This window comes from Uliginosibacterium gangwonense DSM 18521 (assembly GCF_000373965.1).
Taxonomy (GTDB): Bacteria; Pseudomonadota; Gammaproteobacteria; order Burkholderiales; family Rhodocyclaceae; genus Uliginosibacterium; species Uliginosibacterium gangwonense.
This window is the reverse complement of record NZ_KB892867.1, coordinates 170,653-227,373: the sequence shown is the minus strand read 5'-3', so window position 1 is coordinate 227,373 and position 56,721 is coordinate 170,653. Positions and strand designations below refer to the sequence as shown.

At 57.0% G+C, this 56,721-nt stretch carries 61 protein-coding genes and 1 riboswitch (2 of these 62 cut by a window edge); of the genes, 36 read left to right on the top strand and 25 right to left on the bottom strand.

The genetic code is table 11. The features are described 5' to 3' along the window. Positions 1-27: the 5' end (the start) of a prolyl oligopeptidase family serine peptidase gene (locus B145_RS0122550; protein WP_083917859.1), read on the bottom strand. It extends 2,085 nt beyond the left edge of the window; the window shows 27 of its 2,112 coding nt (coding positions 1-27); the start codon lies at positions 25-27; the stop codon falls past the left edge of the window. A gap of 204 nt (positions 28-231) precedes the next feature. Here B145_RS0122550 and B145_RS0122545 point away from each other — a divergent pair, with 204 nt between their 5' ends. Next, on the top strand, positions 232-879 hold the full coding sequence (locus B145_RS0122545; RefSeq protein ID WP_018610445.1) for a hypothetical protein: 648 nt from the start codon (positions 232-234) through the stop codon (positions 877-879). Between the two features lie 112 nt (positions 880-991). Beyond that, entirely contained in the window at positions 992-2,305 is a 1,314-nt protein-coding gene (pelN, locus tag B145_RS0122540; RefSeq protein ID WP_026259403.1) for a pectate lyase PelN, read from the top strand. Between the two features lie 71 nt (positions 2,306-2,376). On the opposite strand, the gene B145_RS0122535 is transcribed toward pelN, so the two are convergent. Then, positions 2,377-3,798: an MFS transporter gene (locus tag B145_RS0122535; RefSeq protein WP_018610443.1), complete on the bottom strand. Its 1,422-nt coding sequence runs from the start codon at positions 3,796-3,798 to the stop codon at positions 2,377-2,379. Positions 3,799-3,910: 112 nt separating this feature from the next. On the opposite strand from B145_RS0122535, the gene B145_RS0122530 reads away from it, so the two are divergent. After that, positions 3,911-4,786, top strand: coding sequence for a helix-turn-helix transcriptional regulator (locus tag B145_RS0122530; protein ID WP_018610442.1), 876 nt, complete (start codon positions 3,911-3,913; stop codon positions 4,784-4,786). Positions 4,787-4,803: 17 nt separating this feature from the next. On the opposite strand, the gene B145_RS0122525 is transcribed toward B145_RS0122530, so the two are convergent. After that, a complete protein-coding gene (locus tag B145_RS0122525; protein WP_018610441.1) occupies positions 4,804-5,154 on the bottom strand; it encodes a cupin domain-containing protein in 351 nt (116 codons plus the stop codon). Positions 5,155-5,232: 78 nt separating this feature from the next. Then, entirely contained in the window at positions 5,233-6,114 is an 882-nt protein-coding gene (locus B145_RS0122520) for a LysR family transcriptional regulator (protein WP_245541904.1), read from the bottom strand. A gap of 149 nt (positions 6,115-6,263) precedes the next feature. On the opposite strand from B145_RS0122520, the gene B145_RS0122515 reads away from it, so the two are divergent. The 11 genes from B145_RS0122515 (at position 6,264) to B145_RS0122460 (ending at position 16,164) form a co-directional block, all read left to right on the top strand. Next, on the top strand, positions 6,264-6,980 hold the full coding sequence (locus B145_RS0122515; RefSeq protein WP_018610438.1) for a DUF554 domain-containing protein: 717 nt from the start codon (positions 6,264-6,266) through the stop codon (positions 6,978-6,980). Between the two features lie 646 nt (positions 6,981-7,626). Next, positions 7,627-8,208 (top strand): electron transport complex subunit RsxA, encoded by a 582-nt coding sequence (gene rsxA / locus B145_RS0122505; RefSeq protein ID WP_018610434.1) that lies wholly within the window; start codon positions 7,627-7,629, stop codon positions 8,206-8,208. A 4-nt stretch (positions 8,209-8,212) separates the two neighbouring features. Further along, a complete protein-coding gene (gene rsxB / locus B145_RS0122500) occupies positions 8,213-8,779 on the top strand; it encodes an electron transport complex subunit RsxB (protein ID WP_018610432.1) in 567 nt (188 codons plus the stop codon). Next, the gene (rsxC, locus tag B145_RS0122495; RefSeq protein WP_018610430.1) at positions 8,776-10,401 is read left to right on the top strand and encodes an electron transport complex subunit RsxC; all 1,626 of its coding nucleotides are present in this window, start codon (positions 8,776-8,778) and stop codon (positions 10,399-10,401) included. The genes rsxB and rsxC overlap by 4 nt, the downstream gene beginning before the upstream one ends. Next, positions 10,398-11,363, top strand: coding sequence for a Gfo/Idh/MocA family protein (locus B145_RS0122490; RefSeq protein WP_018610428.1), 966 nt, complete (start codon positions 10,398-10,400; stop codon positions 11,361-11,363). Before rsxC ends, B145_RS0122490 begins: the two co-directional genes overlap by 4 nt. Before the next feature lie 9 nt (positions 11,364-11,372). Further along, on the top strand, positions 11,373-12,383 hold the full coding sequence (locus B145_RS0122485; protein ID WP_018610426.1) for an RnfABCDGE type electron transport complex subunit D: 1,011 nt from the start codon (positions 11,373-11,375) through the stop codon (positions 12,381-12,383). Between the two features lie 12 nt (positions 12,384-12,395). Further along, positions 12,396-13,112: a riboflavin synthase gene (locus B145_RS0122480; RefSeq protein WP_018610424.1), complete on the top strand. Its 717-nt coding sequence runs from the start codon at positions 12,396-12,398 to the stop codon at positions 13,110-13,112. Then, positions 13,109-13,792 (top strand): electron transport complex subunit RsxG, encoded by a 684-nt coding sequence (gene rsxG / locus B145_RS0122475; protein WP_018610422.1) that lies wholly within the window; start codon positions 13,109-13,111, stop codon positions 13,790-13,792. The genes B145_RS0122480 and rsxG overlap by 4 nt, the downstream gene beginning before the upstream one ends. Continuing rightward, entirely contained in the window at positions 13,789-14,472 is a 684-nt protein-coding gene (rsxE, locus tag B145_RS0122470; RefSeq protein ID WP_018610420.1) for an electron transport complex subunit RsxE, read from the top strand. Before rsxG ends, rsxE begins: the two co-directional genes overlap by 4 nt. 15 nt (positions 14,473-14,487) lie before the next feature. After that, positions 14,488-15,120, top strand: a complete 633-nt coding sequence (gene nth / locus B145_RS0122465; RefSeq protein ID WP_018610418.1) for an endonuclease III — start codon at positions 14,488-14,490, stop codon at positions 15,118-15,120. 309 nt (positions 15,121-15,429) lie between these two features. Next, the gene (locus tag B145_RS0122460) at positions 15,430-16,164 is read left to right on the top strand and encodes a substrate-binding periplasmic protein (protein WP_018610417.1); all 735 of its coding nucleotides are present in this window, start codon (positions 15,430-15,432) and stop codon (positions 16,162-16,164) included. Between the two features lie 40 nt (positions 16,165-16,204). Here the strand turns inward: B145_RS0122460 and B145_RS0122455 are convergent, their stop codons facing one another. After that, the gene (locus B145_RS0122455; protein ID WP_018610415.1) at positions 16,205-16,870 is read right to left on the bottom strand and encodes an NAD(P)H-binding protein; all 666 of its coding nucleotides are present in this window, start codon (positions 16,868-16,870) and stop codon (positions 16,205-16,207) included. A 348-nt stretch (positions 16,871-17,218) separates the two neighbouring features. On the opposite strand from B145_RS0122455, the gene B145_RS0122450 reads away from it, so the two are divergent. Both B145_RS0122450 and B145_RS0122445 read left to right on the top strand, forming a co-directional pair. Beyond that, on the top strand, positions 17,219-17,704 hold the full coding sequence (locus B145_RS0122450; RefSeq protein ID WP_083917856.1) for a lipase family protein: 486 nt from the start codon (positions 17,219-17,221) through the stop codon (positions 17,702-17,704). 67 nt (positions 17,705-17,771) lie between these two features. After that, positions 17,772-18,008, top strand: a complete 237-nt coding sequence (locus B145_RS0122445) for a hypothetical protein (RefSeq protein ID WP_157288592.1) — start codon at positions 17,772-17,774, stop codon at positions 18,006-18,008. A gap of 82 nt (positions 18,009-18,090) precedes the next feature. Here the strand turns inward: B145_RS0122445 and dctP are convergent, their stop codons facing one another. Further along, a complete protein-coding gene (dctP, locus tag B145_RS0122440) occupies positions 18,091-19,062 on the bottom strand; it encodes a TRAP transporter substrate-binding protein DctP (RefSeq protein ID WP_018610409.1) in 972 nt (323 codons plus the stop codon). A gap of 421 nt (positions 19,063-19,483) precedes the next feature. Between dctP and B145_RS0122435 the strand changes: the two genes are divergently transcribed. Then, positions 19,484-20,416, top strand: coding sequence for a hypothetical protein (locus B145_RS0122435; RefSeq protein WP_018610407.1), 933 nt, complete (start codon positions 19,484-19,486; stop codon positions 20,414-20,416). Positions 20,417-20,451: 35 nt separating this feature from the next. Here B145_RS0122435 and B145_RS26755 read toward each other — a convergent pair whose 3' ends face one another. After that, positions 20,452-21,252 carry a CPBP family intramembrane glutamic endopeptidase gene (locus B145_RS26755; protein WP_018610405.1) on the bottom strand — a complete coding sequence of 267 codons (801 nt, stop codon included), beginning with the start codon at positions 21,250-21,252 and terminating at the stop codon, positions 20,452-20,454. A gap of 149 nt (positions 21,253-21,401) precedes the next feature. After that, positions 21,402-23,375 carry a DNA repair helicase YoaA gene (gene yoaA, locus B145_RS0122425; RefSeq protein WP_018610396.1) on the bottom strand — a complete coding sequence of 658 codons (1,974 nt, stop codon included), beginning with the start codon at positions 23,373-23,375 and terminating at the stop codon, positions 21,402-21,404. 160 nt (positions 23,376-23,535) lie between these two features. Between yoaA and B145_RS0122420 the strand changes: the two genes are divergently transcribed. Next, positions 23,536-24,150 carry a fused DSP-PTPase phosphatase/NAD kinase-like protein gene (locus B145_RS0122420; protein WP_018610395.1) on the top strand — a complete coding sequence of 205 codons (615 nt, stop codon included), beginning with the start codon at positions 23,536-23,538 and terminating at the stop codon, positions 24,148-24,150. A 9-nt stretch (positions 24,151-24,159) separates the two neighbouring features. On the opposite strand, the gene flgJ is transcribed toward B145_RS0122420, so the two are convergent. The 10 genes from flgJ to B145_RS0122370 form a co-directional block, all read right to left on the bottom strand. Then, a complete protein-coding gene (flgJ, locus tag B145_RS0122415) occupies positions 24,160-25,044 on the bottom strand; it encodes a flagellar assembly peptidoglycan hydrolase FlgJ (protein WP_018610393.1) in 885 nt (294 codons plus the stop codon). 10 nt (positions 25,045-25,054) lie between these two features. After that, complete coding sequence (locus tag B145_RS0122410; protein ID WP_018610391.1) at positions 25,055-26,179, bottom strand: flagellar basal body P-ring protein FlgI; 1,125 nt, start codon at positions 26,177-26,179, stop codon at positions 25,055-25,057. A 22-nt stretch (positions 26,180-26,201) separates the two neighbouring features. Beyond that, positions 26,202-26,870, bottom strand: a complete 669-nt coding sequence (locus B145_RS0122405) for a flagellar basal body L-ring protein FlgH (RefSeq protein WP_018610389.1) — start codon at positions 26,868-26,870, stop codon at positions 26,202-26,204. Between the two features lie 25 nt (positions 26,871-26,895). Beyond that, a complete protein-coding gene (gene flgG, locus B145_RS0122400) occupies positions 26,896-27,678 on the bottom strand; it encodes a flagellar basal-body rod protein FlgG (protein WP_018610386.1) in 783 nt (260 codons plus the stop codon). A gap of 107 nt (positions 27,679-27,785) precedes the next feature. Further along, entirely contained in the window at positions 27,786-28,526 is a 741-nt protein-coding gene (flgF, locus tag B145_RS0122395; RefSeq protein WP_018610385.1) for a flagellar basal-body rod protein FlgF, read from the bottom strand. Between the two features lie 29 nt (positions 28,527-28,555). Beyond that, positions 28,556-29,854, bottom strand: a complete 1,299-nt coding sequence (flgE, locus tag B145_RS0122390; RefSeq protein WP_018610384.1) for a flagellar hook protein FlgE — start codon at positions 29,852-29,854, stop codon at positions 28,556-28,558. Positions 29,855-29,870: 16 nt separating this feature from the next. Beyond that, the gene (locus B145_RS0122385) at positions 29,871-30,575 is read right to left on the bottom strand and encodes a flagellar hook assembly protein FlgD (RefSeq protein ID WP_018610383.1); all 705 of its coding nucleotides are present in this window, start codon (positions 30,573-30,575) and stop codon (positions 29,871-29,873) included. A gap of 24 nt (positions 30,576-30,599) precedes the next feature. After that, complete coding sequence (gene flgC, locus B145_RS0122380; protein ID WP_018610382.1) at positions 30,600-31,007, bottom strand: flagellar basal body rod protein FlgC; 408 nt, start codon at positions 31,005-31,007, stop codon at positions 30,600-30,602. A gap of 24 nt (positions 31,008-31,031) precedes the next feature. Next, the gene (gene flgB / locus B145_RS0122375) at positions 31,032-31,469 is read right to left on the bottom strand and encodes a flagellar basal body rod protein FlgB (RefSeq protein ID WP_018610381.1); all 438 of its coding nucleotides are present in this window, start codon (positions 31,467-31,469) and stop codon (positions 31,032-31,034) included. 276 nt (positions 31,470-31,745) lie between these two features. Continuing rightward, entirely contained in the window at positions 31,746-32,669 is a 924-nt protein-coding gene (locus B145_RS0122370) for a substrate-binding periplasmic protein (protein WP_157288590.1), read from the bottom strand. Between the two features lie 111 nt (positions 32,670-32,780). Between B145_RS0122370 and recQ the strand changes: the two genes are divergently transcribed. The 6 genes from recQ (at position 32,781) to B145_RS0122340 (ending at position 38,859) form a co-directional block, all read left to right on the top strand. After that, positions 32,781-34,601, top strand: a complete 1,821-nt coding sequence (recQ, locus tag B145_RS0122365; RefSeq protein WP_018610379.1) for a DNA helicase RecQ — start codon at positions 32,781-32,783, stop codon at positions 34,599-34,601. Between the two features lie 265 nt (positions 34,602-34,866). Then, complete coding sequence (locus B145_RS0122360) at positions 34,867-35,334, top strand: hypothetical protein (protein ID WP_018610378.1); 468 nt, start codon at positions 34,867-34,869, stop codon at positions 35,332-35,334. Between the two features lie 287 nt (positions 35,335-35,621). Continuing rightward, a complete protein-coding gene (locus B145_RS28905) occupies positions 35,622-35,816 on the top strand; it encodes a hypothetical protein (protein WP_157288589.1) in 195 nt (64 codons plus the stop codon). A gap of 387 nt (positions 35,817-36,203) precedes the next feature. Next, positions 36,204-36,608: a hypothetical protein gene (locus B145_RS0122350; protein ID WP_157288588.1), complete on the top strand. Its 405-nt coding sequence runs from the start codon at positions 36,204-36,206 to the stop codon at positions 36,606-36,608. Positions 36,609-36,716: 108 nt separating this feature from the next. Then, positions 36,717-37,226: a lipocalin family protein gene (locus B145_RS0122345; protein WP_245541903.1), complete on the top strand. Its 510-nt coding sequence runs from the start codon at positions 36,717-36,719 to the stop codon at positions 37,224-37,226. Positions 37,227-37,476: 250 nt separating this feature from the next. Then, positions 37,477-38,859 (top strand): reverse transcriptase family protein, encoded by a 1,383-nt coding sequence (locus B145_RS0122340; protein ID WP_018610374.1) that lies wholly within the window; start codon positions 37,477-37,479, stop codon positions 38,857-38,859. 6 nt (positions 38,860-38,865) lie between these two features. Here the strand turns inward: B145_RS0122340 and B145_RS28900 are convergent, their stop codons facing one another. The 5 genes from B145_RS28900 to B145_RS26750 form a co-directional block, all read right to left on the bottom strand. Continuing rightward, on the bottom strand, positions 38,866-39,276 hold the full coding sequence (locus B145_RS28900; protein ID WP_157288587.1) for a hypothetical protein: 411 nt from the start codon (positions 39,274-39,276) through the stop codon (positions 38,866-38,868). Between the two features lie 44 nt (positions 39,277-39,320). Next, a complete protein-coding gene (pgeF, locus tag B145_RS0122335) occupies positions 39,321-40,058 on the bottom strand; it encodes a peptidoglycan editing factor PgeF (protein WP_018610373.1) in 738 nt (245 codons plus the stop codon). Positions 40,059-40,177: 119 nt separating this feature from the next. Continuing rightward, positions 40,178-41,356, bottom strand: a complete 1,179-nt coding sequence (bamC, locus tag B145_RS0122330) for an outer membrane protein assembly factor BamC (protein ID WP_018610372.1) — start codon at positions 41,354-41,356, stop codon at positions 40,178-40,180. 12 nt (positions 41,357-41,368) lie between these two features. After that, positions 41,369-42,247: a 4-hydroxy-tetrahydrodipicolinate synthase gene (gene dapA, locus B145_RS0122325; protein ID WP_026259391.1), complete on the bottom strand. Its 879-nt coding sequence runs from the start codon at positions 42,245-42,247 to the stop codon at positions 41,369-41,371. Positions 42,248-42,400: 153 nt separating this feature from the next. After that, on the bottom strand, positions 42,401-42,799 hold the full coding sequence (locus B145_RS26750) for a hypothetical protein (protein ID WP_018610370.1): 399 nt from the start codon (positions 42,797-42,799) through the stop codon (positions 42,401-42,403). 117 nt (positions 42,800-42,916) lie between these two features. On the opposite strand from B145_RS26750, the gene B145_RS0122315 reads away from it, so the two are divergent. The 5 genes from B145_RS0122315 to B145_RS0122290 all read left to right on the top strand — a co-directional run bounded on the left by B145_RS0122315 (position 42,917) and on the right by B145_RS0122290 (position 46,957). Further along, positions 42,917-43,588: a tetratricopeptide repeat protein gene (locus B145_RS0122315; RefSeq protein ID WP_018610369.1), complete on the top strand. Its 672-nt coding sequence runs from the start codon at positions 42,917-42,919 to the stop codon at positions 43,586-43,588. Between the two features lie 190 nt (positions 43,589-43,778). Next, a riboswitch (SAM-I-IV-variant riboswitch) is annotated at positions 43,779-43,884 on the top strand. 100 nt (positions 43,885-43,984) lie between these two features. Next, a complete protein-coding gene (locus B145_RS0122305; protein WP_018610367.1) occupies positions 43,985-45,031 on the top strand; it encodes a threonine aldolase family protein in 1,047 nt (348 codons plus the stop codon). 59 nt (positions 45,032-45,090) lie between these two features. Beyond that, positions 45,091-45,807 (top strand): flagellar basal body P-ring formation chaperone FlgA, encoded by a 717-nt coding sequence (flgA, locus tag B145_RS26745; protein ID WP_018610366.1) that lies wholly within the window; start codon positions 45,091-45,093, stop codon positions 45,805-45,807. Positions 45,808-46,077: 270 nt separating this feature from the next. After that, on the top strand, positions 46,078-46,386 hold the full coding sequence (gene flgM, locus B145_RS0122295; RefSeq protein WP_026259390.1) for a flagellar biosynthesis anti-sigma factor FlgM: 309 nt from the start codon (positions 46,078-46,080) through the stop codon (positions 46,384-46,386). Positions 46,387-46,483: 97 nt separating this feature from the next. Then, positions 46,484-46,957 carry a flagella synthesis protein FlgN gene (locus B145_RS0122290; RefSeq protein ID WP_157288586.1) on the top strand — a complete coding sequence of 158 codons (474 nt, stop codon included), beginning with the start codon at positions 46,484-46,486 and terminating at the stop codon, positions 46,955-46,957. A gap of 7 nt (positions 46,958-46,964) precedes the next feature. On the opposite strand, the gene motD is transcribed toward B145_RS0122290, so the two are convergent. Beyond that, positions 46,965-47,855, bottom strand: a complete 891-nt coding sequence (motD, locus tag B145_RS26740) for a flagellar motor protein MotD (protein ID WP_018610363.1) — start codon at positions 47,853-47,855, stop codon at positions 46,965-46,967. Between the two features lie 349 nt (positions 47,856-48,204). Here motD and B145_RS26735 point away from each other — a divergent pair, with 349 nt between their 5' ends. The 5 genes from B145_RS26735 (at position 48,205) to B145_RS0122260 (ending at position 55,387) form a co-directional block, all read left to right on the top strand. Beyond that, positions 48,205-49,416 carry a methyl-accepting chemotaxis protein gene (locus B145_RS26735; RefSeq protein WP_157288585.1) on the top strand — a complete coding sequence of 404 codons (1,212 nt, stop codon included), beginning with the start codon at positions 48,205-48,207 and terminating at the stop codon, positions 49,414-49,416. Between the two features lie 135 nt (positions 49,417-49,551). Continuing rightward, positions 49,552-49,674 (top strand): hypothetical protein, encoded by a 123-nt coding sequence (locus tag B145_RS29555; protein WP_018610361.1) that lies wholly within the window; start codon positions 49,552-49,554, stop codon positions 49,672-49,674. A gap of 366 nt (positions 49,675-50,040) precedes the next feature. Beyond that, positions 50,041-51,315: an MFS transporter gene (locus B145_RS0122270; protein WP_018610360.1), complete on the top strand. Its 1,275-nt coding sequence runs from the start codon at positions 50,041-50,043 to the stop codon at positions 51,313-51,315. 140 nt (positions 51,316-51,455) lie between these two features. Then, on the top strand, positions 51,456-53,516 hold the full coding sequence (locus B145_RS0122265) for a S9 family peptidase (protein WP_026259389.1): 2,061 nt from the start codon (positions 51,456-51,458) through the stop codon (positions 53,514-53,516). Between the two features lie 239 nt (positions 53,517-53,755). Beyond that, positions 53,756-55,387 (top strand): tetratricopeptide repeat-containing response regulator, encoded by a 1,632-nt coding sequence (locus B145_RS0122260; protein ID WP_018610358.1) that lies wholly within the window; start codon positions 53,756-53,758, stop codon positions 55,385-55,387. 63 nt (positions 55,388-55,450) lie between these two features. Here B145_RS0122260 and B145_RS27895 read toward each other — a convergent pair whose 3' ends face one another. Next, positions 55,451-56,026 carry a hypothetical protein gene (locus tag B145_RS27895; RefSeq protein WP_018610357.1) on the bottom strand — a complete coding sequence of 192 codons (576 nt, stop codon included), beginning with the start codon at positions 56,024-56,026 and terminating at the stop codon, positions 55,451-55,453. A 241-nt stretch (positions 56,027-56,267) separates the two neighbouring features. On the opposite strand from B145_RS27895, the gene B145_RS29175 reads away from it, so the two are divergent. Together B145_RS29175 and B145_RS29170 are read left to right on the top strand one after the other, a co-directional pair. Further along, positions 56,268-56,552, top strand: coding sequence for a DUF4291 family protein (locus tag B145_RS29175; RefSeq protein ID WP_211209901.1), 285 nt, complete (start codon positions 56,268-56,270; stop codon positions 56,550-56,552). After that, positions 56,518-56,721, top strand: partial view of a DUF4291 family protein gene (locus B145_RS29170; protein ID WP_211209900.1) — the 5' portion only. The gene runs 195 nt beyond the window's last position; 204 of the gene's 399 nt are visible here — the first part of the coding sequence; the start codon lies at positions 56,518-56,520; its stop codon lies off the right edge, out of view. The genes B145_RS29175 and B145_RS29170 overlap by 35 nt, the downstream gene beginning before the upstream one ends.

The following is a 56,721-nucleotide window of genomic DNA, read 5'->3' as shown; positions in this document are numbered from 1 at the left end:
TGCGGTTTTGAAACGGGGTTTCTGCATGACAAAATATTCCTTTTCAACATTCAGGCGATGCACTGGATTCAGGATGAAAGGTGAAGCGGCCCACCCACTATTCCCCACCGCCAGTGTTGCCACCGTAGATCAGGTAAAGCACAGAGGATGCCCGAATTGTGTAGTATTCACATAGTAGGAATATCCACCTGCCATCATGGCTTGACATTCAAGAGACTTTCTTTGCCTATCATGAAAAAGATGCTTCTCCTGGCCCTTGCGGCGCTGCTCCTGCACACCCCGGGCCATGCTGCGGAGCTGGATAAAATCCGCTTCCGCCCGGCTGACAAGCATAAACAACTCTATCGGGCTACGATAGATGGCTATACGCTGGAGATGCAGGACCCCGGGGAAGCCTCGCCCCCAAGCGTTTGGGACAGCCCTTTGTTCATCCGCCACCAAGGCCGCCTAGTCGGCAAAAGTGAGGCATTACTGATCACGGATGTCTACTACATCAAAAAGACGGGGACGCTGATCATCCAGTCCTACAGCGGCTCACAACTCTACCTGGATTTTCTGGATCTGCGCACTGCAACAAAAAAACACCCGCAAATCGAATTTTTCAGTGAGAAGCTTATCATTGCCGCAGACAAGATCATCGCCTATCCCGGTTGCGAATGCACCAGCGATGCGCCTGCTGCCCCGGATGAGGCACCCTGCCTGTGCGCCGCTGCGCGTGTTTTTGATTTGGATGCGCATTCCTTGCCGGTAGAAAACAAGCATGCCGGATACGATCTGACCAAGCAAATCATTGGCGTAACATTTGAAGGAGACCGCGCGGTCTTGCATCCGAAGTCGCCATCCGCCGTGCTGCTCCCCGACGACAATGCGCAACAGTAATAATTGGTTTAACTCACATTCAATAATTATATTTTCATAAATTTATTTTTCTTAAAGCACCTCGGTTTTATCCCCTTTGATTGATCTATCACTAAACTGATACCTAGAAACTATGCACTTTCTTAAACTCGGTACTTCTTTTGTCTTGGGATGCATGCTGCTTGGCAGTACCTCAGCATGTTGGGCTACAACCTATTTTCTTGCCACAGATGGTAACGACACCGCCAACGGCAGTGTACAAGCGCCGTGGAAGACGTTTGCGCGTGCGCAACAAAGCCTGCAACCGGGTGACCGGCTGTACATCCGTGGGGGAAATTACGTCATCACAGCTGGTCAAAACAAATGTGCCAGCCAAACCGATGTGGTAAATGCCATCACGCTGAACAAGAGCGGTACGGCAGACAAGCCCATCCAATACTGGGCTTACACAGGTGAAACCCCGGTGTTTGATTTCAGCCAGATGAAGGATGACTGCCGCGTAAAAGGTTTCAATGTGGTTGCCAACTGGATTTACATGAAGGGCTTGGAAATCACCGGAGTTCCTCAAAACAACAATTTGAATCATGAATCCTGGGGTGTCTGGATCAAAGGCAGCTACAATATTTTTGAGCAGCTGAATATCCACCACATTATGGGAGCCGGGCTTCTCCTCCAGAACGGGAGCAATAACCTGATTCTCAATACCGATTCACACCACAACTACGATCCCAAGTCCTCAAACGGTGCAGGGCAAAGTGCTGATGGCTTCGGCGCCCACATCTTGGCAGACAACCCAGGTAACGTGTTCCGGGGCTGTCGGGCGTGGTGGAATTCAGATGATGGATTTGATCTGATCAATGCCTATTCTTCCATCACGATTGAAAATTCCTGGGCCTGGATGCAAGGGTATCTGCCGGACACAAGCACCCCTGTCTCTGCGGGAAATGGCAATGGCTTCAAGGCCGGAGGCTATGACAATAAGTATGTAACAAATGCCGTCAAGCATACGGTACGCAAATCGGTGGCATTCCTGAACAAAGCATCCGGCTTTTACGCTAACCATCACCCGCTGGCCAATGATTTCTTCAACAACACGGCCTACAAGAATCATTATGACTTCAACATGCTTGGCATCAACTCTAGCGGCAATGCGGTAAACCTGGGCACGCTGCGCAACAACGTCGCCTATGGCAGCTATCCGCTCTTGAATACCAACGGTGCAGACATGAAATACAATTCGTGGAATCTGGGCCTGACGATTAGCGATGCCGATTTTCAAAGCGTGTCGACCGCAGGGTGGGATGCGGCCCGCCAGCCCGATGGCAGTTTGCCCGTGCTCAACAGTCTGCGTCTTGCAAGCGGCAGCCAGCTCATCAATAAAGGTGGAAATGTGGGGCTGAGCTTCCTCGGCACGGCACCCGACCTGGGGGCGTTTGAGCGCGAGTAGACCTCGGGCACCCCATGCGCAGTGCATGTACCCACGTCATGACATTGACGTGGGTACATCCGAACAGATCATCAGCCCGCAGAGGGACAAGCCGCCAGACGTGGTCGATAAGCCAGCGTGCGCATCACCACCAGGCTCATCACCCCGAACTCCACCAGCAAGACCCCACAAATGGCTTGCAAGTAATCTCCCGTGTGATGCAGCACCTGCGAGAAGATCATCCCCATGAACGCGGCACCGATCCCCATGGCTGCCTGTAATACCGTGTTGAGCACAGCGCTGGCCGAACCGGCGTGATGGGCTGGAACGGCAGAGAGGCCAATGCGGTAGATACTGCTGACGATAAAAGATTGGCCGAAGCCGATTAGGATGGTTGAGGGCATCAGGGCCAGGATGCCAGGATGCGGCCAGATAGCCCGCAGACTCAGTACCAACGCGATCAAGCCCGTCATCTGGATGGCGCAGCCGAGTGCCAGCATCAGTCGGTTTTCCAGGCGCGCCGCCACTCTGCCGCTTAGCATTGCACCAACAAAATAGGCCAACCCCAAGGCAATAAAGGCGTTACCCGATTGCAGCGGACTCAAGCCAGCACCAGACTGCATCGCCAGGGCCAAGGTGAACATGAAACCACTCCAGCAGGCAAAGAACGGGGCCGCGACGCTCAAGCCCATGCGAATGCTGCGGATGGCAAACAGTGCTGGGGGCAGTAGGGGCGCCTTTCCGCGTGCATCCTGGAGAAGTTCGACCCGCCAAAGCAACAGCAACAAGACCGGGGCGGCGGCCAGAATCACAAAGCTCGGCCAACTCCATTGCGTAACAGGCCCCAATACTGGCGGAGTCAGTAGGCTGAGCACAAACAACGCCAGCAATACGGTGCCGGGCCAATCGACGCTGCGCGCCTGTGTGCTGTGTGTTTCGGGTACTACGCGGGGAGCATACGCCAACAGAAACAATGCTACCGGTATGTTAATGAGAAATACGCTGCGCCAGCCCATCCCGGCAATATCGGCAGAAACCAGCGCCCCGCCAACCACTTGCCCAAAAACAAAAGACAAGCCGCCCATTGCGCCGTAATACCCCACTGCGCGGGAATGAGCTTGGCCTTGCAGGCAGAGATGAATCGTCGCCAGCACCTGCGGAGCGATCAATGCAGCCCCCACCCCCTGCAATGCGCGGGCAGCCAGCAGCATCCCCATGGAATTCGCCACGCCACAGAGCAACGATGCCAGGCCAAACACGGCCACACCATACAAAAACACACGGCGCCGCCCATAGCGGTCGCCCAGGCGCCCACCCAATGCCAAGCCAACGGCATACGTGAGGCCGTACAGGGCAATCATCAAAGCCAATTGCAAGGGACTGGCCTGTAGCGATTGCGCCATGGAATCCAGCGCCACATTCACAATGGAAAAATCAATCTGCGGCAGCAGCATGCCTGCCAGGAGCACCCATAAGCCCGTGGGGCTGAGGGTAGAGGAAGTGTTGGGATTCATGCCTGTACCTGTACTTGTTGTGGGAGGAGGTAGGCACAGTGTAGAGAGCCTGCTAGACTGGTACAAGAATCTAGTTATCCTGGTATAAATTATCCCTGCCTGGAGAAAAATCATGGACTTGGCTGAATTTACGAAGCTGCCCGGAACAGCAGAAATCAACCCGCAGGAGGCCGAGCGCATTGCTGCGCTGGGCGCGTTTCTGCGTGCCCGGCGCGAGAGCATTGATCCGCTCCGCCTGGGCATCCCCAGCATAGGGCGCCGTCGCACACCAGGCTTGAGGCGAGACGATGTGGCACAGCTGGCCAACATCAGTGTCACCTGGTACACCCGCCTGGAGCAAGGCCGCCCCATCCACGTCTCAGCCCGGGTATTGGACGCCATTGCCCGCGCCCTGCAATGCACCGAGAGCGAAACCCAGCACCTTTTCACGCTGGCCGGCCTGAGCCGCAAGGCAGATATCTCAAAGCCTTCCTGTCGGCACGCCAGCGCGGCGGTACAGAGCATTCTGGACCACCTTGACCCCCTGCCCGCCATCATCCAGACCGCCCGTTTCGACATCGTCGGCTACAACCCAGCCTATTGCCGATTGATTGGCGTCGATCTGGCCACAATCGCCCCCGAAGAGCGCAATTGCCTCTTCCAAGCCATCGCCAACCCCACTTGGCGCGCCCGGCTGGCCGACTGGGAAAACCTGATTCCCCAGCTTGCTGCACTCTACCGTGCCGCCATGGCCGAACACATGGAAGACCCGATCTGGCAAGAACAATTACAGCGTTTCTGCACACTTTCGCCGGAATTCCATACCATGTGGCAGCGCCAGGAAGTGCTTGGCATTGAAAACCGCACCAAACGCTTCCACCACCCGCAACTAGGCATTATCAGCCTACAGCAAACCAACTGGTGGTCAGCCCCCAAAAACGGGGATCGTCTCCTGGTATACGTCCCTACCGATGAAAAGAGTAAAGAGGCGATTAGGCATATGGAATAAACCTGTACTAAAACGCTCTACTTTGCCACCCAGAACACAAACACCTTCATCACCTCTGCCGAATCGTTATACAGCGCATGGCTCTCATCCAGGCCGGTCAAAATCACGTCTCCCACGGTAACGGGGTACTCCTTGTCGTTGATCTGCACCCGGCCATGCCCGCTTTCGATCACATAGATTTCCTCACGATCAACCGTATGCGTATGAAATCCAAATGATGTTCCAGGCGGCAATTCGGTATGCGCCACGTAACTGAGTTGGGTGGCAAAATCTTCTGCACCGAAAATCTTCCGGCTCTTCACCAAGCCTTCGCCATTGTGGATCGATTTTTCAACGGCGGGGATGTTCAGATAGTTCTTGATCTGCATGATTCATGTACCAATGAAAACGGATAAAACCCACATCAGATTACCGCACTGCAAACAAAATGGGCATCGCCTCTCATTTTAATTTGTCCACACGCCAAGCAACTGTTCAATCAAAGCTGGATTAGCCACAGGTTTGGAGCACACCAGTGACAAATGATAATCGGGTAGCTCCATATCAATGGGCAGCACGCGGAAACCTTCGCCCATGCTGACTGCTTCGGTTTGGGGAATCACGGCAATGCCTGCGAAGCCTTCCTTGAGAACGTCAAGCAGAGGATCGATATCAGAGCTATAGAGCACGACGTTGGGAGTAAGTCCCGCTTCATTGAAGCAATGCAGGAGCCGCTCGTAACTCCCCACGCCAACCGAGCGGCGCAAAAGCAGCAACGGGTGCTGGCCAAGCTCCTCTAGAGACAACGTCTGGATTGACTCGTCAACAAGCCAAGCCGGGAACACCGCAGCGGTCTTGCTGATCGTCACCTCATGCACCGCAAGATCCTGCGGGTGCAATGGCGGCTGCATCAGTGCGACATCCAGTTCGCCCGTGCGCAGCAATTGTTCGAGATAGGTGGAATCGCCGACCACCAAACCGATCTGGCGCCCCGTGAAGTGACTACGCAAGCGCGAAAAGTGCCTCAGCCAGAAACGCTTGCAGGTAGGAGAAAGCCCAATGCGCAGTGCCGGTTCGCTCTGGGATGAGACGCGGATGACTTCGTCGCGCGTGGCGTCGACGGCATGGAGGATGTCACGCGCGCGCCGATAGAGCACGGAGCCCGCTTCGGTCAGCTGTATGCTGCGCCCTTTGCGCACAAACAGGTCGCAGCCCAGCTCTTCTTCCAGTTCACGCAGACGCTGGCTCAGCGGCGGTTGAGCCATGTGCAGCACCTTGGCTGCCCGGCTGATCTGGCCTTGCTCGGCCACCGTACAGAAGTAACGCATGCGCTTCAGATCCATAAGCATCTATTCATATCATTTTGATATGTTTCAAAATCAATAAGGTATTATTAATCAATCAATGTAGCTGGTAATCTTTGCGAATCATATCATTACGATTTGCTTGCAAGGCGAAGCCCGGTAGCCCCCGGTTTGGCCGTAACCGGGAGATAGCCATGCTTGGCCCCTTGATCAATTGTGGTGCGCTGGTGCTGGGCGGCGTGTCTGGCACCCTGTTGGGACGCAAGCTGCCCGCCCGCGTAAAGAACGCGCTGCCACTAACTTGCGGCATTCTCTCAGCCAGTATCGGCACCACGCTGATGAACAAGGTACACGCCACCCCAGCTGTGGCACTGGCCCTGCTGGCTGGCGCCTGCATCGGTGAATTGCTCTACCTGGAACGCGGTCTGGAGTTGGCGATTAGCTGGGCGCAGCGCCATATTGAGCGCATTCTGCCCGGCGAACAGGGCAGCCCTCGGGCCCAAGACTTCATTGCCAAATACGTGACTATTCTTGTACTGTTCTGTGCCAGCGGAATGGGGATCTTCGGCTCCATCCACGAAGGCATGACTCATGACGCCAACATTCTGATGGCCAAATCGGTACTGGATCTTTTCACGGCTGTCATCTTTGCCGCAGAGATGGGCGCTTCGGTCACCCTGATAGCCATTCCCCAGGTACTCATCCAGGGGATTCTCTATTTCAGCGCCCACCTTGTCGTGCCGCTCACCTCACCGGCCATGCTGGCGGATTTCTCCGCAGTCGGAGGCGTCATCATGCTGGCCACCGGCTTGCGCATTTGCGGCATCAAGATATTCCCCATCGTGAATATGCTTCCCTCTCTGGCGCTGATCCTGCCCATCTCAGTAGTCTGGATACGCTTTTTCGGCTAAAACGGCCTCAAAACAAACCCGCCAACCGCTACTCCAGCAGGGTTGAAGATCTTCCGTCAAAACGCCACACCGATTTGCACTGTGAGCATGTGCCAATCATCGGCAGAATCAATGTGCCCGTATGTGCTCTTTGCCGATCAATATCCGCCAGCAACTTGGGGTGGGAGTAATCGGGTTGGGCGTGCAATCTTTCACAATGCTCACAAAGCGTCATGCCATCGTTCCTGTGCGGGAGAGCGTAGATTTTATGGCCTTTGCTTTTGTTGATGCAAAAAAGTAAAACCACACGCACCCCGGTGATGCCTATATGCCCGCAAGTCAAGCGCCACAAGGCTGCATTTTGAAAGCCACCTGATCCGCACTATCTTGACTCACGACCATCACTTTGACAAAACCGGGTCAGCCACCGCAAAAGCCGGATAGAAAGCTCCGCACACCCAGGCAAGTGCCTTAAGAATCAAAAGCTTGGATCTATACCTAATTTTATATACCGGTATAACACTCTACTCATTGAGCGGGTCAGGCAGAGCAGCGGATAATCGCAGCCTGCCTCAAGGCCTTTGGCCCACCTATGGTTTTCCGGCGTATGGTAGCCACAATCGTTACACTTTGAGTTCGACTCCTGCCCGCTGGAGGGCAATGCAGCATGGCACATTACATTTTCCTTCTGATCGGTGCGGTACTGGTCAACAACGTGGTTCTGGTTCGCATCCTGGGCCTGTGCCCCTTCCTGGGGGTATCGAAAAAGCTGGAAACAGCTCTGGGCATGGGGGCAGCCACCACTTTCGTGCTGACCCTGGGTTGTGGCACCAGCTACATCATCGACCATTACCTGCTCACCCCCCTGGACATCGGCTACCTGCGGACGCTGGCGTTCATCGTGGTGATCGCGGCCATTGTGCAGATGACCGAAATGGTGCTGGAGAAGACAATGCCGGTCCTGCATCAGGTATTGGGCATCTATCTGCCGTTGATCACCACCAACTGTGCCGTGCTTGGCGTCCCCCTGCTGTCGGTGGCCTACAAGCACGACATGGCGGAGGCGCTGATTTTCGGCTTTGGCTGCTCAGTCGGCTTTTCGCTGGCGCTCGTACTATTCGCCGGTTTGCGCGAACGGATCGAAGGTGCAGATACCCCTGTGCCCTTCCGTGGCACCCCTATTGCGCTTATCACTGCAGGCATCATGAGCCTTGCGTTCATGGGTTTTGCCGGACTCGACAGGTTCTAAATCTATGTTGATTGCACTTCTTGCCATGCTGGGCTTGGCCATCCTGATCGGTGCCTCGCTTGGCTATGCCTCGCTCAAATTCAAGGTTGAAGGCGACCCGTTGGTCGACAAGATCGACGCCATCCTGCCGCAAACCCAGTGCGGCCAGTGTGGTTTCCCAGGCTGCAAACCCTATGCCACGGCCATTGCCAATGGCGAAGCAGACATCAACCGCTGCCCTCCTGGTGGGGATGACGGCATCCATAAACTGGCTGACCTGCTCGGGCGGGAATACAAGCCGCTGAACGCCGAAGCGGGCGTGGAAAAACCCAAGGCCGTGGCCTTTGTTGATGAGAACACCTGCATCGGCTGCACCCTGTGCCTGCAAGCCTGCCCGGTGGACGCCATCTCTGGCGCTGCCAAGCAGTTGCATACCATCATCTCTTCGCTGTGCACGGGCTGTGAGTTGTGCGTAGCGCCCTGCCCCGTCGACTGCATCAGCATGCAGGTGGTGGAAGAAACCGTGGATACCTGGAAGTGGCGCTACCCCAGCTTCCAGCTCAAACCTGTTGCGACGAGGAACGCCGCATGAACGCCACCCTGCGCAAACTTTTCAGCTTCAATGGCGGGGTCAAACCGCAAACCAACAAGCTCGACTCCACCCGTGAGCCGATCGCCCAATTGCCGCTGCCCGCGCAATTCGTTGTGCCGCTGCACCAGAGTGTAGGGGGCGTGCCGATTCCACTGGTGTCAGTGGGCCAAAAGGTGCTCAAGGGTGAACGTGTTGGCGCGCCTGATGGCAACTATTCTTCCGCCATCCATGCGCCGACTTCGGGCACGGTGGTGGCCATTGAGCCACGGCTCATGGCTCACACTTCCGGGCTAACCATGCTGTGTGTAGTCATCGAACCCGATGGCAAGGATGAGTGGATCGCCACCGAGAAGCTGGCCTACCACTCACTGCCAGCCGACGAGGTACGCGATTACCTGCGCGACGCGGGTGTGGTGGGTCTAGGTGGAGCCGTTTTCCCCAGCCACGTAAAACTCAAGGCAGGCAAGAACACGCCGATGAAAACGCTGGTGATCAACGGGGCAGAGTGTGAGCCCTTCATCACCTGCGACGATCTGCTTATGCGCGAGCGCCCGGAACTGATTCTGCGTGGTGTTGCCATCATGCGCGAACTGCTCCAGGCCGAAGAGGCCGTGGTCGGCATTGAGGACAACAAGCCCGAGGCTGTTGCCTCCATGCAGGCGGCGGCTGCCAAGTTCGAGCACATCCAGATTGTGGCTGTCCCCACCCGCTACCCTGCGGGTGGTGCCAAGCAGCTTATCCGTGTGCTCACGGGCATTGAAGTCCCCCACGGCAAACGCTCCACCGACTATGGGGTGCAGTGCTTCAACGTCGGCACGGCCTACGCGATCTACGAAGCGATTGAGCTGGGGCGGCCGCTTATTTCGCGTATCGTCACCGTGGCAGGCAACGTTGAAAAGCCGCGAAATTATGAAGTGCGCTTTGGCACGCCGATGGATTTTGTCGCTCAACATGCTGGAGTCAAGGCAGGCACCGACAGCTTCGTCATGGGTGGGCCGATGATGGGTTTCCGCATGCCTGCGCTGGATGTGCCAGTGGTCAAGGCCACCAACTGCATTATTGCTTCCAGCCCCGCGTTGTTCCCCCCGCCTCCGCCGGAAATGCCTTGCATCCGCTGCGGAGAATGCGCCCGCGCCTGCCCCACCGATCTTCAGCCTTTCGAAATGTATTGGCATAGTCGCGCCAAGAATTTCGGCAAGACGCAGGAATACCACCTTTTCGACTGCATTGAATGTGGTTGCTGCGCCTACGTATGCCCATCAAATATCCCGCTGGTGGATTACTACCGCTTTGCCAAGACCGAAATCTGGGCACGGGAACGCCAGAAAGATGCGGCAGATAGTGCCCGCGTCCGTTTCGAGGCACGTAACGACCGCATCGAGCGTGAAAAGCGTGAAAAGGCCGAAAAGCTGGCTGCCCGCACTGCCGCAGCACGTTCATCGGCCATCACATCAGGCGACGCCGCCATCAATGCCACGGAGGATGATCCGAAGAAGGCCCTGATTGCCGCTGCCATGGCACGCGCCAAGGCGCAAAAAGCGGATGCGGAGCACGCGGCACCTGTGGCTGCGCCTGCCGCAAGCACGTCCGAATCACAACCTAATGCAGGAGAGCAGCCATGAGCCAGGTCGTCCAGTGGGGTGTTTTGGGTTTTGCACGTATCGCTCGCAATAGCGTCATTCCTGCCATTCAGCGTTCGCACAACGGCAACGTGGTGGCACTCGCCTCGCGTGACCCGGCCAAGCTTGCTGAAGCCAGCAAAGAGTTCGTGATCCCCAACACCTATACGCGCTATGAGGATGTGCTGGCAGACAGCAAAGTGCAGGCGGTGTACATCCCACTGCCCAATTCCCAGCATTGTGGGTGGGCGATCAAGGCTCTGGAAGCGGGCAAACACGTGCTGTGCGAGAAGCCTTTGGCACTGAATACTGCCGAAGCCCGCCGCATGGTTGATGCGGCCAAGGCCAGCGGGCGCATCCTGATGGAAGCCTTCATGTACCGCTACTCGGATCGCACCCGGCAGGTCGAGGCCGTCCTCAAGAGCGGGAAGCTGGGCGAAATCCGCCACATCAACGCGAGCTTCCGCTTCTTCCTGAACCGTGCCAACACCATCAAGATCCAGCCAGAATTAGGCGGCGGCGCGCTCTACGACGTGGGCTGCTACCCGATCAACCTGCTCGGACTGGTCACCGGTGGACTCAAGCCCGTCGCCTGCCACGCTGAAGCCAGCTTTGAAAATGGCGTAGACAATAATCTCTCTGCCGTTTTGCGCTATGAAAACGGGATTGTTGCTACCCTGCACTGCGGCTTTAACGCCCACCCCTTTGTGCGTGCTGAAATCATCGGTACTGAAGGCGTACTGGAGATTCCCGATCCCTTCCTCGACACGGCAGGCGAGCTGACGCTGCGCACCGCCAGTGGTGTTGAGCGTATTGCAGTGGCCGAGAGCAACCGCTACCTAGAAGAAGTGGAAGACTTCTCCGCCGCCGTCCTAGAAAACCGCCAGCCCAAGTTCAGGCTGGACGAATCGATCCGCAACATGGAAGTGCTGGACATGATCTACGCCAGCCTGCCACGCCCCTGACCCCGAATCATGCTCAACAACTCGCCCTATATCCGTGCCAACAACAGCGTCACCCGCGTGATGCTGAAGGTTCTGCTCGCCCTGCTCCCAGCCGTTGCCGCCTATGTGTGGCAATTCGGCATCGGCGTACTGGTGCAACTGGCGCTGGCCAGCGCCACGGCACTGGCCGCCGAAGCCCTGGTACTCAAGGTGCGCGGCAAGCCGGTTCAATTGTTTGTCACCGATCTCTCCGCCATTGTCACCGCCTGGCTCATTGCCCTGGCCTTTCCCTCCATCGGCCCGTGGTGGATGGTGGTGGTGGGGACAGCCATCGCCATCGTGGTTGGCAAGCATCTGTACGGAGGCTTGGGGCAGAACGTATTCAACCCGGCCATGCTCGCCTACGCGGTGATGATTGTCGCCTTCCCCTCGCTGATGTCTCAGTGGCCTTCCTCACAACTGGATACTGCCGGGCAGTTCCATGCCATCTTTGGTATTTCTGACCCGGCCACACGAGCACTGGACGCCATCACCTCCGCCACCCCGCTCGATACATTGCGTACCGGTTTGCGTGCAGCAGGCGCCAGCGTTGACAGTGTAATGCAGAGCCAGGTATTTGGCTGGGCAGGTGGCAAGCACTGGGAATGGGTTACGCTGGGTTACCTCATCGGCGGCGTATGGCTGTGCCAGCAAAAGGTGATCACCTGGCATATTCCCACTGCATTCATTGTTTCATTGGGCGTAATCTCCGGCTTGTTCTGGGTCATCCATCCCGTGCATTACGCCTCCCCCTTGCTGCACATTGCAGCGGGCGCCAGCATGCTTGGGGCATTTTTTATCTTTACCGATCCGGTCTCGGCAGCCTCCACACCACGTGGCAAGCTGATCTACGCCACCTGCGCAGCGATACTCACCTACCTGATCCGGGAATTTGGTTCCTTCCCTGACGGTGTGGCCTTCGCCACCTTGCTGCTCAACATCTGCGTGCCGATCATCGACATGAAGACCCAGCCGCCGGTATTCGGCCACAAGAACGACTGAGGAAGCCCCATCATGTTTACCGGAATCGTAAAAGGTCGTGCCCACGTTCAGGATATCCAGCGCCTCCAGGGGCTGTATTCCATCGTCTTGGCTTTCCCTGCGGATTTTGACCAGGGCTTGGAAATCGGCGCCAGCGTGGCGGTGGATGGGGTCTGCCTCACCGTAACCACCCATGCACCGGGTCAGGCTAGCTTCGATGTGATGCAGGAAAGCCTTGCGCGCACCACCCTGATTGATCTGGAAGCGGGTAGCGAAGTCAATGTGGAACGCGCCGCCCGCGATGGTGCAGAAATCGGCGGCCACCCACTCTCCGGCCACGTTGACTGCACGGCCCAGATCATCAAGATCGACACACCTGAGAACAATATGGTGATGACATTCCAACTCTTGCCGGAATGGGCACGCTATGTGTTTGCCAAAGGCTATATCGCTGTAAATGGCTGCAGCCTAACGGTGAGCGACATGGATCGCGCCAGCAGCCGCTTCTCGGTGTGGTTCATTCCCGAAACCCTGCGCGCCACCACGTTTGCCAACAAGCAGGTTGGCGCACGCGTCAATATTGAAATCGAACGCGCAACCCAGGTCACGGTCGATACCATTCGCGGTTACATGGAAGAACGCCTGGGGCCGCTGCTGCCCCGCCTGGAAGCACTGCTGGCCATCGAAGGCGGCTCGCTGGAGCAACTGGCCGCCCTGCCGCACCCTAACAAGGATCAAGCAAAGCAATGAGCGAACCTGTCGTCGAAACCCCCGCAGAAAGCAGCCCCAACCCGCTCAAGCTCTCGCTGAGTACGGCGCTGATCATGTCCATTTTCACTTTGGCATTCACCGCCCTGATGGCAGGGACCTATCTGAGCACCAAGGACACCATTGCCAAGAGCAGCGAGGCGCAAAAGCTCGTGTTGATCAACGCCGTGCTGCCGCCCTCAGCCTATGACAACCAGCTTCTCAAGGATGAACTGGTGCTGGGCCCCACCCCCGAGTTGGGGCTGGATGCGGGCGGGCACATCTGGCGTGCCCGCAAAGGGGGGCAACCCGTGGCACTGGTCATGGAAGCCATCGCCCCGAATGGATATGCCGGAAAGATATGGCTGGTGATTTCGGTGATGGCCGATGGCAGTGTTGGTGGTGTACGCGTCACCGAACATCACGAAACCCCTGGCCTGGGGGATTACATTGACCCGGCCAAGGACAAGAACAAGACCAACCCCTGGATCAACCAGTTCACGGGCAAGTCTCCTGCCACGCTTCCCCTGGAACGCTGGAAGGTCAAGAAAGATGAAGGCGATTTTGCCTACCGCACAGGTGCAACCATCTCGGCGCGTGCCGTAACCGATGCAGTGGCCCGCGCAGTACGCTATGCCACTGAACACCGTGAAACCCTGTATCAGCAAGGGGAAAAACCATGAGTCAGAAGCTCTCTGAAGTCGCCTGGAATGGCATCTGGAAACAGAACACCGGTCTGGTACAGATGCTGGGCATGTGCCCCATTCTTGCCGTGTCCACCTCAATCGTCAACGGCGTCAGCCTGGGGCTTGCCACGGTGGTCGTGATGGCCTTGTCCAACGGGGTTGTCTCTGCCCTGCGGCAATTCATCCCCTATGAAATCCGCATTCCTGTATTTATTCTGATTATCGCGGCACTGGTCACAATTCTGGATCTGGCCATGAACGCCTGGATGCATGAGATCTACCTTGTGCTGGGGATCTATATTCCGCTGATCGTCACCAACTGCATCGTGCTTGCCCGCGTAGAGGCCTTTGCCGCCAAGAACGGCGTGGTGGCATCAACGCTGGATGGCGCAGCCATGGGCTTTGGTCTGACCCTAGTGCTGGCCGTATTGGGTGGCGTGCGCGAATTCGTGGGCAACGGTGCGTTGCTCAACGGAATTGACAGCGTCATCTCCGGCGCGTCGCCGATCCAGATTCTGCCTGCGGACTATCCGGGCTTCCTGATCGCCATCCTGCCGCCCGGCGCCTTCATCACCCTGGCCTGCCTGATCGCCACCAAAAACTGGCAACAGGCACGCAAGGCCAAAGCCGTTCCCACGCCCACGCAGGGCGGCGAATTGGCCTCGGCCACGCACTGAACCATGGCAAAACTGATGGACAAGGCTTCGATCCGCGAAGCCTTTGCCCGTTGGCAGGCGGCCAACCCTCACCCGGTCACCGAACTGGAATACGGCTCACCATTTCAGTTGCTGGTAGCAGTGGTGCTGTCCGCACAGGCGACCGATAAAGGGGTGAATCTAGCTACGCGGCGCCTCTTCCCGGTCGCCCCCACACCCGAAGCCATGGTCACCCTCGGCGAAGAAAGTATCGCCGAATACATCAAGACTATTGGCCTGTACCGCAACAAGGCCAAGAACGTTGCCATGCTCAGCCGCCAGCTGCTGGAGCGTCATGCTGGCGAAGTCCCCCATTCGCGTGAGGCACTTGAAGCCCTGCCCGGCGTGGGCCGCAAGACAGCCAACGTAGTCCTCAATGCGCTGTGGCGTGAGCCAGTCATGGCTGTGGATACCCACATCTTCCGCGTCTCAAACCGCATGGGGCTGGCCCCTGGCAAAGATGTGCTGGCCGTGGAACACGCACTGTACAAGCGCATCCCGAAGGATTTCCTGATTGATGCGCATCACTGGCTGATTCTTCATGGCCGCTATACCTGTACTGCGCGCAGCCCCAAATGCGGCACCTGTCTGGTACGCGATTTGTGCGCCTACCCAGACAAAACAGAGTGATTGCCTTCTCGCCCATTTGCCCACAGCGCGACAAACATCCAGGAAGGTACAAAAACCTGCTGACATAGTCGTCTCCAGGTATCCCCCCTCCGTCTGACAACGGCTGCCACCTACCCTATCGTCTCTTTTTCCTGCAAACAGCGCGACTTTGGTTACACAATGCACAAGCTGCTGTGCAGTTTCAGCATGCGCTTGCCGGGGCGTCTGCACGCTTGGACGCAAGTGTTCAGACGGATTGAACACTCTGGATTACCGCCATTATGCGCAGAGATCACTTCAGCGCCTACACTCACCCAAAAAGGGGGAAAGATGAAAATCACCAAGCTTCTCTGCACCTTTGTGTTGGCAATTGTTCCGTTGGCCGCACTGGCCGCAGACCCGCTCATCATCAATTTCGACCAAGCCAATCCTCCGTTCATGTATAGCAAGGATGGCAAGGTGGTCGGTATTTATCCGGCGGTTATTGATGCGGCATTCAAGCAGATGAAAACAGCAGTTTCACTCCAGGCAAAACCCTGGGCACGTGCCTTGCAGGAAATCGACCAAAGTGGTGCAGGCGTGGGGGGCATCTACAAGAATGCCGAGCGGGAAAAGAAATATGACTTCAGCGACCAGATCTTCACTGAAAAGCTTGTCGTCTATTTTGCCAAGGCCCATCCAATCACGTTCAGCAAGGTCGAAGACCTGAAGGGTAAAAAGGTCGGGGTACTCCGTGGCTGGAGCTATGGCGATGAATTTGATGCAGCCCGCAAGGCAGGCAGCATTACGGCTGACGAAACCACCGGGGATGATCTGAACTTCCAAAAACTGGACATAGGCCGGGTTGACGCCGTCATCGCTGTAGCCGAAGCCGGAGATAGCCTCTTGCAGAAATACAAGACGCTTGCGGCAGCCGCCATTCCATTGGCCCAAAACCCAACCTATCTGGCATTCTCGAAATCAGCCAACAAGGCAGCACTACTCAAGCAGTTCAACGAAACCATCAAAGCCATGAAGGCCAGTGGTGAGCTTGGCAAGCTGGTCAGCCAGGAAGTCAGCCACTGACGCAGGATGCTCGCACATGCCTTGCGGCAGGCGTGATCGCTTACCGCAAGGCGGCCAGACGCGCGATCTCCGGTGCTTCAACAAAAGGAACCTCGCTTCCTTGGCGTACCACCGCAAGCATCGCCCGGCCCACAATCTCTGTCGTCAGCACCCAGTGGGGAAGCAGCCAACGCAACACGGGCAGCACAGGTGCAGCCAGCGTCAGCACCACACGATACAGCGGTGTTTTCGAACGGATGCCCTGCAAAGGTTGAATCAACCCGGGGCGGAAGAGATAAACCGCTTTGAAAGGCAAGGACAACAGATCCACCTCGGTATGGCCCTTGACCCGCGCCCACATGATATGGCTGTATGAGTTGCTGCCTGCCCCCGAGACGTACACAAACGTCATTTTCTGATTGCACGCGATCAAGACTTGCGCCACAGCCAGAGGCAGATCGTGATTGATGCGGGTGAATTCCACCTCGCCCATCCGCAGAGCAGAGGCTCCCAGGCAAAAGAAACAGGCATCAAAACCACGCAAACTATCCTGCACAGCCTCCAGATGGAAAAGATCGGCGTGGACCAGCTCTACAAGACGCAAATGCTGTAAGCCTGTTGCAGTACGCCCCACCGTCTGTACCAACTCGACTTCGGGATCTGCCAGACAGGCGCGCAAAACGCCCTGCCCCACCATGCCTGTTGCGCCAAACAGAAGGACTTTCATCGTTCATCCCTCCCAAGCCTACCAACACACGTGCCAGCAATAAGCGGTTCAAGCAGCGCTGCCTCAATGTGGCCCTACGCACACAACCAGCCTCTTCTAGCCTAGACCGACAAGCCGGGCAATGCCAATCAAGATTATGGCGGAAACAACGCAAACAAAAGTGTCGCCACCTACCCTTTAGCCTGCCAGCGCTTGCATGCAAAAGGACTATGATCAATGGAATGCTGGCTTCATCCGCAAAGATGCATTCTGCGACGAACAAAAGACACTGTCAGGGAGATACGGCCATGATCAACGATCCTGCCGCTGCCGCATTGGGCCTGCTGGGTGTGTATGTGATGGATATGTATGATGGCACTCCAGGCCATCCGCTCATCCCCCCCAACCGACCCCCGCCTTGCAAAAGACTGGAAAGTGGTCGGCTATCTCACTGCGCTAGACGTAATCCTGCGCAAAGGACAAAACAAAATCAATCTGAAAGAAGCCAAGGAAGCTTTTTATGGCGTCGTGGCACAAAGCATCGCTTCACCCGAACAATACATCGCCATCGTGCGTGGCACCTCTGGCATTGTCGAATGGATTGAGGATGCCGAATTCGTCCAGATTCCTCACCCCGTAGCAGGCCGCGTGGAAGAAGGCTTCTGGGGCATCTACAGCAGCATGCGCCTGAGGACAAATGCCACCGCCCCGGCGCAACCGGTGGTAGATGGCATTTGCAAGCTGATAGGAAACCAAGCCTCGCTGACTGTAGTTGGTCACAGCTTGGGCAGCGCTGTCGCTACCTATCTGACATTCGATCTGGCCACCCCGCTGGGTAATCGCCTGTCTGCCTGACTGTTCGCCTCACCCCGGAGACGAAAAATTCGGCCAGGCTTTCAATGCACGCGTCCAGCAATACAAAGTGTACAACTACTCGCTGGATATTGTTCCTCGCGTACCAATGGGGTTTGATTACCACCGCCTGCCCGGCGCCATTGATTTACGCCAGAGCGAAGCACAGGCCAAAATCCGCCTTACCCCTGCCTGCAACCACCATCTGGTTTGTTATTGTGCAATGCTGGACTATGATCTGAACAAATGGTCTGAGATGCCTGCGCAGGACCAGCCCTGTTGCCAATGCATCAAAGGCCCGATGTAGATCACAACCCAAGCACCTATCAAAGAAAAAGCTCCCGAAGGAGCTTTTTCTTTCTGGCGACAATATATTCCAAAGAAATAAATTACTTTGTGCGCATGATACCCAGAACAAGGTTCAGGTCTGCTGCATCCTGAATGTATTTGGAATACAGGCGCACTGCAAATTCTTCAATGCCGGTAAAATTCATCTGTCCCTTCTCGATGATCACGGCACCTTCCTTCTTCACCTTGGCGGCGGCTGCCACTTCGGCATCTGCCCACAGTTTCTTCATCAGCTCGGCTGACTCATGGGCAGCATCCTGCGCCGCCTTGCGCTGTGCGGGGGTGAGTTTGTCCCAGGACTTCTTGGACATCAGCAGAACTTCCGGCACAGAAGAATGCTCATCCATGGAATAGTATTTGGCATATTTGTAATGCCCGCTTTCCATGTAGGAGACAAAGTTGTTTTCGGCCCCATCAATCTTGCCGGTTTTGAAGGCTTCAGTCACATCGTTATAAGGAATGACAACCGGCGTGGCGCCCAACTCAGTAATCAGATCTTTGTACACGGGGGAATTCTGAATACGGATCGTCATCCCCTTGAAATCCGCACGGCTGCGAATCGGCTTCTTGGAGGTATAGAACGAACGCGTGCCGCTGTCATAATAAGCCAGCACGATCGCCCCGTTCTTTTCCACTTCGGCATCCGCGCGCTTGCCGAAGTCGCCATCCAGCACACGCCACATGTGATCACGCGAACGGAACAGGTAAGGCAGACTCAGGAACTGGATGCTTTTCACATCCTTGGCCAGTTCAGCGCAATTGATCCGCACGATATCAATGGAGCCATCACGTACTTTGGCCCAGGACTGGGTTTCATTCCCCAACTTACCGCCCGTTTTCAGGTCCACTTTGACCTCACCTTGGGTCAGCTCTGCAAAGCGCTTGGCAAAGAGCGCCTCGGCGGTGACAATCACATGCCCATCGGGATGAACCTCAGCCAAGACCATATCCTTTGCCGAGGCCAGATTGGCCATGCAGCCGATCAGCATCGCTCCCAGAAGTTTTGCCGCCATAGAAACACTGCTATTCATCATAACTCCCCACAAATATCATGAAATTTCAGCGCCACAAACCTTGAATTCACAGCATCGCTGCCATCGGCCTGCGCAAACCAGCGATAAAACCACGATGAGTTTACTTGAGAAACAACGTCAATAATCAATTGCAGGACGCTTTTGATCCTACACCACAACGTATTCTATCCTACCGCCCTGCCAACTGCATCCACTGTGTCTGATGCCCGCCACGGTCATATTACGTCTGACCACCGCGCGGAAAAACCACAAAGCCCATGTTTATATGCCTGTTCCCGTTGCCATGCAGCATGCCATATGGTTAGAATCTTGCCTACATAACCTTTTTCCATCTGGGTCATGGAAAAACGACTTCGCTACAAGAGAAAACCAACAACCCGCTATTCCCAGAGGCAACGCCATGCTGTCACCTTCAAAGCTCGCCTACCCATTCCTGGCCTGCCTCGCATTACTCGCCTCTGGCTGCGCCACATTTGAGAACGCAAGACCTGCGCCCGCTCAATCTCAGCCCATCGTCCTGAATTTCACCGAGGACAAACTCTCCGACATGGTGGATCTGCCACTTGGCATCAGCACCCTGCGCGTTCCAAACAGCCAGGTCATCATCGCGGCCTATCCCAAGGAAGGCACAGCGGGCCGTTTGTTTGACACAATCGGCATTCTTCCTCAAAACAGTATCCGCAAACCTTTAAGCCAAATAGAGTTGAAGGCTATAGAAAGCACTTTGCAACAAAAAGTCAGAGCTCAAGCACAAGAGCTTGCCTACAAACAAATCGCCACCCGGCAGATTTCCAGCCTTTTCAGCCTGACACCCGATGAGCATGCCCCCACGCTGGATATCACCAGTGCCATCCTCCTCAGCTACGTGAACGACTACAAGGTGCGCCCCTTTGCCCTATTCAAAGTCTCGCTACATGACGCCACAAGTCGGCAATCCATCTGGAGCACACGCTATATAGCTTCCACCCGCATCTCCCGCCCACTGGTGGGAGAGAACAGTTGGACTGCCAATGATGGCGCACTGCTCAAACAGGCCATACAGGACGATCTCTACCGCACCATCCGTTTCATGCTCGAAGACATTCCCTTCCCCCAACCGCGTGACAACAATCGGCTGACCACCATCCAAGGCCGTTTCCCCTTCAACCGGGACAGGATTGAAACGCAAGGCTACCTTGTGGGAGAAGATGATGACTCCATCGCCTTCATCCCAAAATTGGGGGATGTATTGGTATTTACCGGTGTGAGCATCATGGACAGGGCTGACACCCCCTACCATCCCACGCGGAGGGGCGATCACATGCTGGAGTTCATCCCAGACACCGCGCCCTGAGCCCACCACTCACAACATAACAGCACACGCAAAAATCAGGCCTTGCCCTGCCGGGGTGATAGAAACAGGTTGAGGAAAAAAATCCCCATCAGCGCAAGCCCCAAAGCAACCGCCATCAGGCTGCCTGAAGGCAGCCAATCTGCATTACTGCTCGGGGAGGACTGAAAAAGGATCACGCTCACAAGCACGTTATAGACCGCATGCAGAAAGATGCAGGGCCATAGCGAGCGTGTCCGCTCATACACCCAGCCCAGCACACACCCCAACACTGCCCCGGCCACAAATTGGGGGCCATTCAGGTGCGCGGCACCAAAGAGCAGCGCAGAACCGATGATCGCGGCACGGCGTGAATACTGCTGCAAAAAACTGCGCAGGATGACGCCCCGGAAAAACATCTCTTCCAACACGGGCGCCAACACACAGACACTCACGCCAAAAATGAAGGGATTTTGCGTAGCCAGATCAATCAGTGCTCTTTGTGCAGCAGAAGAAGGCCATACCCCTTCCCACAAAGTGGTGAGGGTGATTACCGCAAACGTCAGCCCTGGTACGATCAGCAGCAGGGGAACGCTCAGCCTGCTCATAACGGCCAAGGCAGACGCCTGCCCGGAATGAAACAAGGCGCTATAACGCAGGCGTTTGTAGTACATGAGGCCGCTGAAAACGACCCCGTTTGCCATCAGCGCGACGGGACCGGAAAGATCACAAATACAGTCGCCCGCGTAGAGTTTGAAATCGTGCAGCACGGCCACGATGATCTGCTCCACAAAAAACAGAGCAAGCACCAAAAAGATGGCTTCCAACGCAGAGGGAAAGGTTTCGTGCTGCTCTGTCATGGCTCTCACAGATAGGGCAAAAATGCTGGCAAGCCGCGCCTGCGCCCGCCCCCTAAAGGGGCACCGACACATGACGAGCCTCAACGTCGCGCATTCTCCCATAAGCCGACGCGGAACACACCTGCAAGCCGAAAGGAACCAGCGACGGCCTATGCGTCGCCCTGGAACACGGTACTGGCTGGAGGTGGCAACGTTTCCAGAAAGGAGACGACCTCTGCTTCCACGCGGGAGCGGCGCATAGGCGGCAAGCTCTGCCAGACACGGCGGCCATAGGGCTTGGCGATCATGCGTGGATCGCAGACCATCAGCACGCCACGGTCGCGCTCGCTGCGGATCAGCCGCCCGGCCCCTTGTTTCATGCTGATGACGGCACGCGGCAACTGGTATTCCATGAAGGGATTACGGCCCTGTTTTTCGAGCCAATCAACACGGGCTTTCAACACGGGATCATCTGGCGGCGCAAAGGGGAGTTTGTCGATAATGACAACGGAAAGTGCATCACCTGGCACATCAACGCCTTCCCAAAAGCTCTGGCTCGCAACCAGTACAGCATTGCCAAGTGAGCGGAAGCGCTCCAGCAATTCACTGCGGGATGCCTGGCCTTGCAATAGCAGCGGGAAATCCAGTGCTTCGCGGTGGAAACGCGACTCCAGCCCTTCATGGATACGCTGCATGGCGCGTAGTGAGGTGCAGAGCACAAAGGTGCGCCCTTGGGCGGCGCGAATCACCGGGACCGCCGCATTGATGACCGCATCAATATAGTCCGGGCTATTGGGGTCGGGCATGCCATTCGGGGCGTAGAGCATGGCCTGCTCATCGTAGTTGAAGGGGCTGCCCCACATGCCGGTTTCAGGCGGTGGATCGAGTGCATCCAGACCCAGTTCGCCGTTGTAATGGGAGAAGTTCTTACCGACCGCAAGGGTGGCCGACGCGAAGATCCAGCTCTTGGCCTGCCCCTCAATCTGTTTGCGGAAGATATCCGCCACCCGCAAGGGGGTAACGTTGAGCGCAGCAGATTGGCTGAAGACTTCCACCCAGCGGATGGAATCCGGCTGGCTCAGGCGCCGCCAGCCAGACACGCGCTGATACAGTTCGGTAGCGCGTTGCCAACATTTTTCCAGACCTTCGGAACGCTCGGCCTGAGATTCAGCCAAACCCACAAAGGTTTCAAGCTCGTTCTCCAAGGCATCGAGGGCGACATTGAACTCTTTGCGCTCAATCACCTGCTCATAGCTTAAGCGGGCATTTTCGCCGGGGATCGCCAAACGCAGATCACGCGCAGCTTTCTCCAGGGAACGGGTTGCGTCCTGCAAAGCAGGAAAATCGCGGGCGGAAACCAGTGCTTCGGTACGGGTATCGCGGGCCAGATCGAGTACTTGCCCTGTCGAGGCCGAATCGCCAAAGAACATGCTGGCCGTCTCGGGCAATTGATGGGCTTCATCGAAAATCACTGTATTGCAGGCTGGCAGCAGTTCGCCCATGCCCTCGTCACGCAGCATCACATCAGCGAAGAACAGGTGATGATTGACCACCACCACGTCGGCTTCCTGCGCGGAGCGACGTGCAGCCATCACGAAGCATTCCTTGGCATTGGGGCAATCCTGCCCCAAGCAATTTTCCCGCGTGGAGGTGGCGGAAAGCCACACCATCGCGTCTTCCGGTACCCCGGCACACTCGGCCTTGTCACCCGTCTGAGTGTGGAGCATCCACTTGGCAATCGTGCGGATGTGCACGGCATCCTCACGCGTCAGGAAGCGTCCTTCGGTCTGCGCACGCCCGGCATGGTAGTGGCAAACATAATTCTGCCGCCCCTTGAGCAGCGCCACCCCGACTGGTACCTTCAGCGCCTTACGCACGGCTGGCAAATCGCGGTGGAAGAGCTGGTCTTGCAGCGTCTTCGTCCCCGTAGAGATAATGACCTTGCCGCCCGAGAGCAGCGCCGGCACAAGGTAGGCGAAAGTCTTGCCCGTGCCAGTGCCCGCCTCCGCCACCAGGGCGTGGTTAGACTTGATGGCGCGGGCAATCGCCTGAGCCATCTCGATTTGCTGCGGTCTTGCGGCAAACCCCGGAATCACGCGGGCGAGCGAGCCGTCAGGGGCGAAGTGGTCGATGATATCGGACATGGTAATATTTACAGTAGTGCCCGCCAATGGTAGCACGCTCGCACGCCAAACTTGTTCGTAAAAGCGCTCGCCCCCATAATTGACACCTTTGCCGACAGGTTCTGCATTCGTGGCACGCGACGTTACTTCTTTCTCTGGCCGGTTTCTGGCTTACTTGGACATGATTTTTGTCGATCACGGCATTTTCCGCGTGATCTACAACAATCTGCATGCCCTGCCCGGCGGCCTCTACCGTTGCAGCCAGCCCAGCCCTGGGCAGATTCGCAAGTATCACCGCAAGTATGGCATCAAAACCATCATCAACCTGCGCGGCGCCGACGATACCCGCCGTTACGCGCTGGAAGCGCAGATCTGCGAGGAACTCGGGATCAAGCTGATCGACTTCAAGGGCATCATGTCGCGCAGCGCCCCGTATGCCGAGGTCGTCCAGAAGGCGCAAGCGCTATTCGAGACAATGGAGTATCCGGCGCTGGTTCATTGCAAGAGTGGTGCCGACCGGGCTGGCTTTGCCGCCGCGCTCTATCGGATGTTCCGCCTCAATACACCCGTGGCGGAAGCCATGCGCGAACTGGCGCTGAAGTATGGCCACCTGAAAGGCTCGAAGACCGGCATTCTGGATTTCTTCTTTGAAGAATACCTGCGCGCCAACGCCAAAGAGCCCATCGCCTTCATGGATTGGCTGACGACGGCCTACAACCGCGATCAGCTCAAGGAAGCCTTCCACGCACGCGGCATCGCCGACTTCGTCGTCGACAAGGTACTGCACCGGGAGTGATGCCAGCCCTCAGTTTGCCGAGGCGAGCATTCCCTGCCGCATCGAGTTGCCATTGATCACACGTGCCAGCTTGTTGGCATAGGCCGGGTCGGTTGCATACCCGGCATTTTGCAGCGCCTGGGCAAACTGGTGGGCATCCGTCTTGCCCACTACATTTGCATAGCGCGGGGATTCACCGATCAGCTTGGCATAATCGGAGAAGGCCTCCGCGTAGGAGTGGTAGGCGCGAAAACGTTCGCGGCGGGTGACTGGCTTGCCGTTTTCATATTCGGTGGTTGCCACCTCTACGGAATCACCTTTCCAGCCTCGCCCAGCCTTGATGTTGAAAAGGTTGTAGGTCGGGCTGCCATCAGCTTTTTTAAGTTGCGATTTGCCCCAACCGGTTTCCAGCGCAGCCTGCCCAACCAGGAAGTGCGGCGGCACACCCAGATTGCGGGCAGCCTCCTGCGCCTGCGGCCAGAGCTGGGCGACAAAGCCCTGGGCATTGCCCCCCTGCACAGCTGACGCAGCACTGGCGGCACTGGCCACTGCAGGGGCGGCAGACGGAGTACGAGCTGTCGCGGTCCCGGAGAAATCATAGGTGCTAGGCCGTACGCTGGTCTCACCATTGAGCATACGTTCAAGTGCGCTGGACAAGCCCATGCCGCCATGTTTGGAAAGCACCAAGGCCAACTGCTGATCCTGCAAGCCCTGGTAGAACTGCGTATTCTCATTATCCCCCATGCCATTGCCCGGTAATGATGAGCGCATGCTCTTGAGGATCATCTGCGTAAACAGCGCCTCGAATTGCTGGGCAACCGCCTTGTTTGTTTCAGGTGAATTCTGGGTGGACAGTCGCTTGAGTTCAGTCAAACCACTGGTATCGAATATATTGGCCTGGGATGCGGGAATCATGATGCCTTCCTCAGATCACTTCGAGTTCTGCACGCAAGGCACCTGCAGCCTTCATGGCTTGCAGAATGTTGACCAGATCCAGCGGGGAAGCGCCCACGGAATTGAGTGCCTTGACCACTTCGGAAAGATTGGCACCGGTCTTCACCCGCATCAGGCTGCCCCCATCCTGCTTGATGTCGACCTGCCCGTTCTGGGTCACTGCAGTCTGCCCATTGGAGAAGGCATTGGGCTGGCTGACCTGCGGATTGGTGCTCACCGCCACAGTCAGGTTGCCATGTGCCACCGCACATTCCTGCAAGGCAACATTCTGATTCATCACCACCGAACCGGTGCGTGAATTGACAATCACACGGGCACTGCCCGTCAGCGGTGTAATGCTGATGTTCTCCACCATACCCAAAAAGGCCACACGTTCGTCTGTGTTGGCCGGGGCTTGAACCTCAACGCGGCGCCCATCCAACGCGCGGGCAATCTTGCTGCCTTGCAGGGAGTTGATAGCCTCCACCATGCGTTGCACAGTACCAAAATCCTGTTCATGCAATTCGTATACTACGGAATTGGTGCTGCCCAGCAAGGTCATCACCGAGCGTTCCACCGTCGCCCCACCTGGAATACGGCCAGCCAGCAGATGATTTATGGTCGTCTTGCTGCCTCCAGCCTGCCCACCAGCCCCACCAACAATCAGGTTGCCCTGAGCCACCGCATAGACCTGACCATCCGCCCCTTTCAGTGGCGTCATCAACAAGGTGCCGCCCTTCAGGCTTTTGGCATTGGCCATGGACGACACCGTAACATCCACCTGTTGCCCCGGCTGGGAAAACGGCGGCAATTCCATTGTCACCATCACAGAGGCCACGTTCTTCAGTTGCAGCGAGGAACTGGAGGAAATGGTCACACCCAGATTGCTCAGCATATTGATCAGGCTCTGCGTGGTAAAAGGCGCCTGCGAAGTCTGGTCGCCCGTGCCATCCAGCCCCACAACCACACCGTATCCGATCAACTGGTTGTTACGCACCCCTGCCAGAGAAGCCAGATCCTTGATGCGTTCAGCATGCACCGGAAAAGCAAGCAAGCACAGCGCGCATAATGCCAAAACCCTGGCGATTGCGGCACATTGTAGTGAGGAGGTTTTCATGATCTGTGCACTCGAAGTGAGTTCAAAACGGCAACACGTTCATAAAGAAGCGCTGTAGCCAGCCCATTGTCTGGGCCTCGTCGATATAGCCCCGGGCCTTGTATTCGAGCCGCGCATCGGCCACCTGGATGGATTGCACGACATTGCTTGAGGAGACATACACCGGGTTGACCACACCGGAGAAACGGATGTATTCATCCCCCTGGTTGATGGCGATCTGCTTCTCACCCGAAACAAGCAGATTGCCATTGGGATAGACCTCGATCACCGTCACCGTGATTGTGCCGGTAAACACATTGTTGGCTGCCGAAGTCCCTTTGCCAGAGAAGGTATTGGAATCTTTGATGCCCACCGAAACACCATTCAGGAACTTCAAGGGCATACCGCTCACACTGGAATTCAGACTGTCGGCGCCATCCTTGGAGGCTGCGGAATTTGATGATTTCGATGCCTGCGTGTTTTCTACCAGATTGATCGTCAGCGTATCGCCCACATTACGCGCACGCCGATCTTCAAACAAAGGGCGGGCTCCGGCGTAGAACACCGCACCATTATTGGCAGCCTGTGCAGGAACGGGAGCGGGACGCACCGTCATCGGTTGGTGAATATTGCTGGGCGGGTTCGTCATGCATCCGGCAAGCAATCCTGCGGCGAGAACGAAACCGCCTACAAATCTGCTTACCTTTTTCATGATGCACTCCTTCCTACCCCTACGCCTACAATTGCGACAACTTACCCAGCATGGAGTCCGCCGTGGTGATGACACGGGTATTCATCTCGTAGGCCCGCTGAGTCTGGATCATGGAAACCAGCTCTTCGGCCACATTCACGTTGGAGGATTCCACGTATTTCTGATTCAATACGCCAGCACCATTCGTGCCAGGCGTCACAGCCGTCGCCGTACCGCTGGAAGATGTTTCGAGGTAGAGGTTTTCACCCACACTTTGCAGACCAGCCGGATTGATGAAGGTGGCCAGCTGGATGGAGCCGATCTGTGAGGGCGTAGTCTGGCCTTGCAGGGTCACGCTCACCGTACCATCCTTGGCAATCGTCACGCTTTGCGCGCCAGTCGGAATGGTAATGCTGGGCTGCAGGGGGTAACCGCTCATGGTGACGAGTTGCCCGGTGGAATCAGGCTGGAACGAACCATCACGCGTGTAGCCTGTGGTGCCATCCGGCAGCAGAATCTGGAAAAAACCGGATCCATTGACGGCTACATCGAGATCATTATTGGTCAGCGTGGGGTTGCCCTGAGTCTGGATACGCTCAGTTGCCACCGGGCGTACCCCTGTACCGATTGCCAAACCCGAGGGGATCTGCGAGGTTTGCGAACTTTGCGCACCGGGCTGACGCAGCGTCTGGTAGAGCAAGTCCTCAAACACCGTGCGTGCACGCTTGAAGCCATTGGTACTGACGTTGGCCAGGTTGTTCGATATGACATCGAGCTGGGTCTGCTGTGCATCCAGGCCGGTACGCGCTACCCACAGGGCTCTCATCATGATTTCATCTCCAGTGTTAGCGCTAGGCTAACGCAATATTCCTGTGGGTGATCCGGCAAACAGGCCTGCAAAACCGCAGCTTTCTACAGCCACGTTCAATCAGACAATCAGGTCAGGCTCAGGATCTGAGCTGCCGCTTTGTCATTGTCCTGCGCAGCCTGCAGCAAACGCGTGTTCAAATCATACTGGCGGGCCAGTGAGATCATGGTGACCATCTGCTCCACCACATTCACGTTGCTACCTTCCAGATAACCGCCCGCCACACGCACGAGCGGGTCAGCGTCAGCCTGGCTACCATCCTTCATCTTGAACAAGCCATTTTCGCCACGATCCAGATTGGCTTCATCGGGATTGACAAGCTTGAGCCGCGCCACCACGTTACTCGTCGTCAGCGCACCCGTGGTGGGGGTAGCGTTGATTGAGCCATCGGCGGCAATGTCAATGGTATTATCCGGCGGAATGCTGATGGGGCCAGAATCGCCCACTACTTCTAGCCCACTACGGGTACGCAATACCCCTTCGGCATCGATGGTGAAGCTACCCGAGCGCGTATAGGCTTCGCTGCCATCGGCCATCTGCACCGCAAACCAACCCTTGCCATTGATGGCGGCATCCAGGCTGCGCCCGGTCTGCACAATCGTACCCGGGGTGTAATCCGCCCCGATACTGGCATCCACCACAAAGGCCTTGCTGGGCAGTGCCTGTGATTGCACCGGCACGGCACGCAGGCGATGGACCTCAGCACGAAAGCCCGTGGTGGTCGCGTTTGCGAGGTTATGCGCCACAGCGGCTTCCTGGCCCATTGTCGCTTTGGCGCCAGTCATTGCAGTGTAGATCAGGCGATCCATGTCAGTCCTCGCTTAATGCCATTCAATTATCAGCGCAAATTCACGAGCGTCTGCATCACCGAGTCCTGCGTCTTGATCGACTGGGCGTTGGCCTGGTAGTTACGCTGGGCGGTGATCATATCCACCAATTGGGAGGTCAAATCCACGTTTGAGTCTTCCACCGAGGATGATTTGATAGCCCCGCGCAGACCAATGCCGGGTTTGTCGGTCACCGGGTCACCCGATGCGAAGCTGGCCAGCCACATGTTGCTGCCTTCGGAAATCAGGCCATTGGGGTTCTTGAAGACGGTCAGCGCAATCGTGCCGATACTAGTTTTTTGGCCATTGGAGTAATTGGCTTCAATCACGCCATCAGCGCTGATCGAAATCCCGGACATCTGGCCTTCGGTATACCCGTTCTGAGACTGTGCTGCCACATTGAACTTGCTGCCATATTCTGTTGACCCTGACATATCAAAGCGCACACTGCCTGCGGCGGGGGCGCCTGCTACAGAGGTAGCGGGGCCAAAGGTATAGGTTGCTCCGGCGGGTGGCGTCAAGGCGATGTCGAAATAATCAGTACCAACCGCCGACGTGCCAACCAACTTACCCGTCGTGTCGTACTGCATGGTGGTCCCGGTAGCAGCGGGCGCGGCCCCGTCCAGCGAGTAATACACATCCCAGGCGCTGCTAGCACCTGCCAGGGTGGGCGTTGCGCCGGGTACAAAGTAGCTGGTCACAACGTGAGAGCCGCCCTTGCTGTCATAAATCGTGGTGGCCGTTGCAAATACATTGTCATTCGTCAATTGGGCCACGGTTGGCGGCGTTGACAATGGGCTGGGGCGTGTCGCCTTGGAATTCATGTTGACCGCCAGACCCACGGTATCGGTGGGCTTGGGCGCCCCCATCAGCGCAGAGGCGACATTGGTTGTGATCGGCACGGCAATGCTAGGGGAGGCCGTCGTGTAACCCATCAATTTGAAGCCGGAAGCATTGACGATGTAGCCGTCTTTATCCAGCTGATATTGACCGTTACGGGAATAGGCCACCTGCTTGCCATCGGCGGACTGGAGCGTGAAGAAGCCTTGCCCGTTGATCGCCATATCCAGCGGATTGGCCGTAGCGGTAATATTACCCTGGCTGAACTCCTGGGCCACACGACCCACCGCAGTACCAATCCCAACCTGGGTGCCACCGCTGACGCCGTTAAGCGAAGCTGCATACACGTCTGCAAACTGTGTGCCGCCGGACTTGAAGCCAGCGTTGCTGGCGTTGGCCACGTTGTTGCTGATCACATCCAGCGCGGTGGATGCAGAAGCCAGACCAGAAAGACCTTGTTGGAATGCCATGATATGACTCCAGATGTCACAGAATAATCTTGATGTCACCGACTGAGACACGTCCCAGCCGCCCGACATCAAGCTTGAGCCCGCTATCGGTATTGATGACGCCGTTGACCGTGGCCAACTCAAGCGCCGTGGCTGCCACAGCGCCTTCCTTGTCCTTGGCCTCTACTTTTAGAGTATAGGAGCCATCAGCAAGTGTTGTGCCATCTGCATTCTTGCCATCCCACACAAATTCATTGATACCGGCATCCTGTGAGCCCAGGTCAAGGGTTTGAACCTTTTTGCCGGTACTATCGTAGATCGATACCGTCACACTGCTGGCAGGCTTCTCCAGATCAACGCCACCCACTGCCGCGCCACTGGCGAGCTTGAGGTGGTTGCCGTCAAGCAACACACTGTGCCCCACCATGTTTGCGGCCTGCATCGTCTCACCGCTCTGGTTGGAAGACATCATGGTATTGAGCGTGTTGTTGAGCTTTTCGATCCCGGTCACCGTACTGATCTGGGCAAGCTGCGAGGTTGTCTGCGCATTGTCCATCGGGTTCATCGGGTCTTGATTACGCAACTGTGTGGTGAGCAGCTTGAGAAAACGCGTTTCCTGATCTCCGGTGGCAGAGGTCGACGAAGTAGAACTGCTGCTGTTGGCCGCCTTGACGGCGGCATACCAGTCCTGAACGGATTTGTAGCCGGTTGCACCTGCAGCGGAAGCTGTATCTGTTGTCATCTCAATCACTCCTCATCACTGCGCCTAGCCCTGACCAATCTGCAGGGTACGCTGCAGCAAAGTTTTTGCTGTCGTCATAACTTCGACGTTGGTCTGGTAAGACCGCGAAGCCGAAATCATGTTCACCATCTCTTCCACCACATCCACATTCGGCAGACTCACGTACCCATCGGCATTGGCAGCCGGATTACCGGGTTCGTACTGCATGCGCATGGGGGCCGCGCTTTCAACAATCTGCTGCACCCGCACGCCTTGACCATTTGCCCCCATCGGCACCGCCTGAAAAACCACTTGCTTGGCCCGATACGGCTGACCATCAGCACTGGTGATGCTCTCCGCGTTGGCAAGATTGCTGGCCGTCGTGTTCAAGCGCACCGACTGCGCATTGAGCGCTGAGGAAGCGATATGGAAAACGTCAAACATGCCGCTCATCTCATCCTCCTCTCGTCACCCGGACTACTGGGCCGCCACCGCTTGCTGCATGGTGCGCAACAAACCGTTGATAAAGGTCAGGCTGGCTTCGTACTGCATTGAGTTCTCGGTGAAAGCCGCACGCTCGGTATCCATATTGACCGTGTTGCCATCCACGTTGGCCTGTTCTTCGCTGCGGTACTGCACTGCGGGTTGGGTGGAAAGCCCGGTCGCGCCAATGTGACGGTCAGACGAAGTTGCCAGCGCAATCGGCTTGCTCACCCGCCCTTGCAGCGCCCCTTTGAGCGAAGAACCAAAATCGATGTCCCGCGCCTTGTAGTTGGGGGTATCGGCATTGGCGATGTTCGCCGCAAGCAGTTCTTGGCGCTGGGCGCGCAGGTTCAGCGCGGCTTGGTGAAAGCGCAAGGCATTGTCCAGTTGAGCGTTCATTTCTTCCACTCCATTCAAGAGTTCTTCAAACATCGTCGTCTCCCCTTGCGGAGTTTTATTGCAGGGTGGTTGGCGATATCTTTGCAGCTTCCGTGCCAGCATCGTACCGTGCTGCCATGCAGGCTCAGCGCCACAATAAAGCGGCAAAACCCCCGCTAATCCGGCAGCAGGGCGGCAAGGCTTGCCGCAGGGCGAAGGGTTTTGCCGCAACCCGATTGCACACAGCAAGCTCACCTGCCAACAGTTCAGGTTGTGAGGAAACTCAGGAGCAAGAGGAAAGACGCTGGCAGCCTTGGCGACCCGCCACACTCAGCGTTTTTTGCAGATCCCCGTCTTGGGGTCATAGGGGTCGAACCACAGCTCTTTGCGCGTCAGAGGGGTCTGACTGGGCAGCAGTGGGTTGCTGACTTTGAAGACACGTCGGCTACAAAAATTTGCCTTTGTGATCATCTCGTGATGGTAACTGAACACCAAACGGCGCAGAGAACCGTCCTTAACCATCTGCTCCAGACCGTCGGTGAGTCGCTTGTGTAAACGTTGCGCAGTAGGCGACACGAAGATGTAGCCCGGCAAGGGGGTGTCGATCACGATCTCACGCTCAATGCGCAAATCGGGGAAGTCTCCCTTTCTCGCCTCGAATTCAGAAAACACCTCACCGAGTCCACGAGGAAAGTAGTCAATGCGATCATTCATGAGCATTTTCAGCAAAGGCTCAGCACTTTCCGCCGCAATCACATTGAAGCCATCGGCCTCCATCACCCGGCGGGATACCCAGGCGTTCCCAGCCCCCACACGCAAAGCCTTGAGATCTTCGAAGCTGTGGAGATTCGAAAAAACCGCTTGTTGTGAAGCAGAAATCAATGAAATCCGGTAATTTGCCAAGCCCATATCCACGGGGATACGGATCGGCAACACGCGCTCCTCCCACTTGGGCTGGGTCACCACCACCGTGGTATTGATCAAGGTGCCCGATTCCAACTCCAGCAGCAGGCGCTGGCGCCCCACCTCCAGATCCACCCATTCCATGCGGTAGTTGCCATATTGCTTCTTGGTGTGCTCAAGCGCTTCGCGGATCACCGCATCGGAATACTCCTCCGCCACATGCACGCCCCTGGGCGAGCGCGGGCGCAAGACCACGTCCTCTGCCCAAGCGAGCGCAGCCCACATCAATGAGCACACCACCGCTGCATGCACAGCCCAACTCATCAACCGACGACGCCCCAGGCAAACCATTTGCCACCCCTATCACACCCTTAACGCACAGACAGGCGAGAGATAAATACTTCGATAACAGCACCGATACGCACGCCAGAACTCCGCTCAGTCTGGCACAATACGCCCTCCATGAATGCCCCTGAAGTTACTCCTGATCCTGCGCTCCGTGTGCTGCGCCATACTTTTGGCTATACCGCTTTCCGTGGCCAGCAGGCTGCCGTGGTCGAGCAAGTGCGCACGGGGGGTGACGCCCTAGTGTTGATGCCCACGGGCGGCGGCAAATCCTTGTGCTTCCAGATTCCGGCCCTCTTGCGTGAAGGCTGCGGCATCGTCGTCTCCCCTCTTATCGCACTGATGCAGGACCAGGTACAGGCGCTGCGCCAAGCAGGTTTGCGCGCAGCTTACCTCAATTCCACCCTGAGTGCAGAAGAGGCATCTGCCATTGAGCGCCAATTGGTGGGGGACGAACTCGATCTGCTCTACGTTGCGCCAGAACGCCTGCTCTCCGCCCGCTGCCAGAATCTACTGGATCAGAGCCGCATCGCGTTGTTTGCCATCGACGAGGCACACTGCGTCTCACAATGGGGGCACGACTTCCGACCCGAATACATCCAGCTCTCTGTGCTGCATGAGCGCTTTCCACAGGTGCCACGCATCGCGCTGACAGCCACGGCAGACATCGCCACCCGGCAGGAGATTGTCGAACGGCTGGCACTGCACGAAGCACGCGTCTTCGTCTCCAGCTTCGACCGCCCCAACATCCGTTACACCGTGGTGGAAAAGGATAATCCGCGCAAGCAGTTGCTGCGCTTCATCCGCACCCATCACGATGGCGATGCGGGCATCATATATTGCCTATCGCGCAAAAAAGTCGAAGAAACCGCCAACTGGCTGCGCAGCGAAGGCATTCAGGCCCTGCCCTACCATGCCGGGCTGGAGGCCGAAACCCGCGCTGAGCATCAAACCCGCTTTGTGCGGGGCGATGGTGTCGTGATGGTCGCCACCGTAGCGTTTGGCATGGGTATCGACAAGCCGGATGTACGCTTCGTCGCCCACCTTGATCTCCCCAAGAGCCTGGAAGCCTACTATCAAGAAACCGGGCGAGCCGGGCGGGACAGCCTGCCCTCCAACGCCTGGATGGCCTACGGCCTGCAAGACCTCGTGCTGCAACGCGAGATGATTGAACAATCCCAGGCACCCGAAGAAGTCAAACGGGTGGAGCGACGCAAGCTTGATGCGCTGCTCGGCTACAGCGAAGCAGCCACCTGCCGCCGCCAAATCCTGCTGCGCTACTTCGGGGAAGAAAGCGAGCCCTGCGGCAACTGTGACATCTGCCTCGCCCCACCGCAGACCTTTGATGCCACCGTACCTGCGCAACAGGCACTCTCGGCCATTTACCGCAGCGGCCAACGCTATGGCGCCGCGCACATCATCGACATCCTGATCGGGCGTGCCACCGCCAAAATCATCGAACGTGGGCACAACCAGCTCTCCCCATTCGGCATCGGTAAAGGGATATCCGATGCCCAGTGGAGTTCATTACTGCGCCAGCTCGTCGCCCAAGGCATGCTCGGCATCAACGAATTCGGTGGGCTGATCCTGCTCGAAGCCTGCCGCCCCCTGCTGCGCGGTGAACAGAATTTCACCGCCCGCCAAGTCCGCGAAGCCGCCCCGCGTGCTGCGGCCAGTGTGCGCCGTGAAATCGAATTCGCTTCCGACGAGGCTCGAACCCTGTGGGCTGCACTCCGCCAATGTCGCCGCGATCTGGCCGAAGAACAGAATGTGCCCGCCTATATGATCTTTGGCGATGCCACCCTCAAACAGATGCTCGACCATCGCCCCATGAGCCTGGAGGCCATGTACGAACTCTCCGGCGTAGGTGATCGCAAATTGGACGCCTATGGCATGGCCTTTCTGGAAGTCATCCAGAAACACCAACGTCGCTTATAGCCCCGTCCCTCCCCTTTATACACGACAAAAGCATAATCCGGGACGCCCAAATCACTCGGCACGTGTACATCAATCTGACGCCATGTGCCGCACAACAACGCACTGATTTCTGGGTACTTTTCCACCCAATATCTCCACCTGTGACACGCATCACAAACCGCGCAAAAAAATAGATCATTGCCTTGCAGAAAAGCAAGTATCTATTCATGATACTCACATAAACAAACACCGCACGACCATGTACGGCTTAAAAAGGAGGAGATCAATGAAAAAGTGGTTATCCGGGTTCTTTGCCCTGGGCGTTCCGTTTGCAGCCATGGCAAACGACCCGCCATTGGAAAAGGTTTGCGCGCAAATCGATCAATCCATCAATGCAATGCTTGGCGCCCCAGTCACCAACTGCCTGCCCGCCAAAAGCAGCACACCAGGTGCCTATGTCCTGATCATCATGGCCAAACAGCCGCTGCTGAGCGATCCACATAACCGCCGCGCCCTGCTCGTCAACGCCATGGCAGGCGCGGGATGGGCCATGGCGGAGCTGCCTGAAATGAAAAAGGTGAAAATCGCCGAAGTCAGAGTCATGGATGTCACACTGGCCAAAAGCAAATCCTATATCCAACTCTCTGGCGCTGACGTCAAACGCTGGCGCAACGAAGTGTTCACCAAGAAAAAGACCTTGCAGGAAGTATCCGAACAAATCGAAAAATCAGCCCGCGAAGTTACTCTGAAATAGCATTCTCCCGCACGCGGCTCGCGCGGTATCTACGGGTACTGCAGGGCCGCAACCGGGCAATCTGTTCCTCGCACACCTCAAACAGCAAGAAGCCCGGCAAAATCTACCGCTCTCCGGCAAAAATGTAGATGTATTGCCGCCTTCGCCCCCGCCACACATTCACCACTCCCCGCTGACAAACATAAAAACGCAGCAGGCACAGATGTTGCGTACTCAACCGGCAAGTCGGTATGCCAAATTGCGCACACCGGGATTCAAGACTTCTCCAAACACGGGAGGAATATGCCATGAGAGTCGGCCCTGCAGCACACTATCAAAGCCAGATGAACCAGACCCAAGCGGCCAGCGCCCCCAAGAAAACGGCGCCTGCCTCAGCCCCCGCCGCCGGCCCAGTGGCCGACACAAAAGCTCCCGCAGCAGCAGTGGTCGCTACCCCCGCTGAGCCCACCACCCCTCCGGGGCGCATTGACATCCGGGTGTGAAGCCACACAGGCTGCTTGACACAGGCAATCCTGTACTCACGACTGCAACACAACACATGCACGCTTGTGGCATGATTGTGTGCAGCGCATGGGCATCTGTGCCTGTGCGAGTACAGGAGCATGCCATGAAAGTCGTCCACTAAGGCCGTGGTGGCTATATCGAGATCGACCAGCAGTGCTACCAGATCGAGCACATCGAAGCTGGGCGTTTCTGCATCCACTTCCCCAGTGGCAACCACGCCCTCCTAGCGCAATACCTGGCCGCACTGACCGAGTTCGCCAAGGCACAGAATCCTGAATGGCATGTGGAAAACCACCGCCATCTTGCGGCATCATAGTATCCTTGCACGGCAAGGCTTTGAGCCCCCTCTAGATCTCGTGACCACAATGAATGAAAAGCAAACTCCCCCCTCCCAGCCAGGAAATCCAGAACTTGTAGCCAGAAACAAGTTGCTGCTGATTGCAACCTGGATAATGCTGGCCGTGTCATTTTCAATTGCATCTTTGGCAAACACCCTGACCGCGCAGTTCGAGTCAGTGTTTGCATCCTTTGGTGCTGAACTTCCGGCGCTTACCCTGATCTTCCTGAAAGGGCGCCTGCTATGGTGGATTTTCCCGGCAATCGCCCTGTACATTGCAATCTTCGTTACACGCAGTCCGCTCTATACCCGACGCACTCAAAACAATATAACCTGGGGACTTGCAGCACTATTCGTAACGGTGGTCATCACAATTACGGTCAGTTTTTTCGCGATGTACCAACCCATCTTCAATCTTGGCACCGTTGGCTGACGCCCTGAATCAAATCCAAGCGAATTCATACTGCACATGCTCAAAAAACTGTCACTGAAAACAAAGATTTTTGCCGCTATGTTCTGTCTATGTACGCTATCGCCTACGGTGAACGCTGCGACAGAAAGTGAGCCATCTGCTGCAGGTACCTTAAACACGATTGCAGCGCTGGATGTGCCACGCTACATGGGTACATGGTACGAAATTGCCAAGTACCCCAACCGATTCCAGAAAAAATGTGTGGGCGCCACCAAGGCGGAATACAGCCTCAAGAGCAACGGCATGGTACAGGTCATCAACCGTTGCAGGGTGGAGAGCGGGGAGACAATCGAGGCCATTGGCGCAGCAAGGCAGATCGGTGCTGCCAACTCACCCAGGCTGGAAGTCCGTTTCGCCCCTCAATGGCTGGCTTTCCTGCCCTGGGTCTGGGGCGACTACTGGGTGATTGATCTGGATGAGCAGTACCAGTTGGCTGCAGTGAGTGAGCCGAAAAGGGAATACCTGTGGATTCTTGCCCGCACACCTGTCGTCCCCTCAGACGCTTACAAAAACCTGCTGACCAGGCTTGAGCAAAAGGGCTTCGACTTGCGCAAACTCGAAGTCACCAGACAGGACTGATGGGTGGCGGCGCGACTGCACTTGACCCCTTTCATGCTTCCATCGTAGGCTTCACCCCGACGCGCTTGCCCAAGCACAGGCTGATGCCTGCCTTGCAGACATTGGCTCCTCCGGGGTTACCCCGGGGCGATACTTGAGCTGGCATTTCCGTGCATGAGCCCCTCTGCGCCTGCGGCGCAGCCAAGCGCATGCCACACACGACAGGTTGGGCGGGTGCGTCACCCTTTATCAGCCAGCGAGATGACCGGGTATGTCCCGTTTGCCCAAACCGCCCATCGACCCAGCCATCCTGCATGTGGCGCGCGGTCTGGCCCGTGCTTTTCTGCATGAAGCGGGTGGCATTACCGATCTGCAGCAACGGGGCAAGGCTGCACTCGGCACAGCACATGACTGGCTGCCGAGGATGGTGCGGCGGCTGGATCAGCACTTTGGCTTGCCACTACGCCCCGCGCAGTTTGAAGATATCGTCACCTGCATTGCCACGCTGCCCTCTTTCATCGGAGCGTTTGAGCGCCGCCCTGTACCAAAGATTCGTCGCTATTTCAGTTTTCAGCCACAAATGGCAGCTCTGCCACGCACTCTGGCCGGGCTTGATCTGCCAGCCTTGCCCACGGTAGGCGATCTGGCAGCATGGCTGGCACTGAGCATGGACGAGCTGGAATGGCTTGCCGATGTACATAGCATCAGCAGCAAGACAGGTAGCGAAGCGTTACGCCATTATCATTATCAGTGGAAAGCCAAGGCCAGCGGCGGGCATCGCCTCATCGAGAGCCCCAAGCCCCTGCTCTGTGCGATTCAGCGCAAGATTCTGCATGGCCTGCTCGACAAGATTCCGGTGCATGATGCAGCACATGGCTGCGTGCCGCATCGCTCCATCCTGAGCAATGCGCAGGTTCATGCCGGAAGCCCGCTGATACTCAAGATGGATTTGCAGGATTTTTTCACTTCGATCCGCGCGTCCCGCGTCCATGCCCTCTTCCGCACGCTGGGCTACCCGGAGGAAGTGACACGCTACCTAACAGCCTTGACGACACATGTGACGCCGTCATTCATATTTCATACCCAGCCTCGCCCTGAAGGTTTGACGAGCAAAGCCTTGCAGACCCGCCGCAAACAAGCTGAGTCTTACCGGGCACGCCATCTGCCACAGGGTGCGCCCACCTCTGCCGCCTTGGCCAACCTGTGCGCATGGCGGCTGGACCTGCGTCTGGCGGCAGCGGCACAGGAAAGTGGTGTCCGCTATACACGTTACGTAGATGATCTCATCGTGTCATTTCCTTCGCATACCCGTGCACACGCATGGCGGATCAGCCTGATGATTGACACGATCATTCTGGAAGAAGGCTTCACTCCGCACCCGCGCAAAACCCGGCTCACCAGTCAATCTCAAGCGCAATGGGTGACCGGGGTACTGGTCAATGAAAAACCGAATATCGCCCGCAGCGATTATGATCGCCTCAAAGCCACGCTCACCAATTGCATGCGTCATGGGCCACACGGGCAAAACCGGGAAGCCCTCCCGGATTTCCGCGCTCGCCTGCAAGGGCGAATTGCCCACGTGAAGCATATCAACCCCGCACGTGGGGAAAAGCTGCAAACACTATTTGATGCGATTGGCTGGCAAGCGATCTAGAGCCTATCAAGTCAAAGATGCTTGCAGCGTGTGGCTTGAGAGAACTTTATCGGCCCGATCCAACGCAGCACAGTGGCTTTTGATATTTGATGCGTCTAAATGCACAAGAAATCCAGTGATTAGCAGGGCAATACATAAGACGACCAAAGCGGCTCGAACAATCCGATTGATCACCCCCCTTCTTAAGGCGGACAAGCAACTCACTTTTTGCTCATACCAACTCAGCAGAGAGTAAGTTAGGGCAACCCCACCACCACCAGATAAACCAGCCAGTACGGCTTTGTAACCAGAAGGGATAATTCCAAGCTGCCACAGGCCAGAAGCCTCAAATAAAACAAAAACCAAATATATTGATATCCACGACCCAGCAAACCTGAGAAATTTGTCTTGAGGCGATGTGATTATGGTATTTGACATTACTCCCTCCTATTTTTCTGGCATCAGACAGCCAGAACACTACGCTATTCCAACCAGATCAGGCTCGCCTGCCGCCCGGACTGCGTGCAATCTCTCCGGGCGGAGAAGAAACTCTCCGCCTCGGTAAAAGTGCAGCGATCTCCACCATATACGCGGGTAATGCCGAGTGCATTCAAGCGTTGGCGGGCCAGCAGGTAGAGGTCGGCAAACCACTTGCCCGGTTGCGCGCCGGGAATAAAGGCTGCAGCGGCCTCGGCGTTGTGATTGACAAAAGCATCACGCACATCAGTCCCGACTTCAAACGCCTGCTGACTGATAGCGGGGCCAAGCCAGGCCATGACCTGCTCACCGGGCGTCTGCATGGCGCGCACGGTATTTTCAAGTATGCCACCAGCAAGCCCGCGCCAGCCTGCGTGGGCGGCGGCCACAGCAGAACCAGCATCATCACAGAAGAGCACGGGCAGGCAATCAGCTGTCATTACGGTACAGATGCGATGGCTCATGCGGGCAAAGGCTGCATCGGCCTGGGCGTCCGGGCAGGTACTGGCAGCATTGACCACGACCGTGCCGTGCACCTGTTGGAGCCAGAGTGCCTCCATGGGGAGATGCTCACCCAGGCGCTGGCGATTCTGCGCCACTGCGTCCGGGGCATCTCCCACATGTTTGGCCAAATTGAGGGAGGCATAAGGGCCGCTGCTCACGCCGCCACCCCGTGTGGTAGAAAGCGCCTTAACCTTGGCGGGTGCGGGCCAATCGGGGGTGATCAGTTGGAGTTGGGGCATGGTTTTTCTCTGTTCAGATTCGGGGTTGAGCTTGGTACTTTGGCATATCCATCCGCCAGACGCAAAAACGGGCAGGTCTCCCGAGGAGCCTGCCCGTAACGTATGCGCTTGGAACGAGCTTACTTCAGTTCGTCGAACAGCAACTTGAGAATTTCGCTGCCGGTGTCTGCCGTCACAGGCTTGCCGGTACGATCCAGGACGCTGATCGAAACGGTGGTCTTGCCGGGTGCTGTCAGCACCACACGGAATTGATCCGTACCGACTTCCTTCTTGTTCCAGAAAGCTAGTTTGGAGAGCCAGCTCTTGCCGATCTGCGGGTCTTCTCGGGTATCCAGATAGCGAACGTAGTAGGTGTTGGCACTGCGGTCGCGGTCTTCCACCACCACCCCTGTACGATCAAGAGCCAAGCCCACTTGGCGCCATACCTTGTCCAATGCGCCATCCACTTCAAGACGTTGTCCGCCATCAACGAGGAAAGCATGGGCCAACTGCACGGAACCCGGCGCATTGGCTGCAGCATCATCCGGCACCACTTGCTTGACGACTTGCTTATCCACGCCAAAGCCCAGGGCAAAGCGGCGCATGAACTGCACTTCCAGGTCAGGATCAACAGGGCGCGGCTTCCACTTGGTGCCGGTATCCTGCGTCATTTCTTCTAGGCCACGGTGGCTGATGTAGACTTCCACCATGCCGTCTTGACTAGATTTTTCGATACGGGTACGGAATTTATCCAATTCGCCCGTGCTATAGACAAAGCCTGCTACGTTGGAAAGGAAGCCCTGAATGGTGCCCATCGGCAGCTTGGCATGGTTTTCCGCCCATTCGGTTTCCATGATCCCTTCGTTGGGCTTGTCGATCTTGATGTCGAAACCATTATCGGCCCAGAACTGGCGCAACTGCTGCCAAACCTGATCAGGTGTGCCCGGCACCACCAGCCAGCGCTGGCTACCAGCACGCTCAACATGCACCTTGCTGAAACTGGGGATGACCGTTTCAGCAGTAGTAGCGGCGGCAGCGGTTTCCTTGGGTTTGGGTGCAGCGGCATCCTTGGTGTAGGTGGAGTACGTGGCGGTCGTCTTGCCAGCATCCGGGTCAACAAAACGCGGGTCACGCGACGGGGTGATCAGATCGGGCGGCACGGCCAGTTTCTGGCTGACGCTGGCGGCAGACGAGGAATTGTTTGAGCCGGAGCCGTAGGTGGCGTCTTCTGCCGTCGTCTTCTTGGTGCTGAACAGGCTGCAACCAGCCATCGATACGCACACGGCGACAGACAGGCTACGGGACAACATTGATTTCATCAGTTTTTTTCCTTAAGACTGAAGACCTGCTGCATGCAGGGCGCGACGCACACGTTCATGGAGCCCTTCGGACAAGGGGGTCAGCGGCAAGCGGATCCCCGGGCCGATCAAGCCCATCTGTTCAACTGCCCACTTGACCGGAATCGGATTGGCCTCGCAGAACAAATCCCGGTTGAGCAGGAACAGCTTGCGATTGATCTCGTTGGCACGGATTAAGTTCCCTTCGCGGCAGGCGACACACAGTTCATGCATCAGGCGCGGCGCAACGTTGGCCGTCACCGAGATCACGCCATGCCCGCCGATCATCATGAACGCCATCGAACTCATGTCGTCCCCGCTGTACAGGCCAAAGCCTGCCGGGGCACGCATGGCCAGATCGGTAATGCGTTCGATATTGCCCGTGGCATCCTTGATGCCAACAATGCCGGGCACCTGGGCCAGACGCAGCGCGGTGTCGTTCTGCAAGTCAGCTATGGTGCGCCCGGGCACGTTGTACAGAATCACTGGCAGATCCACCGCTTCAGCAACAGACTTGAAGTGGCGGTACATGCCTTCCTGGGTCGGCTTGTTGTAGTAAGGCACCACAGACAGCCCGGCCGTGGCACCCACCGATTTGGCAAAGCGGGTCAGTTCAATCGCCTCGGCAGTAGAGTTGCCGCCTGTACCGGCAATCACCGGCACACGCCCGGCGCTGTGCTCAACGGCCACGCGGATCAGCTCGCAGTGCTCCTCAACTGGCACAGTGGGCGATTCCCCAGTGGTCCCCACGATCACCAGACCGTCGGTTCCTTCTTTGAGGTGGAAATCAATCAGCGAACGAAAACGCGGAAAATCGATGCGCCCCTCTTCATCCATGGGCGTCACAAGTGCGACGAGAGAACCGGTGATCATGCTTGGGCCAAAGCTGTGAACGAGAAAGGAGAAGATTGTAACCGAAGCCACGCACAAGACGCGTGCTTCTGTACGTAAATCGGGATTATGGTGAAATCTTGCTGCCCGCAGCAAGCCCCAGGGCCAGGCACGCGTTCATAGCACCAAGAAACCTTAACGCTTGCTGCTCCAGCAATGCAGCCTACGCATGCTTGTCCCATCACCCGTAATGGGGAAGGCGTCGGTTGCCACCTGCCCATCGGGTTTGATTTCCAGATCAAACACGCGGGGCTCGGTATCCGGGTCTCCCCCGCACTCCTGGTTATGATTCTCGCGCACAGTCACCACGTAGCCGCCCGCCTTGTCCGTGCTCTGATCAACATAAAAATGCAGGCAGTGCTCAACAGGAATCGTGGTAAGTTTGAACGCCTTGGTAACCTTGATAGCCAGATCCAACGCCTGATCTTCGCTCTGCACAGGGCTATGCGTGATGGGGCACACCTCGCCCGCCTGGGCAACCCCCATGATCAAAGACACTGTTGCCAATATGGCGGCCATCTTGATTATTTTCATCCGCAAGCACTCCAAACGATTGCTCATCAGGGCCAACCCTTGTTTCAAAGTTGTAACAACTGCAAAGATAATTAACAATTTTGTTTGGCGCACTTTGCCATTTTTTCTGGATGCCCCATGAGCCAACGCCTTGACCCATCTCTTCTTACCCGCAGCTTGGCCGTTCTGATGCTTGGCATCTTCACCTGCGGGCCCGTGGCAGCCCAGATATCGCGGAGCGAGCCACTGCCGGACTCGATTACCGCGCAACTGAACAAGCGCCAGTACACCAAAGCCTACCCTGAATTGGTGCGTTATGCCGATGCAGGCAATCATGAGGCGCAGTTTACGCTTGCCAACTATCACGTCTGTGCACGGGGAGTGCCGTTTGACTGCAACAAGGCACTGGAGTTGTTCGCGGCCGCAGCACTGCCCAGCAACAACCCCAACAGCCAAGAGATTGTACTCAGCGCCAAGAACGAGATTGCCTGGATTCACGCTGCCTGCGAACAGGCGGATTTTCACCGCGATCTGACCGTGGCGCTGGAGTACGCACAGGAAGCTGCACAAGATGGCAGCCCCTTCCATCAGGACACGCTGGCCGCCGCACTGGCCCGCCTGGGGCGCTTTACCGAGGCGGCCCAACTCCAGCAACAGGCATTGGATGGGCTGCAGGCTTTAGAGGGCGAAGACAAAGCCCCCACCTATGTCGTGCGGGAATTCCGCAGCCGTCTCAAACTCTACAAAGCCAACCGCCCTGCCCGCTTTGGCAAGTGGAATGCAGAGGCCAACTGCAACGCGCTGCCGTAGATCAAAGCCATGAAGATCAAGGCACAGCCCACCCATCTCCACAAGGAAACGCTTGCTATACAAGCGCAAATATACATTAATCATACTCCAACATCATAACAGAGGTGGAAAGATCAAAACCCTCGCCCACTTCAACCGCATGAGCCACATAAGCGCTATACCTCCACGCAAAGAATTTGGATATACTGGCACCATCCATCAAGAGTTGAGCGCTTGCTCAACACCAACCTGCCTCCGCGCAAGGTGGTGCTCCCTACAAGGGGGGATGTGGCCTCACGGCAAAAACCGGACGCTGCCAACGCAATAAGACTCTTGGTTTTTTGCAACTGGGAGTCTGCCTGAATTCTTCCCCTATGCCTCATCGCAGACTCCTGTATTGAAGGAGTGCCTACGACCATGCCTTTCCAGCCCCAGCAATTCGCCAGTGATAATTATTCAGGTGTCTGCCCGCAGGCTTGGGCCTCCATGCAGGAAGCGAACACAGGGCATGTGCCCGCTTATGGCGACGACCCGTGGACGGCACGCGCCGCCGATGCCTTCCGTAGCCTGTTCGCTACCAATTGCGAAGTGTTCTTCGCCTTCAATGGCACAGCTGCCAATTCCTTGGCGCTGGCCTCGCTGGGCCAGTCTTACCACGGTGTGATCTGCGCGGATTCCTCCCATGTGGAAACGGATGAATGCGGCGCGCCGGAATTTTTCTCCAACGGCTCCAAGCTGCTGGCGGTTCCCACCTATGGCGGTAAGCTGACCCCGGAATCCATTCGCCATATCGCCACCGCCCGCACGGATATCCACTTCCCCAAACCCCGTGTCGTCACCATCACCCAGCCGACCGAAACCGGGCAGGTGTACAGCCTGGACGAAATCCGCGCCATTTCCGCTGTATGCCGGGAACTGGGGCTGCGCCTGCACATGGATGGTGCCCGTTTTGCCAATGCCTGTGCCAGCCTTGGATGCAGCCCAGCAGACATGAGCTGGCGCGCGGGCGTGGATGTGCTCTGCTTTGGCGGCACCAAGAACGGCATGGCCGTAGGCGAAGCAATCCTGTTCTTCAACCGTGATCTGGCACAGGATTTTGATTACCGCTGCAAACAGGCGGGGCAATTGGCCTCCAAGATGCGTTATCTCTCCGCCCCCTGGGTCGGTATGCTGGAAAGTGGTGCCTGGTTAAGCAACGCTACGCACGGCAACGCTTGTGCGCGTTACTTTGCCGAGCGGATTGCCGAGGTGCCGGACGTGCGTCTGGCTTTTCCGGTGCAGGCTAATTCAGTTTTCGTGCGCATGCCAGAGGCATTGAGCGAAGCCCTGCATGCCAAAGGCTGGCTGTTCTACAACTTCATTGGCGGCTCTCACCGCTTCATGTTCGCCTGGGATGCTGACCGGCAATACATCGATCAGTTGGTCGCAGACTTTCACGCGTCAGCCCCGGCACACCCTGCCTGAGTTTGTGCCTGCACGGGGAGAGATGATCCGGGCTAGAATGCGGACTCATCCATCCCTTAATGCCTGCCTTGCTAATCTTTGTCTCTACCCACCGCACCTTGCGCAGTCTGCTCATCTCTGCCCTGTGTGCCATGCTCCCCATGCTGGCCCAGGGCCAGGGGATACCTGCGATCAAGGCTGTCATTGAAAAAACCTTGCAAGGGCAAACTGTCAATGTACCAGGGCAGGCAAGCTTTGAAATTGGCGAATTTGTTCTGAACCCACGCTACCAGACCTGCACGGACTGGGCTGCCACCTTGCCTGCGGGTACCCGCGCCTGGGGGAAAATCTCCGTCAACGTTCGTTGCACACAGGGCGTGACAGGCAACTTCTACGTGCCCGTGCGGGTTCGAATTGATGGCCGATATGTGGTCGCCACCCATGCGCTTTCCCCCGGCCAAACGATTGGAGAAGCGGATCTGCGCATCGTGGAGGGTGAGCTGACCACCCAGGCGCCTGATCTAGTCTTGGACCCGCAACAGGCGGTAGGCCGTGTCACACGGGGTTTCATCATTACCGAGCACCCGGTGCGCCTGTCTCAACTGCGCCTGGAAACCCTTGTGCAAGCGGGGCAGGATGTCAAAGTCATGGTTGAAGGCCAGGGCTTCAGCGTAGGCAACATGGGCACCGCCATCGACTCCGGCGCCAAGGGCGACACAATCCGGGTGCGGCTGCAAAATGGCCAGATCATCAGCGGCGTGGTCCGCGACAAAGGCTTGATTGAGACCCGTCTCTGACCGTCCCTGCCCCCTTGTTCTCACATAGCCGTCTGCCTGCCCGATCAGGCGTCACAGATCTACACCCCCACACGCCTACAACATGCTGCAAGTCTCTGATATAGTAGGAACATAGGATAGAGCAGGAACGTGGTTGCGGGCTCTCTGATCTTGACCTGCCGGTCGTCAGAATGGGCATAAACACCTAAAGTTTTCCCTCTCCTCACCGTTAAGCAAGCTGTAGCGTCCATAAAACGACGTTGCAAAAGCCTTGAGACAAAGGGAAACGCCATGAAAATCGATAATTCGGTCAAAACGACCAATACAGTAACTGGGGAGTCGAAAACTCGTTCGACTCGACCAAGCACCTCTACGTCCTCAACGCCCAGCGATACCAAGGTAGAGATTTCCTCTCTGTCCGGGCGGATGCAACAGCTTGAACAGGCTGTCGCCGATACTCCCGTGGTGGATAGTGGTCGGGTGGATGAGATCAAGCAGGCCATCAGCCAAGGGCAGTTCCAGGTCAATTCCGAGAAGGTGGCTGACGGGCTGATCAGCAGCGTGCGTCAGATGCTGGCGGCACAGCCGCGTTCGGTGTAACAATATCGGGGCGCTTTACCAATACCGGGGCCGCGCAGCCTGCGCCATCCGCAGGGTTTTCTTGAACCGGTATTGCCATTGAATGGAGTTCTTCAAGGTGCCCACAGACCTGAACGCGCTGCGCCAACGCTTTGCCACCCTGCTGGTCACGGAAACCCAACTGCTGGACGGCTTTATTGCGGTGCTGGAAGAAGAACGCACCGTGCTGGGCCATGAGAACGTTGAGCCCCTCTTCGATCTGGCCAAAAAGAAATCCGATATCGCCTTCCAGCTGCAACGTCTGGCGGACAGCCGGATCACTGTTTTGGCCCAGGCGGGCAAGCCCCACAGCCGCGCAGGTATTCAGGCCTTGCTGGCCGGGCAACACGCCGAAATCTGGAACACCTATCTGAACCGCGCCGCCCAAGCCAAGCTCCTGAACGAAAACAACGGCAAGGCCGTCACCCAGCGCTTGGCCTCCAACCATCAGGCGCTTGCCGTACTATTGGCCCATAGCGACCAGCCCATGACTTACGGCCCCGATGGTGCCTCGCGCCCTCGCCTGGGTTCACGCCATTTAGGCAGCGTCTAGCCCCCCATCACGGGCTGCTGGCAGCCACGCCCGGCACCAGGCGGATGTTCTCTGGCGTTCCCAAGGCCCCATCCACATTACGCATTTCCGTACTCGGCGGCGGTGAAGACACTGTAGTCGTCTGAGCGGGAAGCGCGCTGACTTCAGGTGCCATGGATTCCACCAGAATGGTCACCCGGCGATTGCGGGCCCGATTCTCTGGCGTGGCATTGGAGGCCACCGGACGCTGATCGGCATAACCGGCAGCCGTTAGCCGACTGGGTTCCACACCTGCATCCACGAACAGACGCACCACCGACGAGGCACGCGATGCCGAAAGCTCCCAGTTGGACGGGAACAGTGCTGTGCTGATGGGAACATTATCGGTATGCCCTTCCACCTTGATCGGAAAATCGCCTGCGGCAATCACCTCTGCCACAGCGCGCAAGGCACGCGCGGCATCTTGTCCCAGCACGGCCTCACCGGGGTTGAACAAGGCGCTGGCGTTGATTTCGATGGAAATACCATTGACGCCTTCAGTCACCCTCACCTGCCCGCCCTGCACCAGCGGAGCGAGCACACGCATGATGTCTTCGGCCATGTTGCGCATCTTGTCGCGATAGGCCTTACGCTTGGCTTCCACCTCTGGCGCTACTTTTTGCGGCTGTGCGGCTACAACGCTCGGCAGAGGGCGCCCGGTGGTTACTGTCGTGGTGGCGAGCACGGTGCCACGCTGGTCAGTCGTGCTGCGAAAGGCTTGCACCAGAGAATCAGAAAGCACGCGGTACTTGCCTTCATTGACCGAGCTGATGGCATACATCACCACAAAGAATGCAAACAGCAAGGTGATAAAGTCAGCATAAGACACCATCCAGCGCTCGTGATTCTCGTGTTCTTCTTCGTGTTTGCGACGCGCCATGGACCGCAGCCCTTTCCCTTGTGAGTAGATTCCCTGATTCCATTAACGGCAAATAACCTCTGCTCTTGACTCCATCACCAAACGAGGCAAAAGACCACAGGCAAAGTGCGAAAAACAGGTAAACTACTTCGGTTGATCATTCTGTTGCCTGCTTACGGCAGGTGGATGATTCGACCTTACCAAAATATGCATAATCGACTTCACTCCATTCAGAGACTGGATCACTTCAGCTTACACCCGTCCAGCAGCATGACGCTCTGAACCGGTAATTGCGATATGAGTCAAAGGGCACACCATGTTTTCTAAGCTTTTCCACAGTATGCGGTATCAACTCCTTCTGCTTTGCGGCGTGAGTACAGCCATTTTGCTGGTGGCTGTGTTTTTCAGCCTACAGGCTGAGATCAATGCAGTATCAGCGTTGAGCGCAGAACTGGGCAAGCAGGCGGGGGGCTTGTCATCGCAAGCAAAATCCATTGTCAGCAATGCAGATTCTACCCTTACCATCTGCCTCATCGCCGTGATCATCATCTGCGGGCTTAGCTTCTCGGCATTCATGCTATTTCTGCATCGGCACCTGGTCGTGCATGTTCGGCACCTCAAAACGGATTTGAGCAACCTTGCGGCTGGCAATTTTGCCCACCCTATCCAAGATGTGTATTGCGAGGAATTTGGCAACCTTGCCCGCTCAGGCGAACAGATCCGTAAGGATCTGGGGAATCTGGTCCGCAAGATTCGTGATGGTGCCGTCACGCTCCGCCAGGGGGTAGATGCCGTGGCTGATGATGCCGCCAAGGTGTCTGATTCTTCCTTTGAGCAATCCGAGGCTGCTTCCTCAACTGCTTCATCCATGGAAGCGCTGAGCCAATCCATGCAGACCATTACCGAAAATGCGGAAAACGCCAACCGCCTCTCGCACGACAGCCTGGATAAATCCCGTGAGGTGCAGGACAAACTCGACGAGGTCAAGCGCGTGGTGGATGAAGCCGCCCAACTCATCCAGCGTGTGGCCTCTGCCTCGCAGGAATCCGTCACCAGTATGCAGCGCATCCGCAGCATCACCCGTCAAGTGCGCGAAATTGCCGACCAGACTAACCTGCTGGCCTTGAACGCCGCGATTGAAGCCGCCCGCGCGGGCGAAGCCGGTCGTGGTTTCGCCGTAGTGGCCGACGAAGTGCGCAAGCTGGCGGAAAAATCCGGCCAGTCCGCCTCGGAAATCGACGCCATCACCAATACCCTGAATGCACAATCGGCTGATCTGGAATCAGCAGTGGAGAGTGGTCTGAGCGCCATCCACAACAGCCGCTCCGGCATGGATGACACCGTGTCCGCGCTGGCTTCAGCCAATGAGGCCGTGGCCCACGCCACGGATGAACTGGACCAGATTGCAGAGGCGGTACGTGAGCAAAACCGCTCAAATGCCGAAATTGCCGCAAACATCGCCCGCATCGCCAAGATGGTGGAAAACAACAACAACGCCGTCACCAGCATGAGCCTGTCTGCAGAAAAACTGCATGCCTTCTCCGGGCAGATGAATAGCGCCGTATCTGCCTTCAAGCTCTGAGAAGCATCTAACAGCCTCCACCACAAACAAGCCGATGTCATCCTCAATGGGTGGCATCGGCTTGACGCATGTGGCATTCTGCTTCAGAATGGCCATGCGTCATATCCTGACGCACTTTCCCACAAGGAGTGTTCCATGCGCACCAATATGACGACCTTTGGCACCAATTTCGGCGCACAGGCTGGCATCGTGGGTGGCGGAGCATTCCAATCCACTTCTGCACACCCACATCCGGTGGCAGGAATACGGCACGCCTGAGAAGCTGTTTGGTGATCCGTCGCACGTGGGTCGCTGCAAAATAGTGCTCTCGCACATGCAGGCCCCTCGACTACCAATCAGCGCTATCGCAGCAAGATCATAGACAGATTCCGGGGAATCCAATCCCCACCGGACTGATATCGGTCCAAACGGATCTTTTCGCTCCATCTGTCTGATCGCATGCCGGAATTGCTTCTGACCTTGGTCAGCTTTTGAACCCTTCACTCTAATCGAGCCTTGCAGGCCACTGGCACACCATTTGCTGTGTACCGGGCCACATTGCTCATTTTGCGCCTCAGATAAATACATTTGTCATTTCACGAGGTGCTCTTTTATCTGCCGGAATCCGGCATCCAGGAGCCCGTTATGTTGAGAAAAGCACTCAAAACATTCACCGCCAACAGTCCGCTCTGGCGCAATGCCGATTACATGAAACTTTTTACCAGCAATACCCTGACAACTTTGGGCGGCACGGTATCCCAGATGGCCCTGCCCCTGACGGCAATCGATCTGCTGCACGCCAACGCCACCAAAATGGGCTGGCTGACTGCTGCAGAACTCGCGCCTTTTGCCCTGTTTTCGCTACCTGCCGGGGTATGGATCGACCGCTCACGCAAAAAACAGCTCGCCAGCCTGTTTGAAATCATCAGTGCGTTGGCATTAATGTCAATTCCTATAGCATACCTTCTGGGTGTGCTGAACTTCTCACTCATCATGGGGGTTGGCTTTGTAATCGGCTGTGGTTACGCCATTGGTGGCACCGCCATGCAGGTGTACGTCAATCAATTGGTGGGCAAAGAGCACCTTGTCGAAGGCATTGGCAAGCTTCAGGCAGCCTCATCGATTGCGGGCATTCTGGGTCCGCCATTGGCCGCCGTGATCGTGGCCGCTGTCGGCGCACCCCTTGCCATCGCCTGCGATGCCATATGCTTCGTGGTTTCCTTTGGCCTGCTCCTGTCGATCAAACGCGATGATCTGCCTGCCCAAAACGGGGAAAAGCAAGCCTTCTGGACGGACATCCGGCTGGGGCTGGCCTTCGTGTGGGAAAGCCCGACGCTACGCGCCTTGGCGATTGGTGCAATCTTCTGGGTCGCGCTGTTTGATGGCTTCCGTGCGCTCTATGTGCTGTTTGCCAGCCATGATCTGGAGCTGGACGCGCATGGCCTGGCCGTGGTCAACACCTGCGGGGCCGTGGGTGCTCTGCTCAGCGCTTCAATTGCGCCACGCCTGGAAAAGCGTTTTGGGGCACGCCACTTGATCCTGGCAGGCTACCTCCTCAGCGCACTGGGCTATGCGGCCTACGCGTGCGTACCTGCCCAGTCCGTCTATCGGACCCTGTTGGCAGGCGGTGCCATGTGGATCATTGATGCCGGTGCTACGCTCTACGTCGTGCCTTATCTGAGTTTGCGTCAGCAGGTCACGCCTGATGCAATGCTCGGGCGGATGATCGCCACCATGCGTTGCGTCAGCGTTACGGCAGCACCCTTCGGGGCAAGTCTGGCGGGGCATATGGGGGATTCGGTTGGGATACAGCGTACACTGTTGGCCCTGGCCGCGCTGGGGATCAGCCTGACCATCATGGCCGCGTGGCGCATGCCACGGCTGGAGGCGCCAAAAACACTCGGCGTCGCCAACGCGTAAGCAGGAGAAGCTGTTACGATCCAGTCCAACAGGATCATACGCATAGCGTGATCCACACCTCGGCACTCCCCTCGGGGAGTGCCTTCCACAATCAAAGAATGATCACTTCCTTTCAGCATCAGCTCACCCAGTCCTCTCACATGCCTGACGTTCTACGCCCTCCTGCCCCCGCCCAACACCCGGCCACGCTCTGCCACCATGGCATCCGCCGTGAAGACCCCTACCTGTGGATGCACAAGCTCCACTCGGCTGACATGCTCGCCCATCTGGAGGCGGAAAATGCTTTCGCCACAGCCGTAATGGCCGAAACCCTCCCCCTGCAGGAACAACTCTATGCCGAAATGCTCGCACGCATCCAGGAAGTGGATCTGTCCGTACCGGTGCGCTTTGGTGCATGGATGTATTACAGCCGTACCGAGCAAGGTGCGCAGTACGCCATCCATTGCCGCAAGCGCATTACAGACGTGGGTTGGGAATCCTCAGCGGAAGAAGTCTTGCTCAACGAGAACCTGCAAGCACATGGCAAACCCTTCTACGAGGTAGGCGATTACGAGGTCAGCCCCTCCGGGCGCTACCTGGCCTGGACGGAAGACACGCGTGGGCAGCGCGAATACACGCTGCGGCTGCGCGATCTTTTCACCGGCAAAACACTGAGCCAACGTCGCCGGGGTGTCACCAGCCTGTGCTGGGCCGAAGACGACATGACGCTCTTCTACGTCAGCGAAGACCCCAAAACCCACCGCGCCAACAAATTATGGCGCCTACGCCTCTTTGAAGGGCAAGACACCCAACTCTTTGAAGAGCATGACGAGCGCTTCAACCTGCTCGTCTTCAAAACCCGCAGCCTGGGGTATATCGTGGCCAATTCCTCCAGCCACACCACCTCGGAAGCACGCATCCTGCCCGCCGACCGACCCGAGGGGCGCTGGCGGATCGTATGCAGGCGCCGCGCGGGGATCGAATATGAAGTCGATCACCACTCAGACCACCTGCTGCTACGCGTCAACGATACGGGGCCAAACTTTCGCCTCGTGCATGTGCCACTCAAACAAGGGGGCGGCTTTGATACTTGGCAGGAAGTGATTCCTCATCGTGACGACGTCATCCTTGAAGGGGTCGACATCTACCGTGACTGGCGTGTGACCAGCGAGCGGATCGACGGAGTGCCACGGCTGGCCGTCGCCCGTCTGGCCGATGGCCACAACCATTGCCTCAGCTTTGATGATCCCACCTTCATGGTTGATCTGGAAGACCTGCCAGAGTGGGAAACGCCCTCTCTGCGCTACACCTACGAGTCGATGACGACGCCGGATTCCATCTACGATTACGACCCCATCACCCAGGTCAGTACCCTGCTGCGACGCCAACCCGTATTGGGCGACTTCGACCCAACCCACTACCGCTCAGAGCGTCTCCATGCCCTGGCAGCCGACGGTACACAGATCCCCATCTCCCTGGTCTACCGCACAGATATCGCCCGCAATGGCAATGCCCCCGTATGGCTGGACGGCTATGGCGCCTACGGCATGGCCAGCGACCCATGGTTTTCCAGCACACGGCTCAGCCTGCTGGATCGGGGCTGGGTCTTTGCGATTGCCCATGTGCGTGGTGGTGGCGAACTGGGCCAGCGTTGGCATGATGATGGCCGCCTGGAGCACAAGGAAAACAGCTTCGGCGACTACATTGCCTGCGCCGAAACCCTTATCGCCCAAGGCTTCACCCGTGCCGGACGCATCCTTGCCCAAGGTGGCAGTGCGGGCGGATTACTGATCGGTGCAGTGCTCAACCGCCGCCCCGAACTTTTTGGTGCGGCGATCCTTGAAGTCCCCTTTGTGGATGTACTCACCACCATGCTCGACCCCGATCTGCCACTGACCATTGGCGAGTACGAAGAATGGGGCGATCCACGCCACAAGCGGGATTTTCTGCGTATGCAAGCCTATTCCCCCTACGACAACCTCGCACCACGCCCCTACCCGCCCCTGCTGGTGGAGGCTGGCCTGCACGACAGTCAGGTCATGGCCTGGGAGCCTGCCAAATACGTTGCCCGCCTGCGGGAAGTGAAAACTGATCCACATCCTGTGCTGCTCTTCACCAACATGAGCGCCGGACATGGTGGAGCTTCGGGCCGCTACGACACACTGCATGAGCGTGCCCGCCAATTGGCCTTTGCGCTGACACGCCTGCCCACAGGCGCATAACAAGGTGACAAATGTGTCGACAGGCAGCTAATTTGTAGCAATACAGGCCCTGATCCTAAAGAATCAGGGCCGCCTGCCGTAGCACACTACGAGAACACGGGGAAAAACAGCCCCGGCCACAGGGCGCATACCAACACAGATGCCTTTGCCGATACCATTGCCGAATCAATATGCCCACTGAGCATGGGGCGAATTGACCCAGGCATGGCGTCCGCCATCCAACGGAACCACAGGAAGCCATGCCGCAAAAGATTGAAGACATCACCGTACTGATTGTCGAATCCAACGCCGGTATGCGTACCCAGATTCGCAACATGCTGGCCCTATGCGGCATATCCAAGGTAGGCCTGGCCGTTGCAGCCGGGGTCGCCACGCGCAAGCTGCGCGAGAACAATTACGACATCATCTTATGCGAATACCATCTTGGCGAAGGCCAGGATGGACAACACCTGCTTGAAGACCTGCGCCAGCATCACCTGATTCCGCTGACCACGTTGTTTCTGATGATCACCGGCGAGAGCCAATATGAAAGGGTCGTCAGTGCTGCCGAACTCGCGCCCAATGACTACATCCTCAAACCTTTTTCATCCGACAAGCTGCTGGGGAGACTATCGCGGGCGCTGGAAAAGCGCGACGCTTTCCTCCCCACCTACAAACTCATCGAAGCAGGCTCCACGCTCGAAGCAATTGATGCCTGCCGCCTGGGGGAGACCGAACATCCGCAACACCTCATCGACTTCCTGCGGCTGCGGGCCGAACTCCATATCGCTGCTGGGCAGGCTGACGAAGCCCAGCAGGTCTACCAGTTAGTGGTTGAAACCAAGGCCGTGCCCTGGGCCAAACTAGGGCTCGCAAAAACGCTGTATATGCAAAGGTCTTTCGGCGAGGCAGAAGAACAACTGCAGGCCCTGGTGGCTGAAAACAACCAATATCTGGATGCCTACGACTGGCTCGCCAAAACCCGCGAAGCCACAGGTCGCCTCGAAGAAGCCAAGGAAACCCTGCAGGAAGCCGTGCGCGTTTCCCCCCACACCGTGCGCCGCCTGCGCAAGCTAGGCGAAGTCGCCACCGAGGTGGGCGACATGGAAACAGCCACCAAAACCCTGGGCGAAGTGGTACGCAAAGGCAAATACTCCGATTTCCGCGACCCGGAAGATCACGTATCGCTGGTGCGTGCCCAACTCGGCATGGGTGACGTGGCAGCGGCCAATAACACGCTGCGCGACCTGGACCGCGGCATGGACAACCAACCCAAGGCAGCACTCTGCAAGGCCATTTCAAGCGCCATGGTAGCGACCAAGACCGGCGACACCGAAGCCGCCAATGCGGCCCTGAGTGAAGCACTACGCTTCAACGATCCACGCCTGGGAGCTTCGCTCCAACTTAAGAAAGAGCTAGCGCGAATCTGCATCGAAAACAAGCAGGACGACAAGGCCGCAGGTGTCATCATGGACATCATGCGGCACGCGGCCGACGACCACGCTGTCGAATCCATCAAGAATATGCTTGCTGACCTGGGCCGCCCGGAACTGGGCGAAAACCTCGCCCAACGTGTACGCACCGAAGTACGCAGCATCATGACCGAAGGCGCACAGCTGGCGCAAAGTGGCGACTTCGACGGCTCGGTACGCCAGATGCTGCAAGCAGTGGAACGCCTGCCGGGCAACACCCAGGTACTTTTCAACGCCTCACTCGCCCTGCTCAAACACATCGAGCATAATGGCTGGAACGAACATTTCGCCCGTAATGCCAAAGACTTCATCGAACGAGTCAAACGTCAAGACCCTGGCAACGAACGCCTTTCCGTGATGGTCAACTTCTTCCATGCCCTGATGAAGAAAAACGGCGTGCGGCCAGAGCAGATACGCTGAACATCCGCACTCAACTCATCCCGGATACACATTCAAATCCAAGGCCCCTCCCTCGCTTTTCCCTTATTTCCCGGCCGTCCCAGCCACAGGCCAAGACTGATCAGCATCACAGGCGTTCAGCATACTTTCCACCGATGCACCTTGCGGATTGACATACACTTGTAGCCAAGCGGTTTTCGGGTAGATAAAGCTGCCACAGCTGGCGCTCTGGGTGGTTCCCAACACGATGCGGCTACCGGGTTGGAGCATGCATGCGGTCTCTTCGTCCAGCGCACTCCAATCCGGGCAGATGGCATAATTGGCGCGGTAAGCCTCGCGCGGGCTTTCCGGCTGATCCAAGGCCCACCACTTTCCAAGGCGGGAGGTGGCATAGCGGGAATCCCATACCCGATACACGCGGGTCGCTTGGGTGGCCTCAAAAACCTTGCCTGCACAGATTCCCCCTTTATCTGTAGCGCCCAACGCCATCTTGAGCAAGGCGTCATCATTTACCTCACGCCACCCGGCGGGCGCCGCGACTTGCCCATCACACGGCACACCATCCGTCCCCAGAAGCGAGGGGGCTCCCCCCTGATAAACCGTCTGGCAGCCACTCAAGCACAAAAGCATAAACACCAGCCCGGACCGCAGTTTCACCATGACCCAATCCCTCCATTAGATTGACACGAACATTTTCCCGCAACAATGCCGCGCACAGTTTTTTAGAAAGATATGCTGTTCCGCACCTCGCTCCTCCGATTTTGCCCTTCCAGACAGAGCGTGAGATCCCCAATAGCTAGCCCCATGTGCAGCACGTGAACGATCAAGACCATACCTGGGGAACATATAGGATGCCAGGCACCTGTTGACATCCGCGACCTTGCCATGCGAGTCTAGGTGCATGCTAATAGAACAATATCAAGAACAGTTGGCACGCTGGCCACAGCAAGGCCACCACATCCTGGCACAATTCGATGCCGATTCAATTTACGTCTATCAGGCCTATGGAGATGCCATAGCGGATTACGCGCTTTGCCACCAGCGTTTTGGCGGCACATTCAGCTATACGCGCATGAGCTGGATCAAACCCAATTTCTTGTGGATGATGTTCCGCGCAGGCTGGGCCAGCAAGGCCGGACAGGAACGCATCCTTGCCATCCGGCTACGGCGCCTTTTTTTTCGATGAACTGCTGCGTCAGGCCGTTCCCTCGACGTTTGACGCCACACGCTACCCCAGCCATGAGGCCTGGCAGGCCGCCGTCGCCAACTCTGACGTGCGCCTGCAATGGGACCCGGACCACAACCCCCACGGCACACCCGTGCAACGCCGCGCCGTGCAGCTAGGCCTACGCGGC

Coding starts and splice junctions, on each gene's coding strand:
- B145_RS0122545 (WP_018610445.1), top strand. CDS start 232: ATGAAAAAGATGCTTCTCCTGGCCCTTGCGGCGCTGCTCCTGCACACC.
- pelN (WP_026259403.1), top strand. CDS start 992: ATGCACTTTCTTAAACTCGGTACTTCTTTTGTCTTGGGATGCATGCTG.
- B145_RS0122535 (WP_018610443.1), bottom strand. CDS start 3,798: ATGAATCCCAACACTTCCTCTACCCTCAGCCCCACGGGCTTATGGGTG.
- B145_RS0122530 (WP_018610442.1), top strand. CDS start 3,911: ATGGACTTGGCTGAATTTACGAAGCTGCCCGGAACAGCAGAAATCAAC.
- B145_RS0122525 (WP_018610441.1), bottom strand. CDS start 5,154: ATGCAGATCAAGAACTATCTGAACATCCCCGCCGTTGAAAAATCGATC.
- B145_RS0122520 (WP_245541904.1), bottom strand. CDS start 6,114: ATGCTTATGGATCTGAAGCGCATGCGTTACTTCTGTACGGTGGCCGAG.
- B145_RS0122515 (WP_018610438.1), top strand. CDS start 6,264: ATGCTTGGCCCCTTGATCAATTGTGGTGCGCTGGTGCTGGGCGGCGTG.
- rsxA (WP_018610434.1), top strand. CDS start 7,627: ATGGCACATTACATTTTCCTTCTGATCGGTGCGGTACTGGTCAACAAC.
- rsxB (WP_018610432.1), top strand. CDS start 8,213: ATGTTGATTGCACTTCTTGCCATGCTGGGCTTGGCCATCCTGATCGGT.
- rsxC (WP_018610430.1), top strand. CDS start 8,776: ATGAACGCCACCCTGCGCAAACTTTTCAGCTTCAATGGCGGGGTCAAA.
- B145_RS0122490 (WP_018610428.1), top strand. CDS start 10,398: ATGAGCCAGGTCGTCCAGTGGGGTGTTTTGGGTTTTGCACGTATCGCT.
- B145_RS0122485 (WP_018610426.1), top strand. CDS start 11,373: ATGCTCAACAACTCGCCCTATATCCGTGCCAACAACAGCGTCACCCGC.
- B145_RS0122480 (WP_018610424.1), top strand. CDS start 12,396: ATGTTTACCGGAATCGTAAAAGGTCGTGCCCACGTTCAGGATATCCAG.
- rsxG (WP_018610422.1), top strand. CDS start 13,109: ATGAGCGAACCTGTCGTCGAAACCCCCGCAGAAAGCAGCCCCAACCCG.
- rsxE (WP_018610420.1), top strand. CDS start 13,789: ATGAGTCAGAAGCTCTCTGAAGTCGCCTGGAATGGCATCTGGAAACAG.
- nth (WP_018610418.1), top strand. CDS start 14,488: ATGGACAAGGCTTCGATCCGCGAAGCCTTTGCCCGTTGGCAGGCGGCC.
- B145_RS0122460 (WP_018610417.1), top strand. CDS start 15,430: ATGAAAATCACCAAGCTTCTCTGCACCTTTGTGTTGGCAATTGTTCCG.
- B145_RS0122455 (WP_018610415.1), bottom strand. CDS start 16,870: ATGAAAGTCCTTCTGTTTGGCGCAACAGGCATGGTGGGGCAGGGCGTT.
- B145_RS0122450 (WP_083917856.1), top strand. CDS start 17,219: ATGATGGCACTCCAGGCCATCCGCTCATCCCCCCCAACCGACCCCCGC.
- dctP (WP_018610409.1), bottom strand. CDS start 19,062: ATGGCGGCAAAACTTCTGGGAGCGATGCTGATCGGCTGCATGGCCAAT.
- B145_RS0122435 (WP_018610407.1), top strand. CDS start 19,484: ATGCTGTCACCTTCAAAGCTCGCCTACCCATTCCTGGCCTGCCTCGCA.
- B145_RS26755 (WP_018610405.1), bottom strand. CDS start 21,252: ATGACAGAGCAGCACGAAACCTTTCCCTCTGCGTTGGAAGCCATCTTT.
- yoaA (WP_018610396.1), bottom strand. CDS start 23,375: ATGTCCGATATCATCGACCACTTCGCCCCTGACGGCTCGCTCGCCCGC.
- B145_RS0122420 (WP_018610395.1), top strand. CDS start 23,536: ATGATTTTTGTCGATCACGGCATTTTCCGCGTGATCTACAACAATCTG.
- flgJ (WP_018610393.1), bottom strand. CDS start 25,044: ATGATTCCCGCATCCCAGGCCAATATATTCGATACCAGTGGTTTGACT.
- B145_RS0122410 (WP_018610391.1), bottom strand. CDS start 26,179: ATGAAAACCTCCTCACTACAATGTGCCGCAATCGCCAGGGTTTTGGCA.
- B145_RS0122405 (WP_018610389.1), bottom strand. CDS start 26,870: ATGAAAAAGGTAAGCAGATTTGTAGGCGGTTTCGTTCTCGCCGCAGGA.
- flgG (WP_018610386.1), bottom strand. CDS start 27,678: ATGATGAGAGCCCTGTGGGTAGCGCGTACCGGCCTGGATGCACAGCAG.
- flgF (WP_018610385.1), bottom strand. CDS start 28,526: ATGGATCGCCTGATCTACACTGCAATGACTGGCGCCAAAGCGACAATG.
- flgE (WP_018610384.1), bottom strand. CDS start 29,854: ATGGCATTCCAACAAGGTCTTTCTGGTCTGGCTTCTGCATCCACCGCG.
- B145_RS0122385 (WP_018610383.1), bottom strand. CDS start 30,575: ATGACAACAGATACAGCTTCCGCTGCAGGTGCAACCGGCTACAAATCC.
- flgC (WP_018610382.1), bottom strand. CDS start 31,007: ATGAGCGGCATGTTTGACGTTTTCCATATCGCTTCCTCAGCGCTCAAT.
- flgB (WP_018610381.1), bottom strand. CDS start 31,469: ATGTTTGAAGAACTCTTGAATGGAGTGGAAGAAATGAACGCTCAACTG.
- B145_RS0122370 (WP_157288590.1), bottom strand. CDS start 32,669: ATGGTTTGCCTGGGGCGTCGTCGGTTGATGAGTTGGGCTGTGCATGCA.
- recQ (WP_018610379.1), top strand. CDS start 32,781: ATGAATGCCCCTGAAGTTACTCCTGATCCTGCGCTCCGTGTGCTGCGC.
- B145_RS0122360 (WP_018610378.1), top strand. CDS start 34,867: ATGAAAAAGTGGTTATCCGGGTTCTTTGCCCTGGGCGTTCCGTTTGCA.
- B145_RS28905 (WP_157288589.1), top strand. CDS start 35,622: ATGAGAGTCGGCCCTGCAGCACACTATCAAAGCCAGATGAACCAGACC.
- B145_RS0122350 (WP_157288588.1), top strand. CDS start 36,204: ATGAATGAAAAGCAAACTCCCCCCTCCCAGCCAGGAAATCCAGAACTT.
- B145_RS0122340 (WP_018610374.1), top strand. CDS start 37,477: ATGTCCCGTTTGCCCAAACCGCCCATCGACCCAGCCATCCTGCATGTG.
- B145_RS28900 (WP_157288587.1), bottom strand. CDS start 39,276: ATGTCAAATACCATAATCACATCGCCTCAAGACAAATTTCTCAGGTTT.
- pgeF (WP_018610373.1), bottom strand. CDS start 40,058: ATGCCCCAACTCCAACTGATCACCCCCGATTGGCCCGCACCCGCCAAG.
- bamC (WP_018610372.1), bottom strand. CDS start 41,356: ATGAAATCAATGTTGTCCCGTAGCCTGTCTGTCGCCGTGTGCGTATCG.
- dapA (WP_026259391.1), bottom strand. CDS start 42,247: ATGATCACCGGTTCTCTCGTCGCACTTGTGACGCCCATGGATGAAGAG.
- B145_RS26750 (WP_018610370.1), bottom strand. CDS start 42,799: ATGAAAATAATCAAGATGGCCGCCATATTGGCAACAGTGTCTTTGATC.
- B145_RS0122315 (WP_018610369.1), top strand. CDS start 42,917: ATGAGCCAACGCCTTGACCCATCTCTTCTTACCCGCAGCTTGGCCGTT.
- B145_RS0122305 (WP_018610367.1), top strand. CDS start 43,985: ATGCCTTTCCAGCCCCAGCAATTCGCCAGTGATAATTATTCAGGTGTC.
- flgA (WP_018610366.1), top strand. CDS start 45,091: ATGCCTGCCTTGCTAATCTTTGTCTCTACCCACCGCACCTTGCGCAGT.
- flgM (WP_026259390.1), top strand. CDS start 46,078: ATGAAAATCGATAATTCGGTCAAAACGACCAATACAGTAACTGGGGAG.
- motD (WP_018610363.1), bottom strand. CDS start 47,855: ATGGCGCGTCGCAAACACGAAGAAGAACACGAGAATCACGAGCGCTGG.
- B145_RS29555 (WP_018610361.1), top strand. CDS start 49,552: ATGCGCACCAATATGACGACCTTTGGCACCAATTTCGGCGCACAGGCT.
- B145_RS0122270 (WP_018610360.1), top strand. CDS start 50,041: ATGTTGAGAAAAGCACTCAAAACATTCACCGCCAACAGTCCGCTCTGG.
- B145_RS0122265 (WP_026259389.1), top strand. CDS start 51,456: ATGCCTGACGTTCTACGCCCTCCTGCCCCCGCCCAACACCCGGCCACG.
- B145_RS0122260 (WP_018610358.1), top strand. CDS start 53,756: ATGCCGCAAAAGATTGAAGACATCACCGTACTGATTGTCGAATCCAAC.
- B145_RS27895 (WP_018610357.1), bottom strand. CDS start 56,026: ATGGTGAAACTGCGGTCCGGGCTGGTGTTTATGCTTTTGTGCTTGAGT.
- B145_RS29175 (WP_211209901.1), top strand. CDS start 56,268: ATGCTAATAGAACAATATCAAGAACAGTTGGCACGCTGGCCACAGCAA.